Raw genomic sequence first — 50,134 nt, 5'->3', positions numbered from 1 at the left:
TCAGGGCGTGCCGCCGCTGCCCTGGCTGGTCGACCGGTTGTTCCGCAACCTCCTGACCGACGTCACCGGCAATACGCACCGCTCGGAAATCTGCATCGACAAGCTGTTTTCCCCGGACGGGCCGACCGGCCGTCTCGGCCTCGTCGAGTTCCGCGGCTTCGAAATGCCGCCGAATGCCCGCATGAGCCTAGCCCAGCAGCTTCTCATCCGCGCCCTCATCGCCCGCTTCTGGCTCAACCCGGCGCAGGGCGGCTTCGTGCGCTGGGGCACAACCCTGCACGATCGCTTCATGCTGCCGCACTATGTCTGGCAGGATTTTCTGGACGTGCTCGCCGACCTCCGGGCCAACGGCTTCGATCTCAGGCCGGAATGGTTTGCCGCCCAGCTCGAATTCCGTTTTCCCTTCTGCGGCGAGGTCGAATACGAGGGCGCCAATCTCGAAGTGCGCCAGGCGCTGGAGCCCTGGCACGTCATGGGCGAGGAAGGCGCGATCGGCGGCACCGTGCGCTATGTTGATTCGTCGGTCGAGCGGCTTCAGGTCAAGCTGGAGACCGCAAATCCCGAACGCTACACGGTCGCCTGCAACGGGCGGCCTGTGCCGCTGAAAAGCACGGGCACAAGGGGCGTCTCGGTCGCCGGCGTGCGCTACAAGGCGTGGCAGCCTGCATCGGGCCTGCATCCGGGGTTGCCCGTCAATACACCGCTTACTTTCGACATATATGATACATGGTCGAAGCGAGCGATCGGGGGCTGCATTTACCACGTTGCCCATCCGGGCGGACGCAACTATGACACCTTCCCGGTGAACGGAAACGAGGCCGAGGCGCGCCGGCTGGCGCGGTTCGAGCCGTGGGGGCATACGACGGGCGGCTATCTCTTGCAGCCGGAAAATCCGCCGGCGGATTTTCCGCTGACGCTGGATTTGCGCAGGCCGTCCGGCATCTAGAGCATTTCCAGTCGAAGCGGGATCGCTTCGACGTAGGACAATGCGGCAAAACAGAAGGATAGAACATTTCCGGTGAACCGGTGTTCACCGGAAATGCTCTAGTCCTCTAGGAGACAGTGATTGAAGACCACGAGTGTGGAGGCAGAGCTGATCGAGGCCCAAACGGCGCAGGCGCCTGCCCGTGCCTATGCTCCGCTTCCCGACGTCGCCGACGAGATGGTCGATACGCAGGGCGAGGTGCGCCCGGTCTGGCGGCACTTCCTCGCCGCGCTGGAGCGCATGGACGAAGCGGACCTCGCCGGCCGCTTCGCCCGCGCCGACCGCTATCTGCGCGATGCCGGCGTCTTCTACCGCGCCTATGGCAAGGAGGCCGCCACGGATCGCGCTTGGCCGCTTTCCCACATTCCCGTGCTCATCGACGAAACCGAATGGGAAGATCTGTCGCGCGGCCTCGTTCAACGCGCCGAGTTGCTGGAAGCCGTCGTCGCCGATATCTACGGCAAGAACGAACTGGTCGCCAACGGCCTCTTACCGCCAGCGCTCGTCGCCTCCAACAGCGAGTTCCTGCGTCCGCTCGTCGGGGTGCAGCCGCACGGCCGGCATTTCCTGCACTTCGTCTCCTTCGAGATCGGCCGCGGCCCCGACGGCAACTGGTGGGTGCTGTCCGACCGCACGCAGGCCCCGTCCGGCGCCGGCTTCGCGCTGGAAAACCGCGTCGCGACGACCCGCGCCTTCTCCGATGTCTATGCCGAGACCCACGCGCATCGCCTCGCCGGCTTCTTCGGCGCTTTCCGCAACACGTTGCAGGCGGAAAAATCGGCGGAAGACCGCATCGCCGTCCTCACGCCGGGCCTTGCCAACGAAACCTATTTCGAACACGCCTACATCGCCCGCTATCTCGGCTTCATGCTCTTGGAGGGCGAGGACCTGACGGTGGTCGGCGGCAAGGTCATGGTGCGCACCGTCGCCGGCCTGAAACCCATCGGCGTGCTCTGGCGCCGCCTCGATGCCGCCTTCGCCGATCCGCTGGAGCTCAACCAGAACTCCCATATCGGCACGCCCGGCATGGTCGAGGCGCTGCGCTCCGGCTCCGTCACCTTCGTCAACGCGCTCGGCGCCGGCATCGTCGAGACGCGCGCCATGCTCGCCTTCCTGCCGAATATCTGCCGGCAATTGCTCGGCGAGGAGCAGCGCCTGCCTTCGATCGCCACCTGGTGGTGCGGACAGAAGGAGGAGCGTGAGCACGTCGCGGCCAATATCGAGCGCATGGTCATCGGCCCGGCCTATTCTACGCGCCCGTTCTTCGACGACAACGAACAATCCGTGCTCGGCTCGACGCTACGCGACACGGCAAAACACTCGATTGCCGAATGGCTGGCGAGCGACGGCACCAAGCTGGTCGGCCAGGAGGCGGTGACGCTCTCCACCACCCCCGCCTTCGTCGATGGCAAGCTGGTGCCGCGGCCGATGTCGCTGCGCGTCTTCGCCGCCCGCACGCGCGACGGCTGGCAGATCATGCCCGGCGGCTTCGCCCGTATCGGCGCCGGCGACAATGTCTCGGCCATCGCCATGCAGGAAGGCGGCTCGGCGGCGGACGTCTGGATCGTCAGCCAGAAGCCGGTCGAGCGCACTTCGCTCCTGCCGGCCGAGGAAGTCTTCATCCGCAACATGCCCGGCAGCCTGCCCAGCCGCGCCGCCGACAACCTGTTCTGGCTCGGCCGCTATATCGAGCGGGCGGAAGGCGCATTGCGCATCCTGCGCGCCTGGCACGGCCGCTACGCCGAATATGCCAATCCCGAGCAACCCTTGCTGAAGGATGTCAGCACCTATCTCGACGCGCTCGACATCGACACGTCGGAAGCCGTGCCGGCAAGCCTCATCCGCAGCATCGACAGCGCGGTCTTTTCCGCCAGCAACATCCGCGACCGGTTCTCGCCGGATGGCTGGCTCGCGCTGAACGATCTGGCAAAAACCGCGCGGCGCTTCCATGTCAGCATCCAGCCGGGCGACGACGCGACACGCGCCATGACCGTGCTGTTGCGCAAGCTCGCGGGCTTTGCCGGTCTGGTGCACGAAAACATGTACCGTTTCACCGGCTGGCGCTTCCTCTCCATCGGCCGCTATCTCGAACGCGGCCTGCACATGACGCGCCTGCTCGGCCACATGTCCGGCGAGGATGCGCCCGACGGCGCGCTCGACATGCTGCTGGAGATCGGCGACAGCGTGATGACCCACCGCCGCCGCTACAACGTGGCGACCGCGCGCCTCACCGTCACCGATCTTCTGGCGCTCGACCCGCTCAACCCGCGCTCGATCCTCTATCAGCTGAACGAGATCAAGAACGAGGTCGAGCAGCTGCCGAACGCCTATTCCAACGGCCAGATGTCGCCCTTCTACCGTGAGGCGATGCGCCTGCATGCCGGGCTTGCGGTGATGACGCCGGAAACGATGACGGATGCCGTCTACCAGCGCTTCGAGGCGGAACTCGAGAAGCTCTCCGACATTCTCGCGCAAACCTATCTGAGCTGAGCGAAAGGGAGGCGCCGAAATCATGCTCTACGACGTCAACCTTCATATCAGCTACCTCTACGACACGCCGGTCTCCGGCGGGCGCCATATCGTGCGGGTCCTGCCGCTGTCGATCGGCGGGCGCCAGCGGCTCATCGCCGGCACGGTCGGCGTGACGCCGGGTCCGGGCGAGCGGGTCGATCACAACGACTTCTTCGAAAACCCGATGAGCGCCATCCTTTTCCGCAACGCCCATGAGCGGCTGGATATCCGCATGCAGGCGCGCGTGCATGTCGATGTGCCGGAACCGGCCGCCGACTTTTCCCCTCGTGTTGCGGACTTGCCCGAGGATATCGCCGGCTACTGGTCGCTCGATGCCGGCTCGCCGCACCATTATACCGGCCCGAGCCCGCGCCTGAAGGACTGCCCCGAGATCGCGGAGTATGCCCATGCGATCGTAAAGCCCGATATGACGATCCGCGCCATCGCGGCGGCGATCTGCGCACGCATCCACAAGGATTTCACCTACGATCCGAAGGCGACGACCGTCGACACGACCCCGCGTGAGGCGTTCAAGCTGAAGCGCGGCGTCTGCCAGGACTTTTCCCATGTGATGATCGTGGCCCTGCGCAGCCTCGGCATTCCCGCCGGCTATGTCAGCGGCTTCCTGCGCACCATCCCGCCGCCCGGCAAGGAACGCCTTGAGGGCGCGGACGCCATGCATGCCTGGGTGCGCTACTGGTGCGGCCGGGTGAACGGCTGGATGGAACTCGACCCGACCAACGACATTCCCGCCGGCACCGACCATATCGTCGTCGCCTATGGCCGCGACTATTCCGATGTCGCCCCGGTCATCGGTGTCCTGAAAGGATACGGCCAGCACAAAACGAGCCAGGCGGTCGATGTCGTTCCGGTACGGCAGACGGCGTAATCCCGATTGGAAACAGCGGGAAAACCCGGAAAACCAAGGCCTCTAAACTTTTACGAAAACTATACCACGGCCCCGAACCGTTAAATAACATTTCGCTGCTAGCGTCAGCCCACATTATGACAATGGTGGGTAAGTCTCATGACGAAGAAGACGAAAAAACAAACCCTGATCGCACGGCTCCTCGGCGATCGAGGCGGCAATTTCGCGATGATGACAGCCATTGTCTGCCCGCTTATCATAGCGGCCGGCGGCGTGGCGATCGATCTCACCAAGATGGTGATGACGCGGACGACCCTGCAGGACGCAGCCGACTCTGCCGCGCTTGCCGCAGCCTCCGCCCTGGCAAACGACAGCAAGAGCAAGGCGGAAGCCAAGCTCATCGCCATGCAATTCCTCAAGACGCAGATGAACGGTGGCGTTGCCGTCGATGAAGCCTCCCAGGGCGGGAAGTCTGAGGATGATGATAGCAATCCGGAATTCGCAACCGGCACCGATATCACCATCACGGAAACGGCGCTGCTCGGCAACGGCAAATCCTACAAGGTCGACATCTCGACGAAATATACCGTCAAGTTCAACGCCTTTACCCGTCTGCTCGGTCAGCAATCGACTGTCATGAACGCCAAGAGCACGGCCGAGAGCGCGACGGAATCGAAGAACGCGCTTTCGATGTTCCTCGTCCTCGACAAATCCGGCTCGATGGCTTGGATCACCAACGAGAAGGACAAGACCCTTACCTCGTGCATCAACTGGACAGAGCAGAACTGGGGAAGCTCTAAGGTCAAGGCGACGAGCCCCTGCTACGTCTCGAAGATGGGGGCCCTGAAACTCGCCGTCGCAAGCCTCTTCACACAGTTCACCCTCGCGGACCCGACGAATACCTTCGTGCGGACCGGGGCGATCTCCTATGACCTCGCAAGCTACACGCCGAGCGAACTTGCCTGGGGATCCACAACCTCGCTCGCCTATGTCAACAAGCTGGTCGCCGACGGCGGGACCGCCTCGGGCGCCTCCATGAAAACCGCCTATGACAAGCTGAAGGCGGCCACGGAAAACACTGCACACAAGACCAAGAACGGACAGGTGCCGACGAAATACATCGTCTTCATGACGGATGGCGCAAACAACAACTCGAGCGACGACACCAGCACGCTGGCGACGTGCACCAGCGCGAAGAAGGACGGCATGGAGATCTACACTGTCGCCTTCATGGCACCGACTGCCGGCCAGAACCTTCTGAAGGCCTGCGCGACCGACGGCTCGCACTACTTTGAAGCGACGAACATGGCCGCCCTTGTCGCCGCCTTCAAGGTGATCGGCGAACGCACCTCCGCCGTGGTCTCCCGCCTGACCAAATAATCCCGCCCTAAGGCTGGAAAATCGAACCCGCTGCGTCCGACGCAGCGGGTTTTTTAGCATTTTCGCCGTGTTTCAGACATGTCGAAAATGCACGGGGCGTTTCTTGAAAAGGTATATTGCAAGCGCTTCGGATAGATGCATAAATTGATTTAAACGCGATTTCGAACGAACGAACGCATTGAATGCGAAGGGGCAAAGTTCACCGATGATGAACCGGGTTACCAACAACGACCTCGCGCCCGCTCCACGATCCTCGGATGTCGAACAGCTCGCAACAGAGCTGCTCGAGCGCCTTAAATACCGCATCGGCAAGGACCCGAAAGTCGCCAAGCCGCACGACTGGCTGACGGCAGCGATCCTGGTTGCGCGTGATCGTATTACCGACAACTGGATGGATTCGACGCGGCGCACCTACGCGACGGGCGCCAAGCGCGTCTATTACCTATCGCTCGAATTCCTCATCGGCCGTCTGATGCGCGATGCCATGACCAATAGCGGCATCATGGACGAAATGCGCCAGGCGCTCGCCATGCACGGCGTCGATATCGACGTCATCGCCGAACTCGAGCCGGATGCGGCGCTGGGCAACGGCGGTCTCGGCCGACTTGCTGCCTGTTTCATGGAGAGCATGGCAACCGTCGACGTACCGGCCTATGGCTACGGCATTCGCTACGTGCACGGCCTCTTCCGCCAGCAGATGGCCGACGGCTGGCAGGTCGAACTGCCGGAGACCTGGCTTGCCCACGGCAATCCCTGGGAATTTGAACGCCGCGAAAGCTCCTATGAGATCGGCTTCGGCGGCGGTGTCGAGACGATCAATATCGGCGAGGACAAGCAGCGCTTCGTCTGGAAGCCGGCCGAGCGCGTCATCGCCACGGCCTATGACACGCCGGCCGTCGGCTGGCGGGCCAAGCGCGTCAACACGCTGCGGCTCTGGGCTGCAAACCCGATCGATCCGATCCTGCTCGAAGCCTTCAATGCCGGCGACCATATCGGCGCGCTGAAGGAAAGCAACCGGGCCGAAAGCCTGACGCGCGTGCTCTATCCGGCCGATGCGACGCCGGCCGGCCAGGAGCTGCGCCTGCGCCAGGAGTTCTTCTTCTGCTCCGCCTCGCTGCAGGACATCCTTCGCCGCCATCTCCAGCAGTATCCGGACTTCACCTCGCTGCCGGACGCCGTCGCCATCCAGCTCAACGACACGCATCCGGCCGTCTCGGTCGCCGAACTCGTGCGCCTGCTGACCGACGTGCACGGGCTCGACTTCGACACGGCCTGGGATATCGGCCGCCGCACCTTTTCCTACACCAACCACACGCTGCTTCCCGAGGCGCTGGAAAGCTGGCCGGTGCCGCTGTTCGAGCGGCTTCTGCCGCGCCACATGCAGATCGTCTATGCGATCAACGCCAAAATCCTCGTCGAGGCCCGCAAGGAGAAGGGCTTCGAGGATCAGCGCATCCGCAACATCTCGCTGATCGAAGAATCGGGTGAACGCCGGGTGCGCATGGGCAATCTCGCCTTCGTCGGCTCCCATTCGACCAACGGCGTATCGGCGCTGCACACCGAGCTGATGAAGGAAACGGTCTTCGCCGACCTGCACAAGCTCTATCCCGAGCGCATCAACAACAAGACGAACGGGATCACGCCGCGCCGTTGGCTGATGCAGTGCAATCCGGGCCTGTTCAACCTGATCCGTGACTCCATCGGCGACGGTTTCATGGACGATGCCGAGACGCTGAAGGCGCTCGACGCCTTTGCCGACAACAAGGATTTCCAGGAGAAGTTTGCCGCGATCAAGCGCGAGAACAAGAACCGGCTTTCCAATCTCGTCGGCAGCCGAATGGGCGTGCGCATCGACCCCGCCGCGATGTTCGATATCCAGATCAAGCGCATCCACGAATACAAGCGCCAGCTACTCAACATCATCGAGGCTGTCGCCCTCTACGACCAGATCCGCTCGCACCCCGAGCTGGACTGGGTGCCGCGTGTCAAACTCTTCGCGGGCAAGGCGGCGCCGAGCTATCACAATGCCAAGCTGATCATCAAGCTCGCCAATGACGTGGCGCGTGTGATCAACAACGACCCGGCCGTGCGGGGTCTCCTCAAGGTCGTCTTCGTGCCGAACTACAATGTCTCGCTCGCCGAGATCATGGTTCCCGCCGCCGACCTTTCCGAGCAGATCTCGACCGCCGGCATGGAAGCGTCGGGCACCGGCAACATGAAGTTCGCGCTGAACGGCGCGCTGACGATCGGCACGCTCGACGGGGCCAATGTCGAGATGCGCGACCATGTCGGCGCGGAAAACATCGTGATCTTCGGCATGACGGCGGAAGAAGTGGCGAAGGTGCGGGCCGAAGGGCACAATCCCCGCGCCATCATCGAGCAGTCGAAGGAACTGTCGCAGGCACTCGCCGCGATCTCCTCCGGCGTCTTCTCGCCCGATGATCGCAACCGCTTCACCGGCCTCGTCGACGGCATCTACAATCACGACTGGTTCATGGTGGCGGCGGATTTCGACGCCTATGCCAAGGCCCAGCGCGAGGTCGATGGCATCTGGACGGATAAAAACGCCTGGTTCTCGAAGACCATACGGAACACCGCCCGCATGGGCTGGTTCTCCTCCGACCGCACCATTCGCCAATACGCCAAGGAAATTTGGAGAGCCTGATGACCGTACCGCCGAACAAAGGGACGATGGCCACCCGGCCCAATCTCCCGTCAGAGCTTCTGGCGAAGGCGGACATCGATGCAATCCTGGAAAGCCGGCACTGGGACCCGTTCGCCGTGCTCGGCGTCCATGCGGTGGGCGACGCCTATGTCGCCCGCTGCTTCCTGCCGGGTGCCGCTGAAGTGACGGCAGAGACGCTGTCAGGCAAGGAGATCGGCGCGCTCACGCAGGTCCATCCGGCCGGCATCTTCGCCGGTGAGATCGCGGTGAAGAAACAGCAGCCGATCCGCTACCGCGCCCGCAACGACGGCGGCGAATGGGTTGTCATCGACCCCTATAGCTTTGGTCCCGTTCTCGGGCCGATGGACGACTACTATATCCGCGAAGGCTCGCATCTGCGCCTCTTCGACAAGCTCGGCGCCCATCCGATGACGCTCGACGGCATCGACGGCTTTCACTTCGCCGTCTGGGCACCGAATGCCAAGCGCGTTTCCGTCGTCGGCAACTTCAACGAATGGGACGGGCGGCGCAATGCCATGCGGCTGCGCCGCGACACCGGCATCTGGGAGATCTTCCTACCCGGCATTACCGAAGGCCATGCGTATAAATACGAGATCGTCGGTATCAACGGCGAGGTCCTGCCGCTGAAGGCCGACCCCTTCGCCCGCCGCTCGGAACTCAGGCCCAACAATGCCTCGATGACGACGGGGCCGATCGAGCAGGACTGGGAAGACGAAGCACATCTCCAGCATTGGGCAAGCGTGGATGCCCGCCGCCAGCCGATCTCCATCTACGAAGTCCATGCCGGCTCCTGGCAACGCAACGATCGCGGCGACTTCCTCACCTGGGACGAGCTTGCCGACCGGCTGATCCCCTACTGCGTCGATATGGGCTTTACCCATATCGAGTTCCTACCGATCTCCGAATTCCCTTTCGATCCCTCCTGGGGCTACCAGACGACCGGACTTTATGCGCCGACCGCCCGCTTCGGCGAGCCCGACGGCTTCGCCCGCTTCGTCAATGGTTGCCACAAGGTCGGCATCGGCGTCATCCTCGACTGGGTGCCGGCGCATTTCCCGACCGATGCGCATGGGCTGGGCAAGTTCGACGGCACCGCGCTCTACGAGCATGAGGACCCGCGTCAGGGTTTTCACCCGGACTGGAACACGGCGATCTACAATTTCGGCCGCGCCGAGGTCCTGTCCTACCTCATCAACAACGCGCTTTACTGGTCGGAGAAGTTTCATCTCGACGGCCTGCGCGTCGATGCCGTCGCCTCGATGCTCTACCTCGACTATTCGCGCAAACACGGCGAATGGGTGCCGAACGAATATGGCGGCAACGAGAATCTCGCCGCCGTACGCTTCCTGCAGGAGATGAATGCCCGCGTCTACGCCGCCCATCCCGGCATCCTGACGATCGCGGAGGAATCCACCTCCTGGCCAAAGGTCTCCGCCCCCGTGCATGACGGCGGCCTGGGCTTCGGCTTCAAGTGGAACATGGGCTTCATGCACGACACGCTGCAATATCTGTCGCGCGAGCCGGTGCATCGCAAGTTCCACCACAACGACATGACCTTCGGCCTGATCTATGCCTTCTCGGAAAACTTCGTGCTGCCGCTCAGCCACGACGAGGTGGTGCACGGCAAGGGCTCGCTGATCGCCAAGATGGCCGGCGACGACTGGCAGAAGTTTGCCAATCTGCGCGCCTATTACGGCTTCATGTGGGGCTATCCCGGCAAGAAGCTGCTGTTCATGGGGCAAGAATTTGCGCAATGGCAGGAATGGAGCGAAAGCCGCTCGCTCGACTGGAACCTGCTCGAATATCCGCTGCATGAGGGCATGCGCCGGCTGGTGCGCGATCTCAACGGCACCTACCGCCGCAAGGCGGCGCTCCATGCCCGCGACTGCGAGGGCGACGGCTTCGAGTGGCTGATCGCCGACGACCGGGAGAACTCGGTCTTCGCCTGGCTGCGCAAGGCGCCCGGCGAAAAGCCGATTGCCGTCGTCACCAATTTCACCCCCGTCTATCGCGAGGGTTACGCCGTGCCGCTGCCGGTGGAGGGCCGGTGGCGTGAAATCCTCAACACCGACGCGGAGATCTATGGCGGCAGCGGCAAGGGCAACGGCGGCGCCGTCGAAGCCAGAAAACACGGCAACGGAAGAATAGCAGCCACCATCACCCTGCCGCCGCTGGCGACCGTGATGTTCGAGCTGGACGCATAACAGAGCTGGGAGGCGACACTATGGAGCAAAAGCGTATTCAACCCCTCGCCCGTGACGCGATGGCCTATGTCCTGGCCGGCGGACGAGGAAGCCGCCTCAAGGAGCTGACCGACCGCCGCGCCAAGCCGGCCGTGCATTTCGGCGGCAAGGCCCGCATCATCGACTTCGCGCTCTCCAACGCGCTGAACTCCGGTATCCGCCGTATCGGCGTCGCCACCCAGTACAAGGCGCACTCGCTGATCCGCCACATGCAGCGCGGCTGGAACTTCTTCCGCCCGGAGCGTAACGAAAGCTTCGACATCCTGCCGGCCTCACAGCGCGTCTCCGAGACGCAGTGGTACGAGGGCACCGCCGATGCCGTCTACCAGAACATCGATATCATCGAGGACTACGGCGTCGAATACATGGTCATCCTCGCCGGCGACCATATCTACAAAATGGACTACGAGCTGATGCTCCAGCAGCACGTGGATTCCGGCGCGCAGGTGACGATCGGCTGCCTGGAAGTGCCGCGCATGGAAGCGACCGGCTTCGGCGTCATGCATGTCGATGACAAGGACCAGATCATCGCCTTCGTGGAAAAGCCGGCCGACCCGCCGGGCATTCCCGGCAATCCCGACTTCGCGCTTGCCTCCATGGGCATCTACGTCTTCCACACCAAGTTCCTGATGGACCTCTTGCGTCGCGACGCCGCCGACCCGACCTCCAGCCGCGACTTCGGCAAGGACATCATCCCCTATATCGTGCAGAACGGCAAAGCCGTCGCCCACCGCTTCAATGCATCCTGCGTCCGCTCGAATTTCGAGCGCGAAGCCTACTGGCGCGACGTCGGCACGATCGATGCCTACTGGCAGGCCAATATCGACCTGACCCACATCACGCCGGAACTCGACATCTACGACAGTTCCTGGCCGATCTGGACCTTCGCCGAGATCAAGCCGCCGGCCAAATTCGTGCATGACGACGAAAACCGCCGCGGCTCGGCGATCTCCTCGCTCGTCTCGGGCGACTGCATCATCTCCGGCGCCTCGCTCAACCGCAGCATGCTGTTCACCGGCGTCAGGGCGAATTCCTATTCCCGCCTGGAAGGGGCCGTCGTCCTGCCGAACGTCATGATCGGCCGCCATGCCAACCTCAAGAACGTCGTCATCGACAGCCGCGTGGTCATTCCCGAAGGCCTTGTCGTCGGCGAGGATCCCGAACTCGACGCCCGCCGCTTCCGCCGCTCGGAGAACGGCATCTGCCTCATCACCCAACCGATGATCGACAAGCTGGAGCTCTAGCCGCGTCATGAACATCCTTTCGGTGGCATCCGAAGTATTCCCGCTCATCAAGACGGGAGGCCTCGCCGACGTCGCCGGCGCGCTGCCGATCGCGCTTGCCGGGCATGGAATGCGCATGCGCACGCTCATGCCCGGTTATCCCGTGGTCATGCAGCGGCTGGGCGCGGTCGAGGTGGTCGCCGCGTTCGACGACCTGCTCGGCGAGCCCGCGCGCATCCTCGCCGCCACGCATGAAGGCCTCGATATCCTTGTGCTCGACGCCCCGGCCTATTACGACCGGCCGGGCGGTCCCTATGTGGATGCCACGGGCAAGGATTTTACCGACAACTGGCGGCGCTTCGCGGCGCTGTCCTTCGCCGGCGCCGAGATCGCCCGTGGCCTGCTGCCGGACTGGCGGCCGGACATCGTGCATGCGCATGACTGGCAGGCGGCGATGACCGCCGTCTATATGCGCTATACCGGGCTGCAGCACATTCCCACCGTCCTGACCGTGCACAACCTCGCCTTCCAGGGCCAGTTCGGCGCTGATATCTTCGCGGGGCTCGCGCTACCGCCCGAGGCCTTCACGATGGACGGGCTCGAATATTACGGCGATGTCGGCTACCTCAAGGGCGGGCTTCGCACCGCCTGGTCGATCACCACGGTCAGCCCGACCTACGCGCACGAGATCATGACGGCGGAATACGGCATGGGTCTCGAGGGCCTGATCAATGCCCGCTCCAGCGATCTCGTCGGCATCGTCAACGGCATCGACACGGCCGTCTGGAACCCCGAGACCGACGCCAACATCGCCCGCCCCTATGCCGCCGGCTCGCTCAAGCAACGCTCCGTCAATCGGCAGGCGGTCGCCGAGCGCTTCAGCCTGGAGAATGACACCAGCCCGATCTTCTGCATCATCAGCCGCCTGACCTGGCAGAAGGGCATCGATCTGATCGCCGAAGTCGCCGACTGGATCGTCGAGCAGGGCGGCAAACTTGCTGTGCTCGGCTCCGGCGATCAGGCGCTGGAGGGCGCGCTGCTGGCAGCCGCCTCGCGCCATCGCGGGCGCATCGGCATCGTCATCGGCTATAACGAACCGCTGTCGCACCTGATGCAGGCCGGCAGCGACGCCATCCTCATCCCGTCACGCTTCGAGCCCTGCGGCCTGACCCAGCTCTATGGCCTGCGCTATGGCTGCATTCCCGTCGTGGCGCGCACCGGGGGCCTTGCCGATACGGTCATTGATGCCAACGAAGCGGCGCTGTCCGCCCGCGTCGCCACGGGTTTCCAGTTCACGCCCATCAATGCCGACGGGCTTCGCCAGGCGCTGCGCCGGGTGTTCAAAGCCTATAACGAACCGAAAATCTGGGGCCGCATCCAGAACCAGGGCATGAAATCCGACGTTTCCTGGGAAAACAGCGCCGCGCGCTACGCCGACCTCTATTCCAGCCTTCTTTCGCGAGTGTAAGCCATGACCATCAAGACCGTCTCGACCACGCCCTATAGCGACCAGAAGCCCGGCACGTCGGGCCTGCGCAAGAAGGTCCCCGTCTTCCAGCAGAAGAACTATGCGGAGAACTTCATCCAGTCGATCTTCGACAGCCTGGAAGGCTTTGCGGGCCAGACGCTGGTCATCGGCGGCGACGGCCGGTTCTACAATCGCGAGGTCATCCAGCTCGCCATCAAGATGGCGGCCGCCAATGGTTTCGGCCGCGTGCTGGTCGGTCGCGGCGGCATTCTCTCGACGCCCGCCGCATCGAACGTCATCCGCAAGAACCAGGCCTTCGGCGGCATCGTGCTCTCGGCCAGCCACAATCCCGGCGGCCCGACGGAAGACTTCGGCATCAAATACAATATCGGCAATGGCGGCCCGGCACCGGAGAAGATCACCGACGCGATCTTCGCCCGCACCAAGACCATCGACAGCTACAAGATCGCTGATGTCGCCGACATCAATCTCGACCTGGAAGGCAGCCATGAGATCGAGGGCATGACGGTCACCGTCATCGATCCCGTCGCCGACTATGCCGAGCTGATGGAAAGCCTGTTCGACTTCGACGCGATCCGCCAGCATCTGGCCGGCGGCTTCCGCATCGTTTTCGACGCGATGAGCGCCGTCACTGGCCCCTATGCCAAGGAAATCCTAGAAAACCGCCTCGGCGCCGCCAAGGGCTCGGTGCTGAACTTCATGCCGCTGCCGGATTTCGGCGGCCACCATCCCGACCCCAACCTCGTGCACGCCCGCGCGCTCTACGAAACGATGATGGCCGAGGATGCGCCCGACTTCGGCGCCGCCTCCGATGGCGATGGCGACCGCAACCTGATTATCGGCAAGGGCATCTTCGTCACGCCTTCCGACAGCCTGGCGATGCTTGCCGCCAATGCCCATCTCGCGCCCGGCTATGCCAAGGGCCTTGCGGGCATCGCGCGCTCCATGCCGACCTCGGGCGCCGCTGACCGCGTCGCCGAAAAGCTTGGCATCGGCATCTATGAGACGCCGACCGGCTGGAAGTTCTTCGGCAACCTGCTCGATGCCGGCCTCGCGACGATCTGCGGCGAGGAAAGCGCCGGCACCGGTTCCAACCATGTGCGCGAGAAGGACGGCCTCTGGGCCGTGCTGCTCTGGCTCAACATCCTCGCCGTGCGCAAGGAAAGCACGCTCGCCATCGTCGAGCAGCACTGGGCGACCTATGGCCGCAACTACTATTCCCGCCACGACTACGAGGAAGTCGACACCGAAGCGGCCAACGGCCTGATGGCCAACCTGCGCGACCAGCTTGCCACGCTGCCCGGCAAATCCTTCGGCGCGCTCACCGTCGAGACGGCGGATGATTTTGCCTATAACGATCCGGTTGACCAGTCCGTCAGCAAGAACCAGGGTATCCGCATCCTCTTCGTCGGCGGCTCCCGCGTCGTCTTCCGCCTCTCCGGCACCGGCACGTCGGGCGCGACGCTGCGCGTCTATATCGAGCGCTTCGAGCCCGATGCCGCCCGCCACGCCATCGACACGCAGGAGGCGCTGGCCGATCTCATCGCTGTCGCCGACGAAATCGCCGGCATCAAGACACGGACCGGCCGCAACGCGCCGACGGTGATCACCTGACATGACCATCACCGTCCCCTCCTTCGCACCGGGCGCCACGCTCTCCGGGGACGGGGTGGAGTTCGCGGTCTATTCCCGCGATGCCGCTCGCGTCGAACTCTGCCTGTTCGACAATGACGGCGACAATGAACTCGCCCGCCTCGCCATGGGGCGGGACGAAAGCGGCTTCCACCGCGTCTTCGTCGAAGGCGCCACGGAGGGTACGCGCTACGGTTTTCGCGCCGACGGTATTTATTCGCCGGACCACGGCCTGTGGTTCGACCCAGCGAAACTGCTGGTCGATCCCTATGCCAAGCAGCTGGACCGTGCCTTCCGGCACGATGGCCGCCTCGCCGTCTTCAGTATCGACACGGCGGATATCGTGCCCAAGGCCGTCGTCGTGAGGGACCGGCCCGTCGCGATCAAGCCGCCGCTCTTCCGCCCCGGCGGCTTCATCTACGAGGTCGCCGTGCGCAGCTTCACCATGCTGCATCCCGAGGTGCCCGAGGCGATGCGCGGCACCGTCGCTGCGCTCGCCCATCCCGCCGTGCTCGCCCATCTGAAACGCCTCCGCGTCGATGCCGTCGAACTGATGCCCATCACTGCCTGGATCGACGAGCGCCACCTGCTGCCGCTCGGCCTTTCCAACAGCTGGGGCTACAATCCGATCGCCCTGATGGCGCTCGATCCGCGCCTCGTGCCCGGCGGCATGAAGGAGCTGGCCGACACGGTCGCAGCCCTGCGCGCCGAAAACATCGGCGTCATCCTCGATCTCGTCTTCAACCATTCCGGCGAGAGCGACCGGCATGGCGCGACGCTCTCCATGCGCGGCCTCGACAACCTCACCTATTACCGCCACGTACCGGATCGCCTCGGCGAGCTGATCAACGACACCGGCTGCGGCAACACCATTGCCGGCGAGCACCCCGTCGTGCGCCAGCTCGTGCTCGACAGCCTGCGCCATTTCGTGCGCCATGCCGGCGTCGATGGCTTCCGTTTCGACCTCGCCACGATTCTCGGCCGCGAGACGGACGGCTTTTCCGCCCGCTCGGCCCTGCTATCCAAAATCTGCGCCGACCCGCTGCTGAAGGATCGCGTGCTGATCGCCGAACCCTGGGATATCGGCCCCGGCGGCTACCAGCTCGGCAATTTCCCGGCCCCCTTCCTCGAATGGAACGACCGTTACCGCGACGACACCAGAACCTTCTGGCGCGGCGACAGCCATCGTCTCGGCGCCTTCGTCACCGCCTTCGCCGGCTCCTCGGATATCTTCTCGCGGCACGGCGGGGAGGAGACGCGCAGCGTCAATTTCCTCGCCGCCCATGACGGTTTCACCCTGATGGATCTCGTCTCCCACACCGTGAAGCACAATGACGCGAACGGCGAGGACAATAGGGACGGCCACAACGAGAACCATTCCTGGAACAACGGTGCGGAGGGCGCCACGACCGATGGCGCCGTGCTCTCCGCCCGCCGCGCCGATGTGAAGGCCCTCATCTCCAGCCTCTTCCTCTCGCGCGGCACCATCATGCTGACGTCCGGCGACGAGGGTGGTCGCAGCCAGGGCGGCAACAACAATGCCTATTGCCAGGACAATGCGATCACCTGGATGCACTGGGACCGGCTGGATGACGGCCTGATCGAACACACGGCCATGCTCTCGGCGATCCGCAAGCGGTTTCCCGCCCTTTCCGAGACGGCATTCCTGCGGGACGGCGACGTAGAGTGGCTGACACTTGCCGGCCATCCGATGAGCATCGGCGACTGGGAAGCACCGTTCAACGGCACGCTGCTGGCGCTTTTCAGGACGGCGGATCTGCAACAGCAACAGGGCGTCCGCCTCGCAATCGCCATCAACCGTACGCACGGTGAGCAGGCGCTGGCTCTGCCGCCGTCCGAAGGACACGGCTGGGTGAGCCTCATCTCCGTCAACCAACCGCCCGTCGGCCTGCTTCATCCCCGTAGCGTCGAAATTTTTGTCGAAAAGCACTGAACTTCATTGCCCGGACAAACCGTCTCTCTAAAGCAGTTTCAGCAAAAGTGCGCAGCGGTTTTGCGTCCGGAATTGCGCGGAAACAAAGAGATAGAGCGTTTCGCTTTTCGAAGAAAAGCGGAAGTGCTTTAGAAGGCGCCGAATCGAGCGGCAGGAAAGCATATGCCAGACAGCATTCATCTGAAGGACATCACCGCCCTTGTCGGCACGGAAATCGGCCTGTCGCGCTGGTTTACCGTCGATCAGACCATGATCGACCGCTTCGCCGTGGCGACGGAGGATCATCAGTTCATTCACACCGACCCGGTTCGCGCCGCTGCCGAAACCCCGTTCGGCGGCACGATCGCCCACGGTTTCCTGACGCTCTCCCTGCTGTCGGCGATGAATTACGATTGCGTGCCGCGCATCATCGAGCAGACGATGGGCATCAATTACGGCTTCGAGAAGGTGCGTTTCATGGCGCCGGTGAAGAGCGGCGCGCGGGTGCGCGGCCGCTTCATGCTCGCCGAGGCTCGCTTCCGCGGTGCGGGCATGGTGACGATCCGCTATGACGTATCCGTCGAGATCGAGGACGAGACCAAGCCGGCGCTGACGGCGGACTGGATCACCATCATCCAGTTCGATCCCAAGGATCGGCCGGAGGACATGTGAAGGTCCGCCCTGCTTTGGCCGAGGACCTGCCGGTCCTTCAAGCCTGCGACTTCTCCTTCCTCGTCGCGCGCGAGGCCATGCCGCCCTTCGAGGGCGACTGGCTGGCGCATGCGCAGCCGGTCGAGCCCTATCCCAAGAGCTACGGCTTCGATCCTGCGGAACTGGCGGAGATCCTGTGCGCCGAGGACAAGGCGCTGTTCGTCGTTCTCGGCGATGAAACACCCGTCGGCTATCTGGCGCTGTCGGTGGGCTGGAACCGCTTCGCCGTCATCGACGATATCGCCGTGGATGCCGAGTGGCGCGGCACCGGCGCGGCGCAACGGCTGATGCAGCAAGCCGTCCAATGGGCCGGCGAAAAAGTCCTGCCTGGCATCCGGCTGGAAACGCAGACGAACAATGTCGCGGCCTGCCGCTTCTATCTGCGCCAGGGTTTTACGCTCGGCGGCTATGATCGGCACCTATACGAAGGGCTGTCCCCCGGCACGCGGGAGACAGCCCTGTTTTTCTACCGCTTCCTCTGAGATCAGAGGCCGGCGTCTTCCGCACCCTCGACCAGCATGCCGAAGGCATAGGAGGAGAACGAACGCCAGCATTCGACGCGGTAATCCTCTTCGCCCGTGCGCAGCAGCACGATCTCGATCTTGCCGAGAACGGTGCGGGCCGCGGCACCGACCGGGAAGATCGCCTTGCCGAGATCGAGCGGGCAGGCCGCGGCGATGGCAGCGGCCGCGCCAGGGCCGGAGACGAGGATCGCCGTGTTGCGGTGGGAGACGTCGGTCGCCGAATGCAGCGCCGAGACGCCCGACGCGATGCCCATCAGGTCCGCACCATTCTCGTCGATCAGCAGCCATTCGTCCGGCCCGAGCCAGAGCGCATGACGGCCGCTGACGGAGGCCGAGGTTTTCGGGCGCTGCGGCAGTTCAAGGCCGAAGGCCAGCGACAGCGTGCCGATGGCGTCCGGACCGGCGCGCAACGCCAGGCGGGTTGCGGGGCCGGCGGGCGTGACGCGCGCGCCAGAGGAACCACCATGGCGGCCGGCGAGCGGCGCCTTGCGAAGAGCTTGATCAGCCATTGAGGCGTCCTCCTTCCTTGTCGATGAAGACCATGTCGCTGACCTCGACCGCAATCGTGCGGTCCGGCATCGGAACGTAGAGCGTCTGGCCCATGCGGGCCTGGCCGCCGGCGACGAGCGCCATGGCGATCGACCGGCCGCAGTTTTCCGACCAGTAGGACGAGGTCACGTGGCCGAGCATCGTCATGGGCTTCGGCTCGTTCGGATCGGCAACGATCTGCGCGCCTTCCTCGAGAACCACGTTCGGATCCTTCGTCAGAAGGCCGACAAGCTGCTTGCGCCCCTCCTTGACGAGATCGGGACGCTTCAGCCCGCGGATGCCGACGAAGTCCGTCTTCTTCTTGGAGACGGCCCAGCTCAGGCTGGCATCGTGCGGCGTCACCGTGCCGTCCGTATCCTGGCCGACGATGATGTAGCCCTTTTCGGCGCGCAGCACGTGCATCGTCTCGGTGCCGTAGGCGCAGGCGCCGAGCGGTTCGGCCCGTGCCCAGATGGCTTCCCAGATCGCTTGGCCGTAATCGGCGGGCACATTGACTTCGTAGCCCGCTTCACCGGTGAAGGACATGCGGAAGAGCCTGGTCGGCACGCCGCAGATCTTGCCTTCGCGAACGCTCATATGCGGGAAGGCTTCGTTCGAGATGTCGATGCCCTCGACCAGCGGCTCGAGGATTTCGCGCGCCTTCGGGCCCTGTACGGCGATGACCGCCCACTGTTCGGTGGTCGAGGTCAGCCAGACCTTGAGATGCGGGAACTCCGTCTGGAGATAGTCTTCCATGTGGTGCATGACGCGCGGCGCGCCGCCCGTCGTGGTGGTCACATGGAAGCGATCCTCCGCCAGGCGGCCGACGACACCGTCGTCATAGACGAAGCCGTCTTCGCGCAGCATGATGCCGTAGCGGCAGCGGCCGGGCTTCAGCGTATCCCAGGCATTGGTGTACATCAGGTTCAGGAACTCGGCGGCATCGGGGCCGACGACTTCGATCTTGCCGAGCGTCGAGGCATCGAACAGGCCGGCGGCATTACGCACCGTGCGGCATTCGCGGTTGACCGCGTCGTGCATCGTCTCGCCCGAACGCGGGTAGTACCAGGCGCGCTTCCAGTTGCCGACGTCTTCGAAGACGGCGCCATGCGCTTCTTCCCAGGCGTGCATGGGCGTCTTGCGGGCCGGGTCGAACAGGTCGCCGCGCGAATGGCTGATCAGCGCACCGAAAGTGACCGGCGTATAGGGCGCACGGAAGGTGGTGAGGCCGATCTTCGGGATCTCGCGGTTCAGCACTTCGGAGGCGATGGCCAGGCCATGGATGTTGGACAGCTTGCCCTGGTCCGTCGCCATGCCGTTGGTGGTGAAGCGCTTGATATGCTCGATCGAGTGCATGCCTTCGCGCACGGCGAGACGGATGTCCTTGGCGCAGACGTCGTTCTGGAAGTCGACGAAGGCCTTGACCGTCGTGTCGATGCCAGCGCCCTCTGCCGCACCCGCCATGCCGCCGGTCCATTCAAAGGCGTTTTCGCCGCGAAGCTCGACCTTATTGCCGCCTTCATTGCCGGTGGCGCGGGCCATCAGCTCGCCGGCCGCGAGCGATTCCTCGATCGTCGCCTGAAGACCGTCCGTGCCGTTGCACGAACCGACCGAAAGGCAATCCTGCGCATAGGTGCCCGGCAGGAAGCGACCGGTAGCGGCGTCATAAGCCACCTTGCCGCGCGACTGCGAGAAGAGATGCACGGAGGGCGTCCAGCCGGCGGACATCAGCAGCGCATCGACCGGGATCGAGCGGGCCGAACCGCCGCCGTTGCGGGCGACCGACATGGAGGAGACGCGCAGCTTGCCCTTGGTGTCGATGACCGAGTGACCGGTCAGAACCTCGATACCGAGCCTGCGGGCTTCGGTCAGCACGGCATCGCCGGGCTTTTCGCGGTTGTCGACGATGGCGGCGATGGTGACGCCGGCACGCTTCAGGTCGAAAGCCGCTTCATAGGCCGAGTCGCTCGCCGTATAGACGCCGACCTTGCGGCCGACGGCGACGCCGAAATGGTTGAGGTAGGTGCGCGCGGCCGAGGCGAGCATGATGCCCGGACGGTCGTTGTTGGCGAACACCATATGGCGCTCGATCGAGCCCGTCGCGAGAATGACGCGCTTGGCGCGGATCTGCCACAGCCGTTCGCGCGGCAGCTTCCTGTCCGGCTTGGGAAGGTGATCGGTGACGCGCTCGACGAGGCCGACGAAATTGTGATTGTAGTAGCCGAAGGCCGTCGTGCGGGTGAGAACGGTGACGTTCTCCATCGCCTTCAGCTTGGCGGCCGTCGCCTGCGCCCAGTCATAACCGTTCTGGCCGTCGATCTTGACGGACGTGTCGTAGTGCAGCGCGCCGCCCACTTCCGGCTGTTCGTCGACGAGGATGACGCGGGCGCCGGCTTCGGCGGCGGCAAGCGCTGCCGAAAGACCGGCAACGCCGGCACCGGCAACCAGCACGTCGCAATGATCGTAGCGGTTGGCGTAGTGATCCGGATCCTCTTCCGTCGGCGAGACGCCGAGACCGGCGGCCTTGCGGATGAAGGGCTCGTAGACTTTCTCCCAGGCGGCTTTCGGCCACATGAAGGTCTTGTAGTAGAAGCCGGCGGCGAAGAACGGCGACAGCAGGTTGTTGATGCCGCCGATATCAAAGGCGAGCGACGGGAAGCGGTTCTGCGATTCCACCTTCATGCCGTCGAAGACTTCCTGCACCGGCGCGCGCACGTTCGGCTGGCGGCGGGCGGCGTCGCGGGAGACGTCGATCAGCGCATTCGGCTCTTCCGGACCGGCCGAGAGAATGCCGCGCGGGCGGTGGTACTTGAACGAACGGCCGACGAGATGCACGCCGTTGGCGAGCAGCGCGGAAGCGACGGTATCGCCCACCAGCGCGTCGATGGTTTTTCCGTCGAAGGTGAAACGCGCCGTCTTGGCGGGCGTCAGGCGGCCCTGACCGGCAATGCGATTAGCACCGCTCATTTCGCGGTTCCTTCCGTGGCTTCATAGGTTTCGACGGTTTTCTCGGTGGCGGTGGTCACGCCGGGAATGTCCGGCTTCGGCTCACCGGCCTTGTAGCTCATATAGAACTTGTCGCTCACCGTATCGCGCGCCGCGTTGAAGAAGCGGCCGCAGCCGTGAATGTGGCGCCAGCGTTCGAAGATCAGGCCCTTCGGGTTGTCGCGCAGGAAGAAGTAGTCCTCGAACTCTTCGTCGCTGATCTCGGCGATATTGGTCGAGCGGGCGATATGGGCGTCGCCGCCATGGCGGAATTCGAGCTCGGAGCGCTCTTCCTCGCAATAGGGGCAGTAGATGAGAAGCATCAGGTTTCTCCTGTCCCGCGCCGGCCGGCCCTTCGGCCGCCGGACGCGCGGGGTGAAAAATGGGAACTCAGTGAGCCACGGCCGCAGCGGCTGCCTCGTCGATGAGACGGCCGGTGCGGAAGCGGTCGAGCGTCAGGCCGGAAGCCAGCTTGTGCGGCTCGCCCTTGGCGATGAGATACGCGAAGAGGTGGGCCGAACCCGGCGTCGCCTTGAAGCCGCCGGTGCCCCAGCCGCAGTTGACGAAGAGGTTCTTCACCGGCGTCACGCCCTGGATCGCCGAGCGATCCGGCGTGTTGTCGGTGATACCGCCCCACTGGCGCATCATCTTGACGCGGCGGAACATCGGGAAGAGCTCGCAGATCGCATCGAGCGTATGCGTGATGATCTGCAGGCCGCCGGTCTGGGAGTAGGAATTGTACTGGTCCGTGCCGGCGCCGATGACGAGCTCGCCCTTGTCCGATTGCGAGATATAGGCATGCACCGAGTTGGACATGACCACGCAGGGGAAGATCGGCTTCATCGGCTCGGAGACGAGCGCCTGGAGCGGAACGGAATGCAGCGGCAGCTTCACATCGGCCATCGAAAGGATTACCGAGTTGTGACCGGAGGCCGACACGGCGACCTTCTTGGCGCCGATGAAGCCCTTCGACGTCTCGACGCCGGTGACCGCACCATCGGGACCGCGACGAATGCCCTTCACTTCGCAGTTCTGGATGACGTGAACGCCGCGATCGGAGGCAGCGCGCGCATAACCCCAGGCGACGGCGTCGTGACGGGCCGTGCCGCCGCGGCGCTGAAGCGCCGCACCGTTGATCGGATAGCGGGCAGAGGCGGAGATATCGAGAACCGGCACGAAGTCCTTCGCCTGCTGCGGCGTCAGCCACTCGTTGTCGATGCCGTAGAGGCGGTTGGCATGGACGTGGCGCTGGAAGGACTGCTTGTCATGCACATTGTGCGACAGCATCATCACGCCGCGCGGCGAGTACATGACGTTGTAGTTGAGATCCTGGCTCAAGCCTTCCCAAAGCTTCAGGGAATGCTCGTAGATGTCCATGCTCTCGTCATAGAGATAGTTCGAGCGGATGATGGTCGTGTTGCGGCCGGTATTGCCGCCGCCGAGCCAGCCTTTCTCGATCACGGCGATATTCGTGATGCCGTGCTCCTTGGCGAGGTAATAGGCCGCGCCCAGACCATGGCCGCCGCCGCCGACGATGATCACGTCGTATTCCTTGCGCGGCTCGGGAGAGGTCCACTGCGCCTCCCACCCCTTATGGCCACGCATCGCCTCGCGGGCCACGGCGAAAACCGAATATTTGCGCATCCCGTATCCTCAAACGCTCGCCGGCCGCAGCCGGCTGTTTCCTGCCTCGATAGAAAGCAAATCCTGACGCCGGACGCCGTATCCTTTGCGACGCATTCAGGCGCACCTTGTACCACATGCGACATGACCGGTGTCGCGTGTTTGATGTTTGCCTTCAAAGCACCCGGCATCTTGAAGGAAAGCAAAACCGGCGCCCCGCCCTCCCGAAAAAATGGCGACTTCAAAGCCTCGACAAGACACGCCAACACTCGACATGCGTCCGGCTTGCGGGCCCTCCGCGCAAATATCCTTAATAGGCGGGCGCTTCAGGCTGGACTTCCCTGCCGGCATCTGTTATCGGACGCCCCAATTGCCAGCCTGCGGGCTGAGCGAACGTAATCTATTTGCCTGGCGACCTGTGCTCGCGGGGCTTACAAAACCAAAGGAACGGGATTCTCGTGCAGGTACTTGTCCGCGACAACAACGTTGATCAGGCTCTCCGCGCTCTCAAGAAGAAGATGCAGCGTGAAGGCATCTTCCGTGAAATGAAGATGCGCGACTATTTCGAAAAGCCTTCTGAGAAGCGTGCGCGTGAAAAGGCCGAAGCCGTTCGTCGCGTTCGCAAGCTGGCCCGCAAGCGCGCCCAGCGTGAAGCTGGCGGCGTCTCCGCTCGTCCGGGCGCCCGTTAATCGGTCGTCTTTTCGACGTTTTCGGATGAAAGACCGGGCGGGGGCGAATATTTCGCCGCCGCCTTTTTTGATGTGAAAGGAAGGTTTTCACTGTTGTGAAAGACTTCCCGTGCAATTCCGGGCTAAATCGCTACGCACTCTTGCCGGAATTGCCTTCAAGGCCGTAGCCTATGTCTTCACGCATGAAGCGTCGAAGACGCCCATTTTGAGGATTCGCACTTGGACATGGCTGCATCTACCGGGTTCCCGATCGATCGTCTCCCCTCCTCGGCCGCCCGCATGCGCCGCCCCCTGATGGCCGCCGTGGCGGCCACGTCGCTTGCGCTTTTTCTAACCGGCTGCCAGTCGACGACGTCGACGGATGTGCTGAAGGTCGAGCGCGCCCAGGGCTCGCAGGAAAACATCGCCTCGCTCTCGGCCGTCATCTCCGCCAATCCGCAGGATCCGGAAGCCTATAATGTGCGCGGTTCGGCTTATGGCCGTGCCGGCGAGCATCGTCGCGCGCTCGACGACTTCAACCGCGCCATCGAGCTCAAGCCGCGTTTCTACCAGGCCTACGCCAACCGCGCGCTCGTCGAGCGCAACATGGGCGACCAGGCGCAGGCGGCGGCGGACTACAACACCGCACTGCAGCTCAACCCGAGCTATGACGTCGCCTATATCGGCCGCGGCAATCTCTACCGCCAGGCCGGCCGCCTCGACGAAGCCTTCCGCGATTTCAACAAGGCAATCGAACTCGATACGACCGATCCGCGCGCCTACCACAATCGCGGCCTGATCTTCCAGGCACGCCGCCAGCACGACAAGGCGATCGAGGACTTCTCGAAGGCCATCTCGCTCTCGCCGAACTCGGCCGAACCCTATAACGGCCGCGGCATTTCCTACGCCGCCAAGGGCGACGACGACAATGCATTCCAGGATTTCAACACCGCCATCAACCTCGACGGCAAGCTGGCGGAATCCTGGGCGAACCAGGCGCTGATCTATGAACGCCGCGGCGAGATGAGCAAGGCGTCGAAGTCCTATGCGCAGGCGCTGCGCCTCGACCCGAACTATGCCCCGGCCAAGGCCGGCCTCGCCCGCTCGAAAGGCGGCGCCCAGCCGAGCTGATATCAGGCCGATAGAAGATACAAAAAAGCCCGCGATCGTCTCGCGGGCTTTTTCATTTCGGAGCATTCGTTCAATGCCTAGCCCGACGCCGAAGCGATGCTTCGACGTCGGATATTGTCTCAGTGGTTCATGGCCTTGACGATATCGTCCGTCATCTTCTTGGCGTCGCCGAGCAGCATCATCGTGCCGTCTTTGTAAAACAGCGTATTGTCGATGCCGGCATAGCCGGAGCCGAGCGAGCGCTTGACGAAGAGGCAGGTCTTGGCCTTGTCGACGTCGAGGATCGGCATGCCGTAGATCGGCGAGGACTTGTCGTCGCGCGCGGCCGGGTTCGTCACGTCGTTGGCGCCGATGACATAGGCGACGTCCGCCTGGGCGAATTCCGAGTTGATGTCCTCAAGCTCGAACACTTCGTCATAGGGCACGTTCGCTTCGGCGAGCAGGACGTTCATATGGCCCGGCATGCGGCCGGCGACCGGATGGATCGCGTATTTCACCTCGACGCCGTTCTTCTTCAGCGCATCGGCAAGCTCGCGCACGGCATGCTGCGCCTGCGCCACCGCCATGCCGTAACCCGGCACGATGATGACCTTTGAGGCATTGGCCATCAGGAAGGCCGCGTCATCGGCCGAGCCCTGCTTGACCGTGCGCTGCACGCCGTCATCGCCGGCTGCAGCCCCGCTGTCACCGCCGAAACCGCCGAGAATGACCGAGATGAAGGAGCGGTTCATGCCCTTGCACATGATGTAGGACAGGATCGCACCCGACGAACCGACCAGCGCGCCGGTGATGATCAGCGCGAGATTGCCGAGCGTGAAGCCGATACCGGCCGCCGCCCAACCCGAATAGGAGTTGAGCATGGAGACGACGACGGGCATGTCCGCGCCGCCGATCGGCACGATCAGGAGCACGCCGAGCGCCAGCGCCAGCATGACGATCAGCCAGAAATCGAAATGGCTTTCCGACAGCGTCAGGCCGACGATGAAGAAGACGATCGCCGCCAGCAGCACGATATTGATGACATGCCGGTAGGGCAGCATGATCGGCTTGCCGGACATGCGGCCGTCGAGCTTCAGGAAAGCGATGATCGAGCCGGTGAAGGTGATCGCGCCGATGGCCGCACCCAGCGCCATTTCGACGAGCGCCTGGCCGTGGATCTCGCCGACCTGGCCGATACCGAAGGACACCGGCGAATAAAGCGCGGCGGCGGCCACCAGCACGGCGGCAAGGCCGACGAGCGAGTGGAAGCCGGCGACGAGCTGCGGCATCGAGGTCATCGGGATCGAGCGGGCGATATAGGCGCCCGCACCGCCGCCGATGGCAAGGCCGAGCACGATGAGCACGAGGCCACCGAAGGACGGCGTTGCCAGAAGCAGCGTCGTGCCGATGGCGATGCCCATGCCAATCATGCCGAGCATGTTGCCGCGACGGCTGGTCGTCGGATGTGACAGGCCGCGGAGCGCCATGATGAAGAGTACCCCGGAAACGAGGTAGAGGAAGGCTGCGAAGTTAACGTTCATCGGTCCGCCCTCACTTCTCTTTTTTCTTGTACATCGCCAGCATGCGCTGGGTGACGAGGAAGCCGCCGAAGATGTTGACGGAGGCGAGGATGAGCGCGACGAACCCAAAGCCGGTCGCGACACCCGAAAGCGAGATGCCGACGGCCAGAAGCGCGCCGACGACGATGACCGAGGAGATCGCGTTGGTGACGGCCATCAGCGGCGTGTGCAGCGCGGGCGTCACCGACCAGACGACATAATAGCCGACGAAGATCGACAGTACGAAGATCGCAAGCCGGAAGACGAAGGGATCGATCGCGCCGCCGGAAACACCATGGGCCGCGGCTGCAGCCGCATCCGGCACATATTCGGATGCCGCGCGAACGGCTTCGACAGCACGTTCGAGATCGGTGATTGCCTTGTCGAGAAGTTCGTTCGCCATCACTTACCCTCCCCTTGCTGAACCGAGCCGCCGAAGTTCGGATGCACCACGGCGCCGCCGTTGGTCAGCATCGTCGCCTTGACGAGTTCATCCTCGACATTGACCGAAACCGATTTCGTTTCCTTGTCGACCATGGTCTCGAGGAAGGTAATGAGGTTCTTGGCATAAAGCGCGGAAGCCGACGCCGCTATACGGCCCGGCACATTGAGATAGCCGATAACCCTGACGCCCTCGACTTCGACGACCTTGCCGGGTTCCGAGCCCTCGATATTGCCGCCGCGTTCGACCGCAAGGTCGACGACAACGGAACCGGTGCGCATGGCCGCCAGCATCTGGCGCGTCACGAGACGCGGGGCCGGACGGCCGGGGATAAGCGCCGTCGTGATGACGATGTCCTGCTTGGCGATATGGTCGGCCACGAGCGCCGCCTGCTTCGCCTGGTACTCCTTGGACATTTCTTTCGCGTAGCCGCCGGCGGTTTCGGCGGCCTTGAACTCGTCGTCCTCGACGGCAATGAACTTCGCGCCGAGCGAGGCAACCTGTTCCTTGGCAGCCGGACGCACGTCCGTCGCGGAGACGGCGGCCCCGAGGCGGCGGGCGGTGGCGATGGCCTGAAGGCCGGCAACGCCTGCTCCCATGACGAAGACCTTGGCAGCCGGAACGGTGCCGGCGGCGGTCATCATCATCGGCATCGCGCGGTCGAACTCATGGGCGGCGTCGATGACGGCCTGATAGCCGGCAAGGTTGGCCTGCGAGGACAGGATGTCCATCGACTGGGCCCGCGTGATGCGCGGCATCAATTCCATGGCAAAGCTGGTGAGACCGGCCCTCGCCATCTCGGCGATGGCGGCTTCGTTGCCGTAGGGATCCATCGTGGCAATGACGATGGCGCCGGACTTGTAGGTCGCAATCTCGGCCGCGGTTGGCCTGCGCACCTTCAACACGACATCGGCGGCATTCGCCTCGCCTGCGCCTACGATGCGCGCCCCGGCAGCCTCGTAATCGGCATCCAGGATTCGGGACCGAAGCCCCGCGCCGGTCTCGACGAGCACGTCGAGACCCAGGCTCTTCATTTTCTTGACTGTTTCAACGGAGCCCGCGACGCGGCCCTCCGCTGCATCGCTTTCCCGTGCTATAAAAACACACTGACTCAAACCGTGGTCCTCCCCCCGAGACTGGCCGTGTAGGATCACGGCGCCGAATGGCGCCGCGACAAACTGCAAATGAAATGCAGATGTTCAGATCAACGAAGCAGGATGAACCCGACGACGTTGAGAATGATGAGCAGCAGCAGCGCGCTGAAGAAGCCGGCGCTGGTGAAGAAACCGGCAGCCATGGCAATCAGCAGGGTAACGCAGAACAGCGTGCCGTACTTGGCGCCGGCGATGAAGAGGTTGTAGGTCTTCTCGTGCTCCGGGTAATCCATCGGAGCGCCCATTTCGACGGGTCCGGAATGATGTTCAGCCATAGTACCTTCTCCTAAGCACCTGCGTCGCCAGCCGGAACACTCTCCACCCGACGAGCGCCTAATATTCCCTGGACCCAAGGCGGTCCGTTTTTCCCTCATGCGCGAAAGCGCAATGTCTTTCAGGCCATACACGTTGGACCGGCAAAGCGCAACGGCAAGGACGGGGCTGCTTTCGGCCCTGTATCGTTTCCGAAACAGAACGGGCCGGTTTCCTTCGAAACCGGCCCGTCTGCGACATCGTTACGCGTGTCTCAGCCGGCGTAGGCGTTGCCGGAAATCTGAATCTGGCCATGGCCGAAATGGGCGCGGCGGGCGGTCGGGCGCACGGTCAGCGGGCTGAACGGCATGTCGCCGCCGCGCGCGAACATCATGCGGCGCTCATAAGCTTCCGACTTGAAGAACGGGAAGCGCTTGTAGAGCGGCGGCAGCGTTTCCTTGGTGCGGGTCGCCATCAGGGTGAGATCGATGTTGTAATCGCCGCAATCCTTCTGCGGCTCGACGATCGTGTCCGCATCGAAGACGCGCTTGTAGAAAGCCGCATGCTGCGGCTTGACGAGCTGCAGGCAGCGGTCGACGGCAAAATAGTCCGTCGCCATGGTGGCGATGCGCAGCGTCAGATACGGGATCGCCGGCATTTCGCGCAGCACCAGCGGATCGGCCGCCAGACGCACCGGATCGATCAGCGACATGCCGGCATCGAGGAAGGCGTTGATCTCGTTCGGAAAGATCGAGCCCGACGAGCTGACGCGGTGCTCCGGCGTCACATGATGCAGGCGCACCGTCGAGATCAGGCGCTCTTCATAGTAGATGCCGAAGACATAGGCGTGGCTGTCGAAATCGATGTCGTCGATCAGCGTGTTGCCCTTGAGCGGCAGGATGTCGGCCATCTTGTAGGCTTTGAAGCGGATGCGCGCGACCTCTTCCATGTCCTCGCCCGTTTCCACCCGGCGGTATTCCACCCGGTCGAGCAGTTCCAGAAGCTTGTCCGAAAAACGATTGGTCGCCGTATCCACGCTCGCCATTGCGCGCACATCCCCGATTGAAAGCCGGCAGCCACCGAGCTGCCATCACTACAATCGTCGATATACGACAATTTGTGTAAAATACCATTCATTAACCTTAATATGTGGTTAACGCTAATTTTGAATAAACTGATATTGCGTATCGATTTCATACGCTGTCGAAAAAAGCTGAGGAAAATCAGGCGACGCGACGGCCGCTGCGATGGGAATTGCCGGGCGTGCCGCCGAGCGTCTCGTAGAGATCGCGCAGCGCGCTGAGCGACATCGGGGCCGCAAAGACATAACCCTGCACGAGATCGGCACACTCATACTTGTTGATGAGCGCCAGCTGCTCCTGCGTTTCCACACCTTCGATGACGATGCGCAGGCCCAGTTCGCGCGACAGGTTGACCGTGCCGCGCAGCAGTTTGAAGCGACGCGCGTCCTCGCCGATATTGCGCACGAAGGACCGGTCGATCTTGATGAGATCGAGCGGCAGCTGGTCGAGATAACTCAGGCTGGAATAGCCGGTGCCGAAATCGTCGATGGCGATCGTGATGCCGCGGGCGCGCAGTTCCTGCAGGATCGCCTGCACCTTCACCGGCTCTTCCATCAGGCAGCTTTCGGTGACTTCCAGATGCAGCCGATGCGGCGCGAGCCCGGCCGTTTCCAGCGCTTCGGCGACGAGGTCGACGATGCCGGTGCCGCGCAAATCCTGCACCGAGAGATTGACCGACACGCTCATATGCGCCGGCCAGGTCGCGCAGTCGGCGCAGGCGCGCATGATCATGAAGCGCGTGATATCGGAGACGATGCCCATCTCCTCGGCGATCTGGATGAAGACGTTCGGCGCGACCGGACCGCGTTCGGGATGCGTCCAGCGCGACAGCGCCTCGCAGCATTCGATGCGGGACCCGTCCGGTACGAACATCGGCTGGTAGGCGACCGACAGCGCATTGTCGTTGATCGCCTTGCGCAGGTCGTCCTTCAGCTTCTGCCGGTCGACATAGCGCGCATCCATCTCCTGCTCGAACAGGGTGAAACCGCCCTTGGCGCGCGACTTGGTCTCGAAGAGCGCAAGATCGGCGCGGATCTGCATTTCCTCCAGCCGGAAATCCTCGCTCGGCACAGTGACGCCACCTGCGGAGAAGGAGACCTGGAGCGTCGTGCCGTCGAAGGCATAGGTGCCGCGCAGCTGTTCATGGACGCGGCGCATGCGCGTTTCCAGATCGCGGCGATTGCCCTCATTGGGGAAGAACAGAATAAATTCGTCGCCCATCAGGTGCGCGGCCAGCACCTTGTCGCCGGCCAGGCGGCGCACGCGCTCGGCGATGGCGCACAGCAGCCGGTCCCCGGTGACATGGCCCTTCATGTCATTGACATGCTTGAAGTCGTCGACATCGAGGACCATGAAGCCGACCGTACCGGGCTTCTTGCGCTCAGCCAGCGCTTCCTGGACGAGATCGGCGAAATAGGTGCGGTTGGGCAGGCCGGTCAGGCTGTCGTAGCGCACCATGTGCAGGATCTTGTTTTCCGCCCGGACACGCGCCGTGACGTCCTCAAAGATCAAGACGGCGCCGCCGTTTTCCCGCGTCGACGCCGTGAATTCGAGATAGAGCCCATCTGTTACCTGCACGAGCGCGCGCGAGCGTTCGCCTTTCAGGAGCTCGTCGAGCTGGCGCAGGATCGCCTTGCTCTGATCGGCGTTGAAGAAGGTGTTGCGCACGCCATAACGCAGCACGACGTCGAGATGGCAATCCTTCAGCCGTTCCTGACTGCCGAGATGCAGGAGTTCGCAGGCGCGGCGGTTGGCCACGAGGATGCGGTGATCGGCATCCAGCATGAACAGACCGTGCGGCATGTTGTTCAATGCGGTGTCGAAACGGTCGGCGATCGTCGAAATCTCGCGTGCGGCCAGCACGTTCTCATAGAGGAAGGCGCGCACGCCATTCGCCATCATGCGCGTCGTCAGGATGAAGGGCAGGATGAGGACGGCGAGCACCGCATGATAAAAATCCTGCAGGCCGAGGAAGCCGAGCACCATCGGAATACAGGCCGACAGCGTGATGTAGTCCACGGCGCGCCGTGAGCCATAGTTGCGGCCGACCACCGAAACCATGGTGGCGAGCGTCACGGAAATGCACGCGAGTTCAGCAAAACTGTCGCGGCTGACAAGAAGGCTGTAGCCGCAGGCCGAACCGAGCACGACGGTCGTACCGACGGCGCCGGTATTGTACCAGTTTTCCCAGAAGCGGATGCCGTCCATGTCGAGCGCGTTTTTCTCCACGCGGTCGAAGCGACGCATGCCCTGCGCGCGCAACGACCAGACAAGCACGACCAGCGCGCTGCAGGCGAGAAAGAACGGATCGGCGGTCTTTGCGTAAACGAAGGAGAACGTGATGACATGCGAAATCATGCCCACGAAAAGGGTCTGGCGATTCCCGTACAGCGAGCTGACGAACGAAAGGTACACATCAGCTGGCAGTGTATTTTGACCCTTATCCTTCATGGACTCGGCACTCCCTATGACGAGTGAGGGTTACCGGCCAACATTTAATGAATGATTTCGGGAAATTACCCAATAACAAGGGTACCCGCAGGCATTATTGCACGCCTGTTCAACCCGGAGAAGAGGCACTCAACCCAATATTGCAGAAATCGGCCTTTTCGTACATCAAACTCAACTTTTCATAGGCTTTTGACGCAACTTCCTGACTCCAAGCCGATATAGTATTGCGCGAGCCCGCAGCGGAGAATTCTCACGCGTGCAATCGCTGTTTGCAAATGCGTGGTTAACAGCCTGCGTATTGTAAACCGTGAAATCTTGCCAGTCCCGGCGCACGCGCCTAGACTCCTACCGCCTCCTTTCGGGGCTTGCGCCGTCATTTCGCCTGAAAGGGGGAATTGACTGAGGCGAGATTTGATATCAAATCCTGTTTTGGTATTTCTTTTTTGGAGCCCATCATGTCGAAACCCGTCGTCGCCATCCCCGCCGATATCAGGGAGATCGAAGGCAACGTCTGGCAGGCCACCCCCAACCAGTATGTCCGCGCCGCCGTAAAGGGCGCCGATGTCACCGTCTTCCTCGTGCCGGCGCTCGAGGACGACAACGATTTCGACGGCATTCTTGACCGGGTGGACGGACTTCTCGTCAGCGGCTCGCGCACCAATGTGCACCCCTCGCTCTACGGCAAGGAAGCGACCGATGCGGAAGGCCCCTATGATCGGGCGCGCGACGCGACCAGCCTGCCGCTGATCGCACGCGCGCTGGAGCGCGGCATTCCGCTGCTCGCCATTTGCCGCGGCATTCAGGAACTCAACGTCGTGCTCGGCGGCACGCTCGCCAACGAGATCCAGGAGCAGCCGGGCATGTGGGATCACCGCAAGCCCGATACGCCGGTTCTCGACGTCGCCTATGGCATTCGCCAGACGGTGACCGTCAAGGAAGGCAGCTGCCTGGCCGGCATCGTCGGCGCGGGCGATGTGCAGGTGAACTCGCTGCACCGCCAGGCCATTTCGGAACGAGCCCCGCGCCTTGCGGTGGAAGCCGTCGCCGAAGACGGCACGATCGAGGCCGTCTCCGTTATCGGCGCGAAGGCCTTTGCGGTTGGCGTGCAGTGGCATCCGGAATATTGGGTCGGCTCCGACCAGCCGTCCAACAAGCTGTTTGCCGCCTTCGGCGAAGCCGTGCGCGACTACGCCGCCGTCAAGCAGGGCCACAAGGCCGACGTTCTGCCCTTCGGCTCCGTCAAGTCCGCCTGATCGCATCGCGCGACCAGAGAAGCAGCGCGGCCAGACTGAAGGCCGCGCCGGCACCGCAGACCCCCACCCAGCCGAAATGCGCATAGGCCGCCGTCGAAGTGATGGCGCCAAGCGCGCTACCGGCCGAGTAGAACACCATGTAGCCGCCGACGAGACGGCTGCGTGCTTCCGGTCGGTGCGCGAAAATCAGGCTCTGATTGGTGACATGCACCGCCTGCACAGCGAAATCGAGCACCACCACACCCAGTGCAAAGACGACGAGCGAGCGGGGCAGAAACCCGATCGCCAGCCATGACAGGCAAAGCAGGGTAAGCGAAACCCCCGTCACGCGCCCGGAAAACCCCTGGTCGGCCAGCCGCCCCGCCCTGCCCGCCGCCAGCGCACCGGCAAGCCCGGCAATGCCGAAGAGGCCGATCTGCGTGTGCGAGAGCGAGAAGGGTGCGGCGCTGAGCGGCAGGACCATCGCCGTCCACAGCGTGCTGAAACTCGCGAAGATCAGGAAGGCGAAGCCGGCGCGCAGACGCAAGACGCGATCGTGCAGGAAAAGCCGCGGGATCGATTTCAGCACCGCCGAATAACGCTCCGTGCTCGCAACGGGCAGATCGCGCGGCAGGACACGGGCGAGAAGCACACCCAGCAGCAGCATGAGACCCGCCGAGACGAGGTAGACGATCCGCCAGCCGGCAAGATCCGCCAGCACCCCGGCAACGAAACGGGCGGCAAGGATGCCGATGACGACGCCACTCGTGACCAGCCCGACGACCCGGCCCCGCTCCTGCGGCCGCGCCAGGGCCGCACTCATCGCCACCAGCACCTGAACCACCACCGCCAGCAGTCCCACGACGATCATGCCGCCGAACAGCACGAACACATTCGGCGCAAGCGCGACGGTAGAAAGGGCCACTGCGGAAAGCAGCGTCTGGACGAGGATCAGCTTGCGGCGATCGACGAGATCGCCGAGCGGGACGATCAGGATGAGCCCCGCCGCATACCCGATCTGCGTCAATGCCACGACAAGGCCGACAGCACCGGGTGCAATGCCGAAACTCGCTGCGATCGTGTCGAGAAGCGGCTGGGCGGCGTAGATGTTGGCAACACTCGCTCCGCAGGTCACCGCGAAAAGCAGCAGCATCCCGCGGGAGAGAAGCGGCGCCGTTTCAACAGGGCGGCGGGCGGTGTCGGTCATTGTGTCCACGGTCGGTCCTCATCTATTAAGTCCTATGATGAGACCACTTGCGGCACAATCATTCCAGTTCTATTTTAGGACCGGATTTCGCGTGGAGAGACGAGCATGAAGCGCAAGAGTTTTCGTGAAGCCGAGTGCCCCGTCGCGCGCACCCTGGATGCGATCGGCGACTGGTGGTCGCTGCTGATCGTGCGCGACGCCTTCGACGGCATCAAACGTTTCAGCGCCTTCCAGCAGAATCTCGGCATCGCCAAGGGCATGCTGAGCACCCGCCTGCGGGATCTCGTGGACGCCGGTGTGCTTGAAATCGTGCCGGCATCGGACGGCAGCGCCTATCAGGAATATGCCCTCACGGAGAAAGGACGCGGCCTCTTCCTCGTGATTGTCGCGCTGCGGCAATGGGGAGAAAACAATCTCTACAGCGAGGGTGAGCCGCGATCCGTTCTGGTGGACGCCGAAAAGGGTCAGCCGATCGCACCACTTGCTCTGCACGCCTCCGACGGGCGCCGGCTCGATTGGACCGACACCCGCGTCGAGGCCGCTGAGATCAATCGGCGGAAATCATCGTGACCACGGCGTCGGCGGGTTCGACCGTCTCATAGGCACCGTCGCCGTCGACGACGGTCAGGATCGGCTCGCCGCGCGCATCCGCAACAACCACCGTGCCATCGCCATTGTTGATCCAGGTCCGTGCCGCCGAGAGGCCCGGCCAGACCGAATCGCAATCCGCATTTGCGGTGAAGCGTTCGCTGCGGCTGGAAATGCGGGTGCCGCGTTCGGCAAGGCAAGCCGTCTTCGCCGTGACGTTGGAGATCGTATAGGCGTGGTCGGTCGCGGTGGCCGGGATCGAATTCGAGACGACCGGATCGATATCGGGCGCCTGGTGATGAGCCACGCTCCAGAGACCGAACGAGGCCACACCGACTGCGGCGACCATCATCAGCATCTTCATGGCATTCTCCTTCGCAACGACTCGTCGGAGGGATCATGCGCCGCCAAACTTGCCGAAGGGTTAACGAAGGCTTTCCGGCCCCGCCCCGGTTTTTCGCGTAAAGGGCGTTTCCGGCACCGGCGTAAGCGCCGCGCCCGTGTCGAACCAGGCCCGGAGATTGTCGGCCACCAAATCGGCCATCGCATCGCGCGTCGCAACGGAGGCCGAGGCGACATGCGGCAGGAGCGAGACATTCGACAATGCCAGCAGCGCCTCCGGCACATGCGGCTCGTCGTAGAAGACATCCAGCCCGGCCGCGGCGATGACGCCGTTCTCGAGCGCCTGCGCAAGCGCCTCTTCGTCGACGGTCCAGCCGCGTCCGACATTGATCAGCACGCCGTTCGGCCCGAGCGCTCGCAGAACACTCGCATCGATGGTGCGGTGGGTCTCGACCGTCTTCGGCACGATGGCGATCAGCGTGTCGACCGCCTCTGCCATCTCGATCAGCGACGGATAATAGGCATAGGGCACATCCGCCCGCGGGCGCCGCGTGTGATAGGCGATCCCGACACCGAACCCCTTGAGACGTTCGGCAATGGCAAGGCCGATGCGGCCGAGCCCGTAGATGCCGACCGTGCGGCCGCGCAAGGTGAGCGGCGTCAGCGGAAACGCGCCCTCGCGCTTCCAGCGCCCCTCGCGCAGCCAGGTTTCGGCCTGCGGAAACCGGCGCAGCGTGTTGAGCAGCAGCCCGATCGCGGTGTCGGCCACCTCGTCGTTCAGCACATCCGGCGTGTTGGTGACGGCAATGCCGCGGGAAGCGGCGGCGGAGACATCCACGCCATCATAGCCGACGCCGAAACTCGCGATGATCTCCAAAGAGGGCAGATGCTCGATCAAGGCGGCATCGACGCCGCCCGAGACGGCAATGCCGAAAACGGCCGCGGCTTCCGAGCGGGCAAGCTGCGCCGGATCAGCCCGCTCGATCCGCACGACATCGAAGCGATCCTTCAGTCGTTCCAGCACCCGTTCACGGATAGGGCCGGGCACGAGAATGCGTGTCTTGGCCGCCATGGAAACCTCGTCTGCTCTTGCGGCTTCAGCCTTCGGGATGCGGCTTCAGCGGTCCGGTGGATTGCCGGATGCGCATTTCCGGCTTGATGAGATGGATGCCGTCTGGCTCGTGGCTGCCCTTGAGCTTGTCGAGAAGCGCGCGGGCCGCATTGCGGCCGACTTCCGACTGGCCGTTCCAGACGGTGGTGAGGGCCGGCGTGGCGATCGCCGCCTCCTCGAGGTCGTCGTAGCCGGTGACGGAAACGTCGCGGCCGGGCACGAGGCCGGCGCGGGCGATGCCGTTCATCAGGCCAATGGCGACAAGGTCGTTCCAGCAGACGGCCGCCGTCGGCTTCTGCGGCAGGGAGAGGAAATGCACCGCCGCCTCGAAACCGCCCTGCTTGGTGCGGGGACCTGGAATGCGCAGGCTCGGATCGACCTCGATATTGGCCTTGCGCAGCGCGTTGACATAGCCCTGGTAGCGGTCGCGGCCGGTCGAGGTCTGGTCCGTGCCGCCCACCATGGCGATGGTGCGGTGGCCGAGCCCGATCAGGTGGTTCGTCGCCAGCGAAATGCCATAGCTGTCGTCACCGCGGAAGATCGGCACGTCGAGCCCGTCGATGGAGCGCGCGATGAGGATCGCCGGCATGCCGTTGTCCTCGGCAAGCTGGATATCCTCCGGCGGGGTGCCGATTGCCGGCGACATGATGACGCCATCGCCGCCGAGCTGCAGAAGCGTCTCGATGAAATTGCGCTGCTTTTCGACGGAATCGTAGTGGTTTGACAGGATGAAGGTCTGCCGGTCGCGGTCGAGCTCGCTTTCGATCGACTTCAGGATTTCCCCATAGAACGGGTTCATGATGTCGTGCACGACGACGCCGATGATGCCCGAGCGGGAGGTGCGCAGGCTGGCGGCGCGGCGGTTGTAGATATAGCCAAGCGCCCGCGCCTGCTCCTTGATCCGGTCGCGCGTCGCAGCCGCGACGAGCGGGCTGTCCCTCAGCGCAAGCGACACCGTCGCGGTGGAAACGCCCAGCGTCTCCGCGATGGTGGAAAGCTTGATTTTCTGCGCCACGAACCCTCCCGCAGCAACGATCTCTTTAAAACAGTTTATTTAAACAGTTTAAATGTCGTCGGCAACAGGCTTTGCGCCATTCTCCGCCGCTTCGGGCGCAGACACATGCAGATTCTCGTCCATGGTGCGCAAGAGCTTGAGAAGATGGCGCACGTCCTTCTCGCTCAGGCCTTCTGCCGCCTGCCGCTCGCTGAGCCGCCCGGCTTCGGAAATGCGATCGACGGAAGACCGGCCCGCCTCGGTCAGATGCACCATGGTCAGGCGCCCGTCCGTCTCGTCCGGCCGGCGCTCGACGAAACCCTGCGCCTCCAGCCGCCCGATCGTGCGCGTCATGGTCGGCGCCTTGACGCCGAGGCGGGCGGCGAGCGCGCCCGCCGTCAGACCGCCCGCTTCCGAAAGCGCCAGGATCACGCCGTCCTGCCCGGCATAGAGGCCGGTGGCGAGAAGATTGCGCGAGAGCACGGTGCGCATGGACCGGGCAGCATTGACGACGGCGGCGGCAAGGCCCGCACCGGACACATCCTCGTGCGATTTCTTCTTCTTGCCCTTCTTGGCGTCCTTGCCGTCCTTGTGCTTCTTGCCCATCCATCGCCTCCTGCACCGCCCGCCGATCCCTTGCATCGCGGGCCCGGCTCTGTATGACAGAGGAAGAAGGCCGGCGGCAAGGGAGGATCGGTATGGCGCATGCCCAGGCACGCCCAAAGAGGCGGTGGACCGAAAACGACCCTATGCTGACCCCGGCAGACCGCGCGGACTGGATTGCCGTGCTGCCGCTCGGCGCGCATGAGGGCCATGGCCCGCATCTGCCGCTTGAAACCGACACGTTGATCGCCGAAGGCATCGCGGAACGGCTCTCCGCCGTGCTGCCGGAACATCTGCCCGTCACCTTCCTGCCCGCCGAGCCCGTCGGCTATTCGCCCGAGCATCTCGACGTGCCCGGCACGCGTTCGCTCCCCTATGGCGAAGCGATCGAGCGCTGGCTGCGCATCGCCGAAGACCTCGACCGCTTCGGCATCCGCAAGCTGGTGCTGCTCAATGCCCATGGCGGCAATTCTCCCCTGATGACCATCGTCGCGACGGAAGCGCGCGTGCGCTTCGGCATGCTCGCCGTCGCCACCGCCTGGACACGCTTCGGCCAGCCCGAAGGCTGGATCTCCCCGGAGGACAAGGCCATCGACATCCATGGCGGCGATATCGAAACCTCCGTCATGCTCGCCCTCCATCCCGAACGGGTGGATATGGCCAAGGCCGAACGCTTCGGCTCGCGCCAGGCGGAGTTCGCCGCCCGCTTCGCCCATCTGCGCGCCTATGGCCCGCACGCCTTCGGCTGGAAAATGTCCGACCTCAACCCGAAGGGCGTGGCGGGTGACGCGAGCGCTGCCACCGCCGAAAAGGGCGAGCAGCTGATCGCACACGCCCTGCGCGGCCTCGTCGGCCTCCTGGAAGATGTCGCGGCCTTCGACGCAAAGACGCTGTTATAGCCGCATCCGGCATTTGCGCTGGCTCATCCGATCTCCTATATCAGACCCAACCGGACGCTTACCGCGCGTCCCCGTCCTTGTTCGAGGTTCCCATGACCGAAACAGCTCCCGCGAAGCCCATTCCCGTCACCGTGCTCACCGGCTATCTCGGCGCCGGCAAGACGACGCTCCTCAACCGCATCCTCACCGGCAACCACGGCAAGAAATACGCCGTCATCGTCAACGAGTTCGGCGAGATCGGCATCGACAACGACCTGATCGTCGAGTCGGACGAGGAAATCTACGAAATGAACAACGGCTGCATCTGCTGCACCGTGCGCGGCGACCTGATCCGCGTCGTGGAAGGCCTGATGCGCCGCCCCGGCCGTTTCGACGCCATCATCGTCGAGACCACAGGCCTTGCCGATCCGGTGCCGGTCGCCCAGACCTTCTTCATGGACGACGACGTGCGCCAGAAGACCGAGCTCGACGCCGTCGTGGCGCTGGTTGACGCCAAGCACCTGCCGCTGCGCCTGAAGGACAGCCGCGAGGCCGAAGACCAGATCGCCTTTGCCGATGTCGTGCTGATCAACAAGACCGACCTCGTCGGCGCCGACGAACTGGCGAAGATCGAAGCGACGGTGCGCGCCATCAACCCGTCCGCCCGCATCCACCGCACGACCCGCTCGGAGATCGACCTCACCAAGGTTCTCGACCAGGGCGCGTTCAACCTGGAACGGGCGCTCGAAAACGATCCGCACTTCCTCGACCACGATCACGAAGACCATGTCTGCGGCCCGGATTGCGGCCACGACCATCATCACCATGGCCACGATCATGATCACCACCACCATGATCACGATCATCATCACGACCACGATCATGACCACCATCACGATCATCACCATGACCACGGCGTCTCGCCGATCCATGACGTGACGGTGCAGTCGATCTCGCTGCGCGGCGGCGAGATGAACCCGGACCGCTTCTTCCAGTGGATCCAGAAGATCACCCAGACGGAAGGCCCCAACATTCTGCGCCTGAAAGGCATCATCGCCTTTGCCGGCGATGAGGAGCGCTATGTCGTGCAGGGCGTGCACATGATCGTCGAAGGCGACCACCAGCGCGCCTGGAAGGACGGCGAGAAGCGCGAAAGCCGCCTCGTCTTCATCGGCCGCGATCTCGATCGCGAGAAGATCGAACGTTCGTTCAAGGCCTGCGAGGCACAGACCAACTGATGCCGACGGTTGCTCCTCTTGATCTCGACGGCCACGTCATCGCGGCCGCTTTCCTCGGCGACGTGCCGTTCTTCGCGACCGCTTCCGGCACCGTCCACCGCCTCGACCATGGCCAGAAGGTCACGGAGGCGCATGACGGGCTGCTGGCCTGTATGCGCGACGAGGCGAACGACACGCTGATAACAGGCGGCGAGGACGGCAAGGTGCAGCGGATCGCGGCCGATGGCAGCGTGACGCTCATCGCCGAGGTCCCGCGCAAGTGGATTTCCGTCGTCGCCCCCGGCCCGCAGGGCGCGGTGGGTTTCGCGGAGGGCCGCACGGCGCGCGTGCGTCTCGCCGACGGCACGATCAAGGAATTCACCGAAAGCCGGTCGGTCGAAGGCATCGCCTTCGCACCGAAGGGGCTGCGGCTCGGTATTGCCCGCTACAACGGCGTCTCGCTGCATTGGGTGGCGATGGCCGGCCAGCCGGTCGATCTCGAATGGAAGGGCGCCCATACCGGCGTCACCTTCTCGCCGGACGGCCGCTTCGTCGTGACCAGCATGCAGGAAAACGCCCTGCACGGCTGGAAGCTCGATACCAAGGTGGGCGCCGATACCCGCCACATGCGCATGACCGGCTATCCCGCCAAGGTGAAGTCGCTCTCCTGGTCCGCCAAGGGCAAGTGGCTCGCCTCCTCGGGTGCGCCGGCCGCCATCGTCTGGCCCTTCTCGGCGAAGGACGGCCCGATGGGCAAGCCGCCGCTGGAACTCGGCACCCGTGCGGACGTGATGGTCACCGCCGTCGCCTGCCACCCGGCCGAAGAGGTCGTCGCCATCGGCTATTCTGACGGCATGGTGCTTGCCGCGCGTTTCGCCGACAGCCGCGAAGTGCTGCTGCGCCGCCCCGGCAAGGGCGCGATAACCTCCATGGCCTGGAGCAAGAGCGGCAAGCTCATCGCCTTTGCCAGCGAAGCGGGCGATTGCGGTGTGATCGACATCGCCGGATAATGCCGCCTCCGAAAAGGAGGTTGCCATGGTTTCATCGATCACGCCGTTCCTGATGTTCGAAGGTCGCGCCGAGGCGGCGATGACTTTCTATATCGGTCTTTTCCCGGATAGCCGCATCGAGGACATCCAGCGCTACGGACCGGGCGAGGCCGGCAAGGAGGGCTCCGTCTTGCGCGCCTGCTTCAGCCTCGGCCGTCAGTCGGTGATGTGTATCGACAGCCCGGCCGCGCACGGCTTCACCTTCACGCCGTCCTTTTCCTTCTTCGTCGAATGCGAATCGGAAACCCGCCTCAGGGAACTGCACGCGGCGCTCGGGACCGATGGCACCGACCTGATGCCGGTCGACAATTACGGTTTCAGCCGCCTCTTCACCTGGGTACAGGATCGCTTCGGCATCTCCTGGCAATTAAATCTGGAGTAAGCCCGGAAGAGCGGAGCTCTCCCGGGCCCACCGACCGCAAGGGCGGGGATGATGCGGTCAGTGATTGCGCTTCTTGCAGCCACAGTCGCTGCCGCCGCCGCTGAGGATGCCCAGCACATTGCCGTTCAGCACGCCCGACAGCGTGCCGTTCAGGTTGTTGTTGAGAACGCCGTTCAGGATGCTGTTGCCGTCATTGTCACTGAGGATATTGCCGACACCGACGCCAACACTGGGGGCGATGACGACACCGCCGGTCTTGTTGCCGAGAATGCCGAGGCCGAGCAGGCCGCCTGCCGATGCCTGGCCAGCGCCGGCGAGAGCAATGACGGTTGCGATTGCGATGATGCGGGTCTTGTTCATGATCTCTCTCCTTCGGTTGTGCACCTCATTGGTACACAATCAAAAGTAATAGAGGCCCTGATTTATACAACCGGATTTGCCAGACATAGCAAAGAGTTAACCATAACAAAGACAAGTTTAACGAATCCTAACCGGATACAACCTCCGGTACGATAAATTGCATTTCGAAAGAGAAAATCAACTATTGGGAGAATTTTTAACCATGCAACCTTAGGATTCTGCTCCATTAGCGAACAGGGACAGTTTCCGATGCGTTCTCTTCAAGGTCTGGTTTGCGCGGCTTTCCTACTGGCCCAGCACAACCCGGCGAATGCAGATTCAACCATAGATTACAGCATCGGCAGCGGCTGGACCTCGAATATTTTTAAGGACCCGACGACGCTTTCGGCCGTTTTCGGCGAGGCGAAGGTAGCCTTGCGGGGTTCTCATGACCTCGAAGGCTCGCAATTCGCCTACGGGCTTGCGGCAAGCGTGCAGCGTGTGGCGACATATCCCTTCGCCAGCCAAAGCACCGCCGGGCTGGAACTGGGCTACACCAAAGACATCGGCGAGGCCATCAAGCTGACCCTCAAGGGCGGCATCGAGCATCGCCGCTCCGGCGATATTTTTCTCGCCGTGCCGGGCCTGCTGATCGGCTACCGCAAGGCCGATATCGCGGCCGCGGGGAGCATCGGTGTTACCGTCACCCACAATGGCGGCAAGAGCCATCTTACCGCTTCGCTTTCCAGCCTCGACCGCGGCCGGGCGCATTTCACGCTGGCGGGCCTGCGGCCCACGCAACTCGAGGCCGGCAACCGGCTCTACGACCTGACCGCAGGCCATATCCGCCCCCTGCTCGGCGGCGAGGTGGGGGCGACGCTGCAATATCGCACCAACCATATCGATCGGGCCGAGCAGAAGACCTTCGGGCGGTTTCCCGCCGAGACGCTGCGCGGCTCGCTCGCCTATGGCCGCGTTTTCGGAAATCTCACGCTGCTGGCCGAGGCCGGCGTGGTCGGGGTCACAAGCCCCGATCTCGGCAAGAGCGTGCAGCGCCTTCGCCCCTTCCTGAAAGGCGAGGCCGGATGGCAGCTGCCGCGCGAGGCCGTGCTGAAGATAAAGGTCGGGCGCGACATCCAGCTTGCCGATATCGACGACGCGCTGGGCGAGGATGTCAGCACGATCGGCCTATCGCTGGAAAAGGCGCTGACGGAAAAGCTGAAACTGACGCTCGCATATGAGCAAGCTTATAGCGACTGGCTCTATTTCGATTACCGCACGCGCACGAAAACCGCGTCGGCAACACTGGCCTATCCGTTGAGCAAGGGGGCGACTTTGGCGCTCGAATACAGCCGCCTCGTGCGCCGCGAAAACGACAAGGCCGCCAACTTCGAAGTCGACGGCCTTGCAGCGCGGATGACGGGCTCGTTCTGACCCTCACCATTCCAGTTCGAGATGCGGCCGTCCGTCGGACGTTTTTGCCGCTGTCCGCCCCGTCTCGTCGACGGTGCAGTTCACCCGCTGGCGGAAGGCGGAGAAACTGTCGAAGGTCACGACATCCACCGGCTCGTCGAAATGCAGGGTCATGCGGTAGAGACCGGGCTGGCTCGTCAACGCCTGCACGCCGAGCACCTTCGCATCGAAGGGCTGGCCGAGATAATGGCCACGAACGCGCGAGCCAAGCATCCATGGATTGAACGGCGGCCGGTTGCCGACAGCGGCATGCAGCGTGTTCCAGTCGCGAAAGCCGTATTGCGCGGCAATCAGCTCCAGCGCGCGGGAATGAGAGATGGCCTCGCCATCGGCGGCAAAACGCGCACGCAGACGCTTCGCCTGGTCTTTCAGGGCATCAAGAGATGGGAGGGGCGTCGATATCGGACGCATGTCGGGACTCCAGTCGTTGCATGCGTCATTTCGGAGGGAGCCCGCATTGCCACCGGTTCGCATGCTCAAAAGCTGGAAGACCGATTGTCTGAAACGAGAGACTTCACCAAAGCTTGCGCTCGCGGACGGCAGGGGCTCTCACCCGTGCCGTCCCGATAGCCCAACCGCGCCTCGGAGTCAAATCGCCGGCCGTCAGGCCGCCTTGCGGACATCCGAGGCAAGGCGCCGGCCGCTGGCGACAAGCATGCCGGCCGCGCCCGAGAGCCAGCCATCCTGCAACTCCAGCGCCAGAAAGCGGCGGCGCTCGAAGGGGCCGGGCATGACGAGATGCTGCGCTTTGTCGGCAAAGAAGCCGAAACGCTCGTAATATTCCGGGTCGCCGACGAGCAGCACGGCACCGTGGCCACGGTCGCGCGCCTCGATGATCGCCGCCCGCATCAGCGCGCCGCCGATGCCCTTGCCCTCATGCTGGCAGTCGACGGCAAGCGGGCCGAGCAGAAGCGCCGGGACGGCATTGCCATCCGAATCGACGCCCGCCTCGACATTCCACAGGCGTACCGTGGCGATGACATGGCCTTCCGGATCACGCGCGACCAGCGCCAGGCCTTCGGCCGGCAGGCGGCCGCGACGGATCTTTTCCGACGACTTGCGGAAGCGGGCCTCGCCCATGACGCGGTCGAGCAGGCGCTCGCGCGCAACGACATCGCCGGCATTTTCCTGGTCGATGGTGAAAGCGGCATGCGCGAAGAACGCGCGGACAGAATCAAGAACAGTGGCCATCTCTGGGCCTCCCGAACTCAAAACCGATTCAAACGGTATCCGAAACTGATTGTGAAGGTGACGCTCCCGCTCGAAACGGGAGCGCCTGAAGGCTTAGATGACGTAGGCCTTGAGCGGCTCGAAGCCGTTGAAGGCGACGGCCGAGTAGGTCGTCGTATAGGCGCCGGTGCCCTCGATCAGGACCTCGTCGCCGATCGAAAGGGTGATCGGCAGCGGATACATGTTCTTCTCGTACATCACGTCGGCCGAATCGCAGGTCGGGCCGGCAAGCACGCAGGGCTCCATCTCGTCGGCATCGCGGGCGGTGCGGATCGGGTAGCGGATCGCCTCGTCCATGGTCTCGGCCAGACCGCCGAACTTGCCGATGTCGAGGAAGACCCAGCGATGGTTGTCGTTGTCCGACTTCTTCGAGACCAGAACGACTTCCGCCTTGATCACACCCGCATTGCCGACCATGCCGCGGCCGGGCTCGATGATGGTTTCCGGGATCTGGTTGCCGAAGTGCTTCTTCAGCGCACCGAAGATCGCCTTGCCATAGGCTTCCGCCGAAGGCACGTCGCGCAGGTACTTCGTCGGGAAGCCGCCGCCCATATTGACCATCTTCAGCTCGATGCCCTGCTTCTTCAGCTGCACGAAGACGCGCTTGGCATCGGCAAGCGCCGAATCCCAGGCATCGACTTTCGTCATCTGCGAGCCGACATGGAACGACACGCCATAGGAGACGAGACCGTTCTGATGGGCGTAGACGAGCACGTCGACGGCCATCTGCGGCACGCAGCCGAACTTGCGCGACAGCGGCCATTCGGCGCCTTCGCCATCCGTCAGGACGCGGCAGAACACGCGGGCGCCGGGAGCGGCACGGGAAATCTTCTCGACTTCCTCATGGCTGTCGACGGCGAAGAGCGAGACGCCGAGCGCATGCGCCTTGGCAACGTCGCGTTCCTTCTTGATCGTGTTGCCGAAGGAAATACGCGACGGGGTCGCACCGGCATCGAGCGCCATTTCGATCTCGGCGACGGACGCGCAATCGAAGTTGGAGCCCATGGAGGCGAGTAGGCGCAGCACTTCCGGCGCCGGGTTTGCCTTGACGGCATAGTAGATCGAGCTATCGGGCAGCGCGTGGCGGAACGCCTTGAAATTGTCGCGCACGACATCGAGGTCGACCACGAGGCACGGGCCGTCGGGACGTCGGGTGTTCAGGAAGTCGATAATACGTGCAGTCGCCATCTCGGTATTCCCCATATCCAGGTTGCTCCGGGAAACCCGGAGGACAAAGGGCAGGATGCGGGCACGCTCTGGAACCAGCCGGTGGAGACCCCGGAACCAAGCATGCGCATCATGCGCGATCGGTGAACCGAAGCCCGCCTAGGCTTCAATTCGGCTTTGTCTGCCTTTGATTGGTGGGAGAACCCGACCGCACGTCCGGCAATGAAGGTGTGCCTCTTCAGTAACCCCGGCTGTTGGAAAGCCGGCAGACACCAGAAAGGCCCGCACCGTCGTTGCTTCAAGATGTCCTCGCTCTTCCGGTTGGCCGGAGAAACGACTGGAGGGGTTAGTTCCAGGTACCTTACCGAGTTCCTCACCAAATCGAGGGTCGGCGGACACCCACAGGCACGTGCGACTTTGGGCAACGGTGAGATAAGAAGAATCGCTGTCGTAATCAAGAGGTTTTTTGCGGCCTCCTATTGAAAATATTCTCCAAGCTACGACATTCGCGGAACTGGTTTTCGTTGCATTCCTTTATGCGCCCGGCCGTCAGGCCGCCGGGCATGCGCCGCAATCCCTGAAAAACAGGCACGCGCGACGCATCATTCAAGTGGGGACACATGGATACATTGACCCGAATCCGGGCCTTCATCGACGTCGTCGATGCCGAAGGCTTTTCCGCAGCATCGCGCAAGACCGGCCGGTCCAAGGCGCTTCTGTCCAAATATGTGCGCGAACTCGAAGACGAGCTCGGCGCGCTGCTGCTCAACCGCACCACCCGCCAGTTCTCGATGACCGAGCCCGGCCACACCTACTACCGAACCGCCTCCGACATATTGAAGGAAATCGACAACCTCGCCGATCTCGTGCGCGAGAAGAACACCGACCTACGCGGCAAGCTGAAGGTCTCCGCCCCGCGCACCTTCGTGGATGCCGATATCGGCCAGTCGCTGATCGATTTCGGCAAGGAGCATCCGGAACTGTCGCTCGAAATCGTCTCCGACGACCGCTTCGTCGATCTCGTCGAGGAGGGTTTCGACGTCGCCGTGCGCATCACGCGGCTTGAGGATTCGGCGCTGATCGCCCGCAAGATCGGCGATTTTTACCTGAAGATGTGTGTCAGCCAAGACTTCCTCGACCGGGTCGGCCCGATCAACCACCCGAGCGATCTTGCCCGCCTGCCCTGCATCATCGACACCAACGGCAAGTCGCACAGCAACTGGCGCTTCATCGACGAGAAGGGTGCCGGCTTTTCCGTTCCCGTCAGCGGCCATATCGAGGTGAACAGCCCGACGGCGGCCGTGCGCGCGGCGGCAAGCGGCCTCGGCGTCGCCTCGGTGCCCGCCTTCATCGCCCGCTCCTGTCTCGATTCCGGCCGCATCGTCTCGATCCTCGAGGATTATCTGCCGACCGACCGTGGCATCTACGCGATCTATCCGCATCGCCGCTACCTGCCGGCAAAGGTGCGTACCTTCGTCGATTTCCTGCATGCCTGGTTCCGCCGCAATCCGGGGATCGAGGCCTGACAATAGCGAGAGCGGTTGCGTCTGGAATTGTCTTCAAAAGTCCCAATTCCGACCCATTTCGGCTGCATTCAAACGGTCGATTCCGACGCCCGCTTCCGCGCTGCAAGAGGTTTAGAAACTGATGCGATTCCTCCCTCTTCTCGCCGCGGGCGCCGCCCTCCTCGCCCCGGCGGCGGCACTTGCCCATCCGCATATCTTCGCGGAGGCGCGGCTGGAAGTGGTCGCCGGCGATGACGGCATGATCAGCGAATTGCGCAATGTCTGGCGCTTCGACGAGATGTTTTCGGCAAGCGTCGTGATTGACTTCGACAAGAACAGCAATGCCGAGCTCGATCCCGACGAGCTCGCCGAAGTCGGCAAGACGGTGCTCGAATCGCTGGAGGAGTTCAGCTACTACACGACGATCACCGAGGACGGCCGGGCTATCAAGGTCGCCAAGCCCGACGTGATCAATGTCGATTACAAGGACGGTCAGCTTCTGATGTTCTTCACCGTGAAGCCCGGCGAGGCCATGCCGCTCAAGGGCAAGCTGACCTTCGGCGTCTATGACCCGACCATGTATGCCTCGATGGATTTCTCCTCGGATAACGACCTCGTCGCCGTCGGCGACAAGTTCGCCGCCTGCAAGCACGCCGTTGTGCGGCCCGATGCCGACGAGGTGCTGGCGCAGAACCAGGACAAGCTGACCGACGCCTTCTTCAACGACCCCACCGGCACCGACATGACCAAACTTTTCGCCACCCGCCTGGAAGTCACATGCTGAGCCGCGGCCGCACCCTCACCCTCCTCACGCTGGCCGTCGCCGTCATCGCGACCGCCGGGCTTGCGCACGCCGCCTCGCCGCTCGGCATCGGCTCGGCGGAACCGGGCTTCAACACGAGCGGCACCTTCGGCAGCCTGTTCGGCTGGATCAATGCGCAGCAGCAAGGCTTTTACCGCCTGATGACCGGCGCGCTGAAGGATATGCGCACCAATCCGTGGGCCGCCTCGACGCTGGTCGGCCTCTCCTTCGCCTATGGCGTCTTCCACGCCGCCGGCCCCGGCCACGGCAAGGCGGTCATTTCCTCCTACATGCTGGCCAACGAGGTGGAGCTGAAGCGCGGCGTGCTCCTGTCCTTCCTGTCCTCGATCCTGCAGGGCGTTGTCGCCATCCTGCTCGTCGGCGCGGCCTATCTTTTTCTGCGCGGCACCACGGTTTCGATGACGGACGCCACCCGCGCGCTCGAAACCGGCAGCTACGCGCTCATCGCGCTCTTCGGCGCCTGGCTGCTGTTCAAGAAGCTGTGGCCGGCCGAGCGCCGCGTCTCGGCACTTGGCGCACAGGCTGTCGAGGTGCACGGCACGCACGACCATCATCACCACCACGACCACGGCCACCATCATCACCTTCATCACGCCGGGGAGATCTGCTCGACCTGCGGCCATGCCCATGCACCGGATCCGTCGCTCTTGAAGGGCGAGCGTTTTGCGCTGCGCGAGGCGTGGTCGGCCATCGTCGCCGTGGGACTTCGCCCCTGCTCCGGTGCGTTGATCGTGCTGAGCTTCGCGCTGCTCAACGGCCTCTATTTCGGTGGTGTCCTGTCCGTACTCGCCATGTCGATCGGGACGGCGATCACCGTCTCGACGCTCGCTACGCTGGCCGTCACCGCCAAGGGCGCCGCCTTGCGCTTCGCCGGCAACGGCTCGGCCGCCGCACGCATCGGCACGGCCATCGAGATCGGCGGCGCCCTCATGGTGATGATCCTGGGACTATTGCTGCTCGGCGCGTCCTTGCAGGCTTAATTCCCGCGATTGCGCTGATAGCGGGCACGCAGCCAGAAGAGCAGGAAGAAGCCGAGCACAAGCAGCGCGCCGAAAGCGCCGGCAAGCCACGGCGAAAAACCGCCGATGGCGATCATCACCCGCGGGAGGAAGTAGAATACCACGCCCGTGCCGAGCAAGATGATGAGCGCCGCGAGCGCGGCGGACTTTCCCTTGCCGTCTTCGCTCATGCCGCATTCACCTTGGCGATCTCGGCGCGGATGTCTTCCAGCCTGCGCTTCTGCTGACCGTCCGCGTCGAAATTATCCGGCGACAACCAGGCATCGAAAGCCTTGGCGATGACCGGCCATTCCCCGTCGATGATCGAGAACCAAGCCGTGTCGCGGTTCTCGCCCTTGGACAGCATATGCTGGCGGAAGATGCCTTCGAAGCTGAAGCCGAGGCGGGTGGCGGTGCGCTTGCTCGCCGCGTTGCCGTTGTTGCACTTCCACTCGTAGCGGCGGTAGCCGAGGTCCTCGAACATGTGCTTGGCGAGCAGATACTGCGCCTCGGTGGACAGCGGCGAGCGCGACATGCCGCCGCCATGGGCGATGCCGCCAATCTCGACGACGCCGTTTGCCGGGTCCGGCCGCATGTAATGCGCCATGCCGACGGGCTTGCCGCTCGCCTTGTCGACGATCACTTCCCGCACCCAGCCGGATTTGATGACCGATTCCGACCAGGCATCGAAATCCTCGATGCCGGTGAAATCGGCCTGGGCGAAATAGCGCAGCAGCGGATTGATCTGCATGCCGCCAAAGGCATCCCAAAGGGCCTGAAGGTGCTTTTCGCGGTCATAGGGCTCGATGCGTACATAGCGGCCTTCGAGCGTTACGGGCGCCGGCGGCGGGCAACCCTTCCAATCCTTGAGATCGCGCATGAAAATCCTCCTTCGGTTTTGCCGAAGGGATAGAGCAGCGGGCGGCGCGAAGCAATGTGGAAAGCAGGGAGCGGCGT

The 50,134-nt window shown here is 63.5% G+C and carries 45 protein-coding genes; 24 read left to right on the top strand and 21 right to left on the bottom strand.

The window, feature by feature from the left end; translation table 11 throughout:
• The 12 genes from ACOZKU_RS02805 to ACOZKU_RS02750 form a co-directional block, all read left to right on the top strand.
• Positions 1-946: transglutaminase family protein (locus ACOZKU_RS02805; RefSeq protein ID WP_421577564.1), on the top strand; the 946-nt coding region annotated here is incomplete at its 5' end.
• Between the two features lie 120 nt (positions 947-1,066).
• Positions 1,067-3,475, top strand: a complete 2,409-nt coding sequence (locus ACOZKU_RS02800; protein ID WP_421577563.1) for a circularly permuted type 2 ATP-grasp protein — start codon at positions 1,067-1,069, stop codon at positions 3,473-3,475.
• A 22-nt stretch (positions 3,476-3,497) separates the two neighbouring features.
• Positions 3,498-4,385, top strand: coding sequence for a transglutaminase family protein (locus ACOZKU_RS02795; protein ID WP_421577562.1), 888 nt, complete (start codon positions 3,498-3,500; stop codon positions 4,383-4,385).
• Between the two features lie 138 nt (positions 4,386-4,523).
• Complete coding sequence (locus ACOZKU_RS02790; protein ID WP_314086462.1) at positions 4,524-5,744, top strand: TadE/TadG family type IV pilus assembly protein; 1,221 nt, start codon at positions 4,524-4,526, stop codon at positions 5,742-5,744.
• Positions 5,745-5,949: 205 nt separating this feature from the next.
• On the top strand, positions 5,950-8,409 hold the full coding sequence (locus ACOZKU_RS02785; RefSeq protein ID WP_421577561.1) for a glycogen/starch/alpha-glucan phosphorylase: 2,460 nt from the start codon (positions 5,950-5,952) through the stop codon (positions 8,407-8,409).
• Positions 8,409-10,634, top strand: a complete 2,226-nt coding sequence (gene glgB, locus ACOZKU_RS02780) for a 1,4-alpha-glucan branching protein GlgB (RefSeq protein ID WP_421577560.1) — start codon at positions 8,409-8,411, stop codon at positions 10,632-10,634. Before ACOZKU_RS02785 ends, glgB begins: the two co-directional genes overlap by 1 nt.
• A gap of 20 nt (positions 10,635-10,654) precedes the next feature.
• Complete coding sequence (glgC, locus tag ACOZKU_RS02775) at positions 10,655-11,917, top strand: glucose-1-phosphate adenylyltransferase (RefSeq protein WP_117370586.1); 1,263 nt, start codon at positions 10,655-10,657, stop codon at positions 11,915-11,917.
• A 7-nt stretch (positions 11,918-11,924) separates the two neighbouring features.
• On the top strand, positions 11,925-13,364 hold the full coding sequence (glgA, locus tag ACOZKU_RS02770) for a glycogen synthase GlgA (protein WP_421577559.1): 1,440 nt from the start codon (positions 11,925-11,927) through the stop codon (positions 13,362-13,364).
• A 3-nt stretch (positions 13,365-13,367) separates the two neighbouring features.
• Positions 13,368-14,999 (top strand): alpha-D-glucose phosphate-specific phosphoglucomutase, encoded by a 1,632-nt coding sequence (locus tag ACOZKU_RS02765; protein WP_421577558.1) that lies wholly within the window; start codon positions 13,368-13,370, stop codon positions 14,997-14,999.
• A gap of 1 nt (position 15,000) precedes the next feature.
• On the top strand, positions 15,001-16,971 hold the full coding sequence (gene glgX / locus ACOZKU_RS02760) for a glycogen debranching protein GlgX (protein WP_421577557.1): 1,971 nt from the start codon (positions 15,001-15,003) through the stop codon (positions 16,969-16,971).
• Positions 16,972-17,133: 162 nt separating this feature from the next.
• On the top strand, positions 17,134-17,622 hold the full coding sequence (locus ACOZKU_RS02755) for a MaoC family dehydratase (RefSeq protein ID WP_421577556.1): 489 nt from the start codon (positions 17,134-17,136) through the stop codon (positions 17,620-17,622).
• On the top strand, positions 17,619-18,143 hold the full coding sequence (locus tag ACOZKU_RS02750) for a GNAT family N-acetyltransferase (RefSeq protein WP_421577555.1): 525 nt from the start codon (positions 17,619-17,621) through the stop codon (positions 18,141-18,143). Before ACOZKU_RS02755 ends, ACOZKU_RS02750 begins: the two co-directional genes overlap by 4 nt.
• Positions 18,144-18,145: 2 nt before the next feature.
• Here ACOZKU_RS02750 and ACOZKU_RS02745 read toward each other — a convergent pair whose 3' ends face one another.
• From ACOZKU_RS02745 to ACOZKU_RS02730, 4 genes are all read right to left on the bottom strand, one after another.
• Positions 18,146-18,694 carry a sarcosine oxidase subunit gamma gene (locus ACOZKU_RS02745; RefSeq protein ID WP_421577554.1) on the bottom strand — a complete coding sequence of 183 codons (549 nt, stop codon included), beginning with the start codon at positions 18,692-18,694 and terminating at the stop codon, positions 18,146-18,148.
• Complete coding sequence (locus ACOZKU_RS02740) at positions 18,687-21,680, bottom strand: sarcosine oxidase subunit alpha (protein WP_421577553.1); 2,994 nt, start codon at positions 21,678-21,680, stop codon at positions 18,687-18,689. Before ACOZKU_RS02740 ends, ACOZKU_RS02745 begins: the two co-directional genes overlap by 8 nt.
• Entirely contained in the window at positions 21,677-22,021 is a 345-nt protein-coding gene (locus tag ACOZKU_RS02735; RefSeq protein ID WP_314086481.1) for a sarcosine oxidase subunit delta, read from the bottom strand. Before ACOZKU_RS02735 ends, ACOZKU_RS02740 begins: the two co-directional genes overlap by 4 nt.
• A 67-nt stretch (positions 22,022-22,088) precedes the next feature.
• On the bottom strand, positions 22,089-23,342 hold the full coding sequence (locus ACOZKU_RS02730; protein WP_421577552.1) for a sarcosine oxidase subunit beta family protein: 1,254 nt from the start codon (positions 23,340-23,342) through the stop codon (positions 22,089-22,091).
• A gap of 437 nt (positions 23,343-23,779) precedes the next feature.
• Here ACOZKU_RS02730 and rpsU point away from each other — a divergent pair, with 437 nt between their 5' ends.
• Both rpsU and ACOZKU_RS02720 read left to right on the top strand, forming a co-directional pair.
• On the top strand, positions 23,780-24,010 hold the full coding sequence (rpsU, locus tag ACOZKU_RS02725; protein ID WP_117370596.1) for a 30S ribosomal protein S21: 231 nt from the start codon (positions 23,780-23,782) through the stop codon (positions 24,008-24,010).
• 225 nt (positions 24,011-24,235) lie between these two features.
• Positions 24,236-25,120, top strand: a complete 885-nt coding sequence (locus ACOZKU_RS02720; protein WP_421577551.1) for a tetratricopeptide repeat protein — start codon at positions 24,236-24,238, stop codon at positions 25,118-25,120.
• A 119-nt stretch (positions 25,121-25,239) separates the two neighbouring features.
• On the opposite strand, the gene ACOZKU_RS02715 is transcribed toward ACOZKU_RS02720, so the two are convergent.
• From ACOZKU_RS02715 to ACOZKU_RS02690, 6 genes are all read right to left on the bottom strand, one after another.
• On the bottom strand, positions 25,240-26,640 hold the full coding sequence (locus ACOZKU_RS02715) for an NAD(P)(+) transhydrogenase (Re/Si-specific) subunit beta (RefSeq protein ID WP_314086485.1): 1,401 nt from the start codon (positions 26,638-26,640) through the stop codon (positions 25,240-25,242).
• Between the two features lie 10 nt (positions 26,641-26,650).
• The gene (locus tag ACOZKU_RS02710; protein ID WP_023515780.1) at positions 26,651-27,061 is read right to left on the bottom strand and encodes an NAD(P) transhydrogenase subunit alpha; all 411 of its coding nucleotides are present in this window, start codon (positions 27,059-27,061) and stop codon (positions 26,651-26,653) included.
• Positions 27,061-28,215: a Re/Si-specific NAD(P)(+) transhydrogenase subunit alpha gene (locus tag ACOZKU_RS02705; RefSeq protein ID WP_421577550.1), complete on the bottom strand. Its 1,155-nt coding sequence runs from the start codon at positions 28,213-28,215 to the stop codon at positions 27,061-27,063. The genes ACOZKU_RS02710 and ACOZKU_RS02705 overlap by 1 nt, the downstream gene beginning before the upstream one ends.
• Positions 28,216-28,304: 89 nt before the next feature.
• The gene (locus ACOZKU_RS02700) at positions 28,305-28,529 is read right to left on the bottom strand and encodes an aa3-type cytochrome c oxidase subunit IV (RefSeq protein WP_314086492.1); all 225 of its coding nucleotides are present in this window, start codon (positions 28,527-28,529) and stop codon (positions 28,305-28,307) included.
• Between the two features lie 251 nt (positions 28,530-28,780).
• Complete coding sequence (locus ACOZKU_RS02695) at positions 28,781-29,551, bottom strand: N-acyl amino acid synthase FeeM domain-containing protein (protein ID WP_314086495.1); 771 nt, start codon at positions 29,549-29,551, stop codon at positions 28,781-28,783.
• Positions 29,552-29,729: 178 nt separating this feature from the next.
• On the bottom strand, positions 29,730-32,039 hold the full coding sequence (locus ACOZKU_RS02690; RefSeq protein WP_421577549.1) for a putative bifunctional diguanylate cyclase/phosphodiesterase: 2,310 nt from the start codon (positions 32,037-32,039) through the stop codon (positions 29,730-29,732).
• Between the two features lie 455 nt (positions 32,040-32,494).
• On the opposite strand from ACOZKU_RS02690, the gene ACOZKU_RS02685 reads away from it, so the two are divergent.
• Positions 32,495-33,292 (top strand): gamma-glutamyl-gamma-aminobutyrate hydrolase family protein, encoded by a 798-nt coding sequence (locus ACOZKU_RS02685; protein WP_421577548.1) that lies wholly within the window; start codon positions 32,495-32,497, stop codon positions 33,290-33,292.
• On the opposite strand, the gene ACOZKU_RS02680 is transcribed toward ACOZKU_RS02685, so the two are convergent.
• Positions 33,279-34,478 (bottom strand): MFS transporter, encoded by a 1,200-nt coding sequence (locus tag ACOZKU_RS02680; protein ID WP_421577566.1) that lies wholly within the window; start codon positions 34,476-34,478, stop codon positions 33,279-33,281. The genes ACOZKU_RS02685 and ACOZKU_RS02680 overlap by 14 nt on opposite strands.
• A gap of 105 nt (positions 34,479-34,583) precedes the next feature.
• Between ACOZKU_RS02680 and ACOZKU_RS02675 the strand changes: the two genes are divergently transcribed.
• Entirely contained in the window at positions 34,584-35,048 is a 465-nt protein-coding gene (locus ACOZKU_RS02675) for a winged helix-turn-helix transcriptional regulator (protein ID WP_421577547.1), read from the top strand.
• Here the strand turns inward: ACOZKU_RS02675 and ACOZKU_RS02670 are convergent.
• Genes ACOZKU_RS02670 through ACOZKU_RS02655 form a run of 4 tightly spaced genes read right to left on the bottom strand, consistent with a single transcriptional unit; the run spans position 35,026 to position 38,119 of the window.
• Positions 35,026-35,430 carry a hypothetical protein gene (locus tag ACOZKU_RS02670; protein ID WP_421577546.1) on the bottom strand — a complete coding sequence of 135 codons (405 nt, stop codon included), beginning with the start codon at positions 35,428-35,430 and terminating at the stop codon, positions 35,026-35,028. The two genes, ACOZKU_RS02675 and ACOZKU_RS02670, sit on opposite strands and share 23 nt — an antisense overlap.
• Before the next feature lie 60 nt (positions 35,431-35,490).
• Positions 35,491-36,480 (bottom strand): 2-hydroxyacid dehydrogenase, encoded by a 990-nt coding sequence (locus tag ACOZKU_RS02665; protein WP_421577545.1) that lies wholly within the window; start codon positions 36,478-36,480, stop codon positions 35,491-35,493.
• A gap of 25 nt (positions 36,481-36,505) precedes the next feature.
• Positions 36,506-37,534: a LacI family DNA-binding transcriptional regulator gene (locus tag ACOZKU_RS02660; protein WP_314086508.1), complete on the bottom strand. Its 1,029-nt coding sequence runs from the start codon at positions 37,532-37,534 to the stop codon at positions 36,506-36,508.
• 48 nt (positions 37,535-37,582) lie between these two features.
• Complete coding sequence (locus ACOZKU_RS02655) at positions 37,583-38,119, bottom strand: MarR family transcriptional regulator (protein ID WP_314086511.1); 537 nt, start codon at positions 38,117-38,119, stop codon at positions 37,583-37,585.
• Positions 38,120-38,211: 92 nt separating this feature from the next.
• Here ACOZKU_RS02655 and ACOZKU_RS02650 point away from each other — a divergent pair, with 92 nt between their 5' ends.
• The 4 genes from ACOZKU_RS02650 to ACOZKU_RS02635 all read left to right on the top strand — a co-directional run bounded on the left by ACOZKU_RS02650 (position 38,212) and on the right by ACOZKU_RS02635 (position 41,642).
• Entirely contained in the window at positions 38,212-39,015 is an 804-nt protein-coding gene (locus ACOZKU_RS02650; RefSeq protein WP_421577544.1) for a creatininase family protein, read from the top strand.
• A gap of 92 nt (positions 39,016-39,107) precedes the next feature.
• Positions 39,108-40,232: a CobW family GTP-binding protein gene (locus tag ACOZKU_RS02645; RefSeq protein ID WP_421577543.1), complete on the top strand. Its 1,125-nt coding sequence runs from the start codon at positions 39,108-39,110 to the stop codon at positions 40,230-40,232.
• Entirely contained in the window at positions 40,232-41,221 is a 990-nt protein-coding gene (locus ACOZKU_RS02640) for a WD40 repeat domain-containing protein (RefSeq protein WP_421577542.1), read from the top strand. The genes ACOZKU_RS02645 and ACOZKU_RS02640 overlap by 1 nt, the downstream gene beginning before the upstream one ends.
• 25 nt (positions 41,222-41,246) lie before the next feature.
• Entirely contained in the window at positions 41,247-41,642 is a 396-nt protein-coding gene (locus ACOZKU_RS02635) for a VOC family protein (RefSeq protein ID WP_421577541.1), read from the top strand.
• Positions 41,643-41,699: 57 nt separating this feature from the next.
• Here the strand turns inward: ACOZKU_RS02635 and ACOZKU_RS02630 are convergent, their stop codons facing one another.
• The gene (locus tag ACOZKU_RS02630; protein WP_314086527.1) at positions 41,700-42,002 is read right to left on the bottom strand and encodes a hypothetical protein; all 303 of its coding nucleotides are present in this window, start codon (positions 42,000-42,002) and stop codon (positions 41,700-41,702) included.
• Between the two features lie 414 nt (positions 42,003-42,416).
• Here ACOZKU_RS02630 and ACOZKU_RS02625 point away from each other — a divergent pair, with 414 nt between their 5' ends.
• Positions 42,417-43,415, top strand: a complete 999-nt coding sequence (locus tag ACOZKU_RS02625) for a hypothetical protein (protein WP_421577540.1) — start codon at positions 42,417-42,419, stop codon at positions 43,413-43,415.
• 3 nt (positions 43,416-43,418) lie between these two features.
• Here ACOZKU_RS02625 and ACOZKU_RS02620 read toward each other — a convergent pair whose 3' ends face one another.
• The 3 genes from ACOZKU_RS02620 to odc2 all read right to left on the bottom strand — a co-directional run bounded on the left by ACOZKU_RS02620 (position 43,419) and on the right by odc2 (position 45,872).
• A complete protein-coding gene (locus tag ACOZKU_RS02620; protein ID WP_421577565.1) occupies positions 43,419-43,865 on the bottom strand; it encodes a glyoxalase superfamily protein in 447 nt (148 codons plus the stop codon).
• A 192-nt stretch (positions 43,866-44,057) separates the two neighbouring features.
• Positions 44,058-44,645 carry an N-acetyltransferase gene (locus ACOZKU_RS02615; protein ID WP_314086539.1) on the bottom strand — a complete coding sequence of 196 codons (588 nt, stop codon included), beginning with the start codon at positions 44,643-44,645 and terminating at the stop codon, positions 44,058-44,060.
• A 93-nt stretch (positions 44,646-44,738) separates the two neighbouring features.
• Positions 44,739-45,872: an ornithine/lysine decarboxylase gene (gene odc2 / locus ACOZKU_RS02610; RefSeq protein WP_314086542.1), complete on the bottom strand. Its 1,134-nt coding sequence runs from the start codon at positions 45,870-45,872 to the stop codon at positions 44,739-44,741.
• Positions 45,873-46,471: 599 nt separating this feature from the next.
• On the opposite strand from odc2, the gene ACOZKU_RS02605 reads away from it, so the two are divergent.
• The 3 genes from ACOZKU_RS02605 to ACOZKU_RS02595 all read left to right on the top strand — a co-directional run bounded on the left by ACOZKU_RS02605 (position 46,472) and on the right by ACOZKU_RS02595 (position 49,159).
• Positions 46,472-47,377, top strand: a complete 906-nt coding sequence (locus ACOZKU_RS02605) for a LysR family transcriptional regulator (RefSeq protein WP_421577539.1) — start codon at positions 46,472-46,474, stop codon at positions 47,375-47,377.
• A gap of 121 nt (positions 47,378-47,498) precedes the next feature.
• Positions 47,499-48,140: a DUF1007 family protein gene (locus ACOZKU_RS02600; protein WP_421577538.1), complete on the top strand. Its 642-nt coding sequence runs from the start codon at positions 47,499-47,501 to the stop codon at positions 48,138-48,140.
• Positions 48,134-49,159, top strand: coding sequence for a nickel/cobalt transporter (locus ACOZKU_RS02595; RefSeq protein ID WP_421577537.1), 1,026 nt, complete (start codon positions 48,134-48,136; stop codon positions 49,157-49,159). Before ACOZKU_RS02600 ends, ACOZKU_RS02595 begins: the two co-directional genes overlap by 7 nt.
• Here the strand turns inward: ACOZKU_RS02595 and ACOZKU_RS02590 are convergent.
• Together ACOZKU_RS02590 and ACOZKU_RS02585 are read right to left on the bottom strand one after the other, a co-directional pair.
• Entirely contained in the window at positions 49,156-49,368 is a 213-nt protein-coding gene (locus tag ACOZKU_RS02590; RefSeq protein WP_421577536.1) for a hypothetical protein, read from the bottom strand. The two genes, ACOZKU_RS02595 and ACOZKU_RS02590, sit on opposite strands and share 4 nt — an antisense overlap.
• Entirely contained in the window at positions 49,365-50,057 is a 693-nt protein-coding gene (locus ACOZKU_RS02585; RefSeq protein ID WP_421577535.1) for a GNAT family N-acetyltransferase, read from the bottom strand. The genes ACOZKU_RS02590 and ACOZKU_RS02585 overlap by 4 nt, the downstream gene beginning before the upstream one ends.
• Between the last annotated feature and the right edge of the window lie 77 nt (positions 50,058-50,134).

The organism is Shinella sp. M31 (genome assembly GCF_049199205.1).
Classification (GTDB): Bacteria; Pseudomonadota; Alphaproteobacteria; order Rhizobiales; family Rhizobiaceae; genus Shinella.
This window is presented reverse-complemented; position numbering and strand designations above follow the sequence as displayed.

Excerpts from the sequence above, each read along its gene's own strand:
- ACOZKU_RS02740 (WP_421577553.1), bottom strand. The coding sequence starts at position 21,680 with ATGAGCGGTGCTAATCGCATTGCCGGTCAGGGCCGCCTGACGCCCGCC.
- ACOZKU_RS02680 (WP_421577566.1), bottom strand. The coding sequence starts at position 34,478 with ATGACCGACACCGCCCGCCGCCCTGTTGAAACGGCGCCGCTTCTCTCC.
- glgA (WP_421577559.1), top strand. The coding sequence starts at position 11,925 with ATGAACATCCTTTCGGTGGCATCCGAAGTATTCCCGCTCATCAAGACG.
- ACOZKU_RS02590 (WP_421577536.1), bottom strand. The coding sequence starts at position 49,368 with ATGAGCGAAGACGGCAAGGGAAAGTCCGCCGCGCTCGCGGCGCTCATC.
- ACOZKU_RS02745 (WP_421577554.1), bottom strand. The coding sequence starts at position 18,694 with ATGGCTGATCAAGCTCTTCGCAAGGCGCCGCTCGCCGGCCGCCATGGT.
- ACOZKU_RS02720 (WP_421577551.1), top strand. The coding sequence starts at position 24,236 with ATGGCTGCATCTACCGGGTTCCCGATCGATCGTCTCCCCTCCTCGGCC.
- ACOZKU_RS02620 (WP_421577565.1), bottom strand. The coding sequence starts at position 43,865 with ATGCGTCCGATATCGACGCCCCTCCCATCTCTTGATGCCCTGAAAGAC.
- ACOZKU_RS02595 (WP_421577537.1), top strand. The coding sequence starts at position 48,134 with ATGCTGAGCCGCGGCCGCACCCTCACCCTCCTCACGCTGGCCGTCGCC.
- ACOZKU_RS02755 (WP_421577556.1), top strand. The coding sequence starts at position 17,134 with ATGCCAGACAGCATTCATCTGAAGGACATCACCGCCCTTGTCGGCACG.
- ACOZKU_RS02735 (WP_314086481.1), bottom strand. The coding sequence starts at position 22,021 with ATGCTTCTCATCTACTGCCCCTATTGCGAGGAAGAGCGCTCCGAGCTC.
- ACOZKU_RS02675 (WP_421577547.1), top strand. The coding sequence starts at position 34,584 with ATGAAGCGCAAGAGTTTTCGTGAAGCCGAGTGCCCCGTCGCGCGCACC.
- ACOZKU_RS02630 (WP_314086527.1), bottom strand. The coding sequence starts at position 42,002 with ATGAACAAGACCCGCATCATCGCAATCGCAACCGTCATTGCTCTCGCC.
- glgC (WP_117370586.1), top strand. The coding sequence starts at position 10,655 with ATGGAGCAAAAGCGTATTCAACCCCTCGCCCGTGACGCGATGGCCTAT.
- ACOZKU_RS02635 (WP_421577541.1), top strand. The coding sequence starts at position 41,247 with ATGGTTTCATCGATCACGCCGTTCCTGATGTTCGAAGGTCGCGCCGAG.
- ACOZKU_RS02640 (WP_421577542.1), top strand. The coding sequence starts at position 40,232 with ATGCCGACGGTTGCTCCTCTTGATCTCGACGGCCACGTCATCGCGGCC.
- ACOZKU_RS02785 (WP_421577561.1), top strand. The coding sequence starts at position 5,950 with ATGATGAACCGGGTTACCAACAACGACCTCGCGCCCGCTCCACGATCC.
- ACOZKU_RS02605 (WP_421577539.1), top strand. The coding sequence starts at position 46,472 with ATGGATACATTGACCCGAATCCGGGCCTTCATCGACGTCGTCGATGCC.
- ACOZKU_RS02795 (WP_421577562.1), top strand. The coding sequence starts at position 3,498 with ATGCTCTACGACGTCAACCTTCATATCAGCTACCTCTACGACACGCCG.
- ACOZKU_RS02655 (WP_314086511.1), bottom strand. The coding sequence starts at position 38,119 with ATGGGCAAGAAGCACAAGGACGGCAAGGACGCCAAGAAGGGCAAGAAG.
- ACOZKU_RS02790 (WP_314086462.1), top strand. The coding sequence starts at position 4,524 with ATGACGAAGAAGACGAAAAAACAAACCCTGATCGCACGGCTCCTCGGC.
- ACOZKU_RS02670 (WP_421577546.1), bottom strand. The coding sequence starts at position 35,430 with ATGAAGATGCTGATGATGGTCGCCGCAGTCGGTGTGGCCTCGTTCGGT.
- ACOZKU_RS02695 (WP_314086495.1), bottom strand. The coding sequence starts at position 29,551 with ATGGCGAGCGTGGATACGGCGACCAATCGTTTTTCGGACAAGCTTCTG.
- ACOZKU_RS02730 (WP_421577552.1), bottom strand. The coding sequence starts at position 23,342 with ATGCGCAAATATTCGGTTTTCGCCGTGGCCCGCGAGGCGATGCGTGGC.
- ACOZKU_RS02650 (WP_421577544.1), top strand. The coding sequence starts at position 38,212 with ATGGCGCATGCCCAGGCACGCCCAAAGAGGCGGTGGACCGAAAACGAC.
- ACOZKU_RS02765 (WP_421577558.1), top strand. The coding sequence starts at position 13,368 with ATGACCATCAAGACCGTCTCGACCACGCCCTATAGCGACCAGAAGCCC.
- ACOZKU_RS02700 (WP_314086492.1), bottom strand. The coding sequence starts at position 28,529 with ATGGCTGAACATCATTCCGGACCCGTCGAAATGGGCGCTCCGATGGAT.
- glgB (WP_421577560.1), top strand. The coding sequence starts at position 8,409 with ATGACCGTACCGCCGAACAAAGGGACGATGGCCACCCGGCCCAATCTC.
- ACOZKU_RS02615 (WP_314086539.1), bottom strand. The coding sequence starts at position 44,645 with ATGGCCACTGTTCTTGATTCTGTCCGCGCGTTCTTCGCGCATGCCGCT.
- ACOZKU_RS02715 (WP_314086485.1), bottom strand. The coding sequence starts at position 26,640 with ATGAACGTTAACTTCGCAGCCTTCCTCTACCTCGTTTCCGGGGTACTC.
- ACOZKU_RS02645 (WP_421577543.1), top strand. The coding sequence starts at position 39,108 with ATGACCGAAACAGCTCCCGCGAAGCCCATTCCCGTCACCGTGCTCACC.
- odc2 (WP_314086542.1), bottom strand. The coding sequence starts at position 45,872 with ATGGCGACTGCACGTATTATCGACTTCCTGAACACCCGACGTCCCGAC.
- ACOZKU_RS02685 (WP_421577548.1), top strand. The coding sequence starts at position 32,495 with ATGTCGAAACCCGTCGTCGCCATCCCCGCCGATATCAGGGAGATCGAA.
- ACOZKU_RS02710 (WP_023515780.1), bottom strand. The coding sequence starts at position 27,061 with ATGGCGAACGAACTTCTCGACAAGGCAATCACCGATCTCGAACGTGCT.
- ACOZKU_RS02585 (WP_421577535.1), bottom strand. The coding sequence starts at position 50,057 with ATGCGCGATCTCAAGGATTGGAAGGGTTGCCCGCCGCCGGCGCCCGTA.
- glgX (WP_421577557.1), top strand. The coding sequence starts at position 15,001 with ATGACCATCACCGTCCCCTCCTTCGCACCGGGCGCCACGCTCTCCGGG.
- ACOZKU_RS02690 (WP_421577549.1), bottom strand. The coding sequence starts at position 32,039 with ATGAAGGATAAGGGTCAAAATACACTGCCAGCTGATGTGTACCTTTCG.
- ACOZKU_RS02665 (WP_421577545.1), bottom strand. The coding sequence starts at position 36,480 with ATGGCGGCCAAGACACGCATTCTCGTGCCCGGCCCTATCCGTGAACGG.
- ACOZKU_RS02600 (WP_421577538.1), top strand. The coding sequence starts at position 47,499 with ATGCGATTCCTCCCTCTTCTCGCCGCGGGCGCCGCCCTCCTCGCCCCG.